Source organism: Bradyrhizobium sp. SZCCHNR1051 (assembly GCF_032489615.1).
Taxonomy (GTDB): domain Bacteria; phylum Pseudomonadota; class Alphaproteobacteria; order Rhizobiales; family Xanthobacteraceae; genus Bradyrhizobium.
This window is the reverse complement of record NZ_JAUEYJ010000027.1, coordinates 57,238-114,743: the sequence shown is the minus strand read 5'-3', so window position 1 is coordinate 114,743 and position 57,506 is coordinate 57,238. Positions and strand designations below refer to the sequence as shown.

50 protein-coding genes (1 of these 50 running past the window's edge) are annotated in these 57,506 nt (G+C 65.6%); 28 read left to right on the top strand and 22 right to left on the bottom strand.

Features of this window, described 5'->3' with window-relative positions:
* The 3 genes from QW868_RS29005 to ppx form a co-directional block, all read left to right on the top strand.
* On the top strand, positions 1–395 hold the 3' portion of the coding sequence (locus QW868_RS29005) for a DnaA ATPase domain-containing protein (RefSeq protein WP_316232123.1). It extends 283 nt beyond the left edge of the window; 395 of the gene's 678 nt are visible here — the last part of the coding sequence; its start codon lies off the left edge, out of view; it ends in the stop codon at positions 393–395.
* Between the two features lie 124 nt (positions 396–519).
* Complete coding sequence (locus tag QW868_RS29000; protein ID WP_316232122.1) at positions 520–2,715, top strand: RNA degradosome polyphosphate kinase; 2,196 nt, start codon at positions 520–522, stop codon at positions 2,713–2,715.
* A 42-nt stretch (positions 2,716–2,757) separates the two neighbouring features.
* A complete protein-coding gene (gene ppx / locus QW868_RS28995; RefSeq protein WP_315739460.1) occupies positions 2,758–4,257 on the top strand; it encodes an exopolyphosphatase in 1,500 nt (499 codons plus the stop codon).
* Positions 4,258–4,264: 7 nt separating this feature from the next.
* On the opposite strand, the gene QW868_RS28990 is transcribed toward ppx, so the two are convergent.
* Together QW868_RS28990 and QW868_RS28985 are read right to left on the bottom strand one after the other, a co-directional pair.
* The gene (locus QW868_RS28990) at positions 4,265–4,687 is read right to left on the bottom strand and encodes a globin family protein (RefSeq protein WP_316232121.1); all 423 of its coding nucleotides are present in this window, start codon (positions 4,685–4,687) and stop codon (positions 4,265–4,267) included.
* A 366-nt stretch (positions 4,688–5,053) separates the two neighbouring features.
* On the bottom strand, positions 5,054–6,541 hold the full coding sequence (locus tag QW868_RS28985) for an aldehyde dehydrogenase family protein (RefSeq protein ID WP_316232120.1): 1,488 nt from the start codon (positions 6,539–6,541) through the stop codon (positions 5,054–5,056).
* A gap of 118 nt (positions 6,542–6,659) precedes the next feature.
* Here QW868_RS28985 and QW868_RS28980 point away from each other — a divergent pair, with 118 nt between their 5' ends.
* Positions 6,660–7,745: a substrate-binding domain-containing protein gene (locus QW868_RS28980; protein ID WP_316232119.1), complete on the top strand. Its 1,086-nt coding sequence runs from the start codon at positions 6,660–6,662 to the stop codon at positions 7,743–7,745.
* A gap of 37 nt (positions 7,746–7,782) precedes the next feature.
* Here the strand turns inward: QW868_RS28980 and QW868_RS28975 are convergent, their stop codons facing one another.
* A complete protein-coding gene (locus QW868_RS28975; RefSeq protein ID WP_315780470.1) occupies positions 7,783–8,640 on the bottom strand; it encodes a TerC family protein in 858 nt (285 codons plus the stop codon).
* 82 nt (positions 8,641–8,722) lie between these two features.
* On the bottom strand, positions 8,723–9,145 hold the full coding sequence (gene ndk / locus QW868_RS28970) for a nucleoside-diphosphate kinase (protein ID WP_315739416.1): 423 nt from the start codon (positions 9,143–9,145) through the stop codon (positions 8,723–8,725).
* Positions 9,146–9,431: 286 nt separating this feature from the next.
* On the opposite strand from ndk, the gene QW868_RS28965 reads away from it, so the two are divergent.
* From QW868_RS28965 to QW868_RS28955, 3 genes are all read left to right on the top strand, one after another.
* Positions 9,432–9,707, top strand: coding sequence for a sulfur globule protein precursor (locus QW868_RS28965; protein WP_315739457.1), 276 nt, complete (start codon positions 9,432–9,434; stop codon positions 9,705–9,707).
* Positions 9,708–9,896: 189 nt separating this feature from the next.
* Complete coding sequence (locus QW868_RS28960; protein WP_315739415.1) at positions 9,897–10,088, top strand: hypothetical protein; 192 nt, start codon at positions 9,897–9,899, stop codon at positions 10,086–10,088.
* A gap of 51 nt (positions 10,089–10,139) precedes the next feature.
* Positions 10,140–12,008, top strand: coding sequence for an ABC-F family ATP-binding cassette domain-containing protein (locus QW868_RS28955; protein WP_315813234.1), 1,869 nt, complete (start codon positions 10,140–10,142; stop codon positions 12,006–12,008).
* A gap of 66 nt (positions 12,009–12,074) precedes the next feature.
* Here QW868_RS28955 and QW868_RS28950 read toward each other — a convergent pair whose 3' ends face one another.
* The 3 genes from QW868_RS28950 to QW868_RS28940 all read right to left on the bottom strand — a co-directional run bounded on the left by QW868_RS28950 (position 12,075) and on the right by QW868_RS28940 (position 14,771).
* Positions 12,075–12,569 (bottom strand): hypothetical protein, encoded by a 495-nt coding sequence (locus tag QW868_RS28950; RefSeq protein WP_316232133.1) that lies wholly within the window; start codon positions 12,567–12,569, stop codon positions 12,075–12,077.
* 204 nt (positions 12,570–12,773) lie between these two features.
* A complete protein-coding gene (locus QW868_RS28945; RefSeq protein WP_315739413.1) occupies positions 12,774–13,226 on the bottom strand; it encodes a DNA polymerase III subunit chi in 453 nt (150 codons plus the stop codon).
* 9 nt (positions 13,227–13,235) lie between these two features.
* The gene (locus QW868_RS28940; protein WP_316232118.1) at positions 13,236–14,771 is read right to left on the bottom strand and encodes a leucyl aminopeptidase; all 1,536 of its coding nucleotides are present in this window, start codon (positions 14,769–14,771) and stop codon (positions 13,236–13,238) included.
* 339 nt (positions 14,772–15,110) lie between these two features.
* On the opposite strand from QW868_RS28940, the gene lptF reads away from it, so the two are divergent.
* From lptF to QW868_RS28900, 8 genes are all read left to right on the top strand, one after another.
* A complete protein-coding gene (gene lptF, locus QW868_RS28935) occupies positions 15,111–16,280 on the top strand; it encodes an LPS export ABC transporter permease LptF (RefSeq protein WP_315739411.1) in 1,170 nt (389 codons plus the stop codon).
* Entirely contained in the window at positions 16,277–17,374 is a 1,098-nt protein-coding gene (gene lptG, locus QW868_RS28930; protein ID WP_315739410.1) for an LPS export ABC transporter permease LptG, read from the top strand. Before lptF ends, lptG begins: the two co-directional genes overlap by 4 nt.
* Positions 17,374–19,878, top strand: coding sequence for an LPS-assembly protein LptD (locus QW868_RS28925; protein ID WP_316232117.1), 2,505 nt, complete (start codon positions 17,374–17,376; stop codon positions 19,876–19,878). The genes lptG and QW868_RS28925 overlap by 1 nt, the downstream gene beginning before the upstream one ends.
* Positions 19,879–19,982: 104 nt before the next feature.
* Positions 19,983–20,921 (top strand): SurA N-terminal domain-containing protein, encoded by a 939-nt coding sequence (locus tag QW868_RS28920; protein WP_315739408.1) that lies wholly within the window; start codon positions 19,983–19,985, stop codon positions 20,919–20,921.
* Positions 20,921–21,922 (top strand): 4-hydroxythreonine-4-phosphate dehydrogenase PdxA, encoded by a 1,002-nt coding sequence (gene pdxA, locus QW868_RS28915; RefSeq protein ID WP_315777488.1) that lies wholly within the window; start codon positions 20,921–20,923, stop codon positions 21,920–21,922. The genes QW868_RS28920 and pdxA overlap by 1 nt, the downstream gene beginning before the upstream one ends.
* Positions 21,919–22,779 (top strand): 16S rRNA (adenine(1518)-N(6)/adenine(1519)-N(6))-dimethyltransferase RsmA, encoded by an 861-nt coding sequence (gene rsmA, locus QW868_RS28910; RefSeq protein ID WP_316182527.1) that lies wholly within the window; start codon positions 21,919–21,921, stop codon positions 22,777–22,779. The genes pdxA and rsmA overlap by 4 nt, the downstream gene beginning before the upstream one ends.
* Before the next feature lie 27 nt (positions 22,780–22,806).
* Entirely contained in the window at positions 22,807–23,865 is a 1,059-nt protein-coding gene (locus QW868_RS28905; RefSeq protein WP_316232116.1) for an alcohol dehydrogenase, read from the top strand.
* A 381-nt stretch (positions 23,866–24,246) separates the two neighbouring features.
* Positions 24,247–26,499, top strand: coding sequence for a hypothetical protein (locus tag QW868_RS28900; RefSeq protein ID WP_316232115.1), 2,253 nt, complete (start codon positions 24,247–24,249; stop codon positions 26,497–26,499).
* An 8-nt stretch (positions 26,500–26,507) separates the two neighbouring features.
* On the opposite strand, the gene gmk is transcribed toward QW868_RS28900, so the two are convergent.
* The 7 genes from gmk to fabD all read right to left on the bottom strand — a co-directional run bounded on the left by gmk (position 26,508) and on the right by fabD (position 33,646).
* Positions 26,508–27,167 (bottom strand): guanylate kinase, encoded by a 660-nt coding sequence (gene gmk / locus QW868_RS28895; RefSeq protein ID WP_315755742.1) that lies wholly within the window; start codon positions 27,165–27,167, stop codon positions 26,508–26,510.
* 3 nt (positions 27,168–27,170) lie between these two features.
* Complete coding sequence (locus QW868_RS28890) at positions 27,171–28,058, bottom strand: YicC/YloC family endoribonuclease (protein WP_316232132.1); 888 nt, start codon at positions 28,056–28,058, stop codon at positions 27,171–27,173.
* 124 nt (positions 28,059–28,182) lie between these two features.
* Positions 28,183–29,475, bottom strand: a complete 1,293-nt coding sequence (gene mltG, locus QW868_RS28885) for an endolytic transglycosylase MltG (RefSeq protein ID WP_316232114.1) — start codon at positions 29,473–29,475, stop codon at positions 28,183–28,185.
* A gap of 278 nt (positions 29,476–29,753) precedes the next feature.
* Positions 29,754–31,019, bottom strand: coding sequence for a beta-ketoacyl-ACP synthase II (gene fabF / locus QW868_RS28880; RefSeq protein ID WP_315739400.1), 1,266 nt, complete (start codon positions 31,017–31,019; stop codon positions 29,754–29,756).
* A gap of 220 nt (positions 31,020–31,239) precedes the next feature.
* A complete protein-coding gene (locus QW868_RS28875; RefSeq protein ID WP_006610957.1) occupies positions 31,240–31,479 on the bottom strand; it encodes an acyl carrier protein in 240 nt (79 codons plus the stop codon).
* 436 nt (positions 31,480–31,915) lie between these two features.
* Positions 31,916–32,653 carry a 3-oxoacyl-[acyl-carrier-protein] reductase gene (gene fabG / locus QW868_RS28870; RefSeq protein WP_315739398.1) on the bottom strand — a complete coding sequence of 246 codons (738 nt, stop codon included), beginning with the start codon at positions 32,651–32,653 and terminating at the stop codon, positions 31,916–31,918.
* A 33-nt stretch (positions 32,654–32,686) separates the two neighbouring features.
* A complete protein-coding gene (gene fabD, locus QW868_RS28865) occupies positions 32,687–33,646 on the bottom strand; it encodes an ACP S-malonyltransferase (protein WP_316232113.1) in 960 nt (319 codons plus the stop codon).
* 371 nt (positions 33,647–34,017) lie between these two features.
* Here fabD and rpsF point away from each other — a divergent pair, with 371 nt between their 5' ends.
* From rpsF to rplI, 4 genes are all read left to right on the top strand, one after another.
* Positions 34,018–34,482 carry a 30S ribosomal protein S6 gene (gene rpsF / locus QW868_RS28860; RefSeq protein WP_315739396.1) on the top strand — a complete coding sequence of 155 codons (465 nt, stop codon included), beginning with the start codon at positions 34,018–34,020 and terminating at the stop codon, positions 34,480–34,482.
* A 5-nt stretch (positions 34,483–34,487) separates the two neighbouring features.
* Positions 34,488–34,727: a 30S ribosomal protein S18 gene (rpsR, locus tag QW868_RS28855; protein ID WP_008963441.1), complete on the top strand. Its 240-nt coding sequence runs from the start codon at positions 34,488–34,490 to the stop codon at positions 34,725–34,727.
* Between the two features lie 133 nt (positions 34,728–34,860).
* Positions 34,861–35,811: a hypothetical protein gene (locus QW868_RS28850; protein WP_316232112.1), complete on the top strand. Its 951-nt coding sequence runs from the start codon at positions 34,861–34,863 to the stop codon at positions 35,809–35,811.
* 49 nt (positions 35,812–35,860) lie between these two features.
* Positions 35,861–36,454 carry a 50S ribosomal protein L9 gene (rplI, locus tag QW868_RS28845; protein ID WP_315739393.1) on the top strand — a complete coding sequence of 198 codons (594 nt, stop codon included), beginning with the start codon at positions 35,861–35,863 and terminating at the stop codon, positions 36,452–36,454.
* A gap of 61 nt (positions 36,455–36,515) precedes the next feature.
* Here rplI and QW868_RS28840 read toward each other — a convergent pair whose 3' ends face one another.
* The gene (locus QW868_RS28840; RefSeq protein WP_315739392.1) at positions 36,516–37,301 is read right to left on the bottom strand and encodes a hypothetical protein; all 786 of its coding nucleotides are present in this window, start codon (positions 37,299–37,301) and stop codon (positions 36,516–36,518) included.
* 422 nt (positions 37,302–37,723) lie between these two features.
* Here QW868_RS28840 and QW868_RS28835 point away from each other — a divergent pair, with 422 nt between their 5' ends.
* The 3 genes from QW868_RS28835 (at position 37,724) to alr (ending at position 42,293) form a co-directional block, all read left to right on the top strand.
* The gene (locus tag QW868_RS28835; protein ID WP_316232111.1) at positions 37,724–38,974 is read left to right on the top strand and encodes a cyclopropane-fatty-acyl-phospholipid synthase family protein; all 1,251 of its coding nucleotides are present in this window, start codon (positions 37,724–37,726) and stop codon (positions 38,972–38,974) included.
* Between the two features lie 571 nt (positions 38,975–39,545).
* A complete protein-coding gene (locus QW868_RS28830; RefSeq protein ID WP_315755750.1) occupies positions 39,546–41,054 on the top strand; it encodes a replicative DNA helicase in 1,509 nt (502 codons plus the stop codon).
* A gap of 45 nt (positions 41,055–41,099) precedes the next feature.
* Entirely contained in the window at positions 41,100–42,293 is a 1,194-nt protein-coding gene (gene alr, locus QW868_RS28825) for an alanine racemase (RefSeq protein ID WP_316232110.1), read from the top strand.
* Positions 42,294–42,803: 510 nt separating this feature from the next.
* On the opposite strand, the gene ltrA is transcribed toward alr, so the two are convergent.
* The 4 genes from ltrA to QW868_RS28805 all read right to left on the bottom strand — a co-directional run bounded on the left by ltrA (position 42,804) and on the right by QW868_RS28805 (position 47,936).
* Positions 42,804–44,081, bottom strand: coding sequence for a group II intron reverse transcriptase/maturase (ltrA, locus tag QW868_RS28820; protein ID WP_316229723.1), 1,278 nt, complete (start codon positions 44,079–44,081; stop codon positions 42,804–42,806).
* A 1,230-nt stretch (positions 44,082–45,311) separates the two neighbouring features.
* Positions 45,312–45,503, bottom strand: a complete 192-nt coding sequence (locus QW868_RS28815; protein WP_316232109.1) for a hypothetical protein — start codon at positions 45,501–45,503, stop codon at positions 45,312–45,314.
* Between the two features lie 363 nt (positions 45,504–45,866).
* Positions 45,867–47,123, bottom strand: coding sequence for a 3-phosphoshikimate 1-carboxyvinyltransferase (locus QW868_RS28810; RefSeq protein ID WP_316232108.1), 1,257 nt, complete (start codon positions 47,121–47,123; stop codon positions 45,867–45,869).
* A 234-nt stretch (positions 47,124–47,357) separates the two neighbouring features.
* Positions 47,358–47,936, bottom strand: a complete 579-nt coding sequence (locus QW868_RS28805) for a TetR/AcrR family transcriptional regulator (RefSeq protein ID WP_316232107.1) — start codon at positions 47,934–47,936, stop codon at positions 47,358–47,360.
* A 77-nt stretch (positions 47,937–48,013) separates the two neighbouring features.
* Here QW868_RS28805 and QW868_RS28800 point away from each other — a divergent pair, with 77 nt between their 5' ends.
* Entirely contained in the window at positions 48,014–48,976 is a 963-nt protein-coding gene (locus tag QW868_RS28800; protein WP_316202096.1) for an alpha/beta hydrolase, read from the top strand.
* A gap of 241 nt (positions 48,977–49,217) precedes the next feature.
* Here the strand turns inward: QW868_RS28800 and QW868_RS28795 are convergent, their stop codons facing one another.
* Together QW868_RS28795 and QW868_RS28790 are read right to left on the bottom strand one after the other, a co-directional pair.
* Positions 49,218–49,772 (bottom strand): GNAT family protein, encoded by a 555-nt coding sequence (locus QW868_RS28795; protein WP_316232106.1) that lies wholly within the window; start codon positions 49,770–49,772, stop codon positions 49,218–49,220.
* A gap of 224 nt (positions 49,773–49,996) precedes the next feature.
* Complete coding sequence (locus tag QW868_RS28790) at positions 49,997–50,887, bottom strand: SDR family oxidoreductase (protein ID WP_316232105.1); 891 nt, start codon at positions 50,885–50,887, stop codon at positions 49,997–49,999.
* 91 nt (positions 50,888–50,978) lie between these two features.
* Between QW868_RS28790 and QW868_RS28785 the strand changes: the two genes are divergently transcribed.
* Positions 50,979–51,806 (top strand): helix-turn-helix transcriptional regulator, encoded by an 828-nt coding sequence (locus QW868_RS28785; protein ID WP_316232104.1) that lies wholly within the window; start codon positions 50,979–50,981, stop codon positions 51,804–51,806.
* Positions 51,807–51,962: 156 nt separating this feature from the next.
* Positions 51,963–52,733 (top strand): exodeoxyribonuclease III, encoded by a 771-nt coding sequence (gene xth, locus QW868_RS28780; RefSeq protein ID WP_316232103.1) that lies wholly within the window; start codon positions 51,963–51,965, stop codon positions 52,731–52,733.
* Between the two features lie 246 nt (positions 52,734–52,979).
* On the opposite strand, the gene QW868_RS28775 is transcribed toward xth, so the two are convergent.
* The gene (locus tag QW868_RS28775) at positions 52,980–53,273 is read right to left on the bottom strand and encodes a GlsB/YeaQ/YmgE family stress response membrane protein (protein WP_316232102.1); all 294 of its coding nucleotides are present in this window, start codon (positions 53,271–53,273) and stop codon (positions 52,980–52,982) included.
* Positions 53,274–53,621: 348 nt separating this feature from the next.
* Between QW868_RS28775 and QW868_RS28770 the strand changes: the two genes are divergently transcribed.
* From QW868_RS28770 to QW868_RS28760, 3 genes are all read left to right on the top strand, one after another.
* Positions 53,622–55,406 (top strand): amidohydrolase, encoded by a 1,785-nt coding sequence (locus QW868_RS28770; protein ID WP_316232101.1) that lies wholly within the window; start codon positions 53,622–53,624, stop codon positions 55,404–55,406.
* Positions 55,407–55,485: 79 nt separating this feature from the next.
* Positions 55,486–56,982 carry an amidase gene (locus QW868_RS28765; RefSeq protein ID WP_316232100.1) on the top strand — a complete coding sequence of 499 codons (1,497 nt, stop codon included), beginning with the start codon at positions 55,486–55,488 and terminating at the stop codon, positions 56,980–56,982.
* 73 nt (positions 56,983–57,055) lie between these two features.
* Positions 57,056–57,409 carry a hypothetical protein gene (locus QW868_RS28760; protein WP_315739377.1) on the top strand — a complete coding sequence of 118 codons (354 nt, stop codon included), beginning with the start codon at positions 57,056–57,058 and terminating at the stop codon, positions 57,407–57,409.
* Positions 57,410–57,506: the final 97 nt, after the last annotated feature.

Below are 57,506 nucleotides of genomic sequence, written 5' to 3'. Positions count from 1 at the left end.
TGCTGGAGGATCTGACGGCAACCGATCTCGACGAGCGGGCGCTGTTTCACCTGCTGAACCTGGCCCGCCAGGACGAGGCTTTCGTGCTGATCACGGCGCGCGAGGCCCCGGCGGCCCTGCCCGTCGCCCTGGCCGATCTGAGGTCGCGGCTGCGCGCCGTCCCGGTCGTCACGCTGCTGCCGCCCGACGACCAGCTGTTCCGTGCCTTGATCGTCAAGCTGGCCGCCGACCGGCAACTGGCGATCGACGAGACCGTGGTCAGCTATCTCGCAAGCCACATCGAGCGCTCCTATGCGGCGGCACGCCAGACCATCGCGCTGCTGGACAACGAGTCCCTGCGGCTCGGACGGCCGGTCACCCGGGCGCTGGCGGCGGAGCTGCTCCGCCCGCTGTGACCGGCGGCCATCTTGACGGCGGTTGGCGACGGAACCTCAATGGTGCCGGCAACGTCATCCCCTGGTTACCCAGATTGGGCTACGGTCGACCATTCGCGACTGGATGGATATGGATCGAATTCCGATGGATACCGAGCAAGTTACTGAACTTTCAGAGAAAGAACCGGTCGCGGCGCCGTCCTTCGAGATTGCCTCGAGCCCCGAGCGATTCATCAACCGGGAACTGTCCTGGCTTCACTTCAACCGCCGCGTTCTGGAGGAATCGGTCAATCCGCGCCATCCCGCCCTGGAGCGGGTGCGCTTCCTGTCGATTTCCGCCAACAACCTTGATGAATTCTTCATGGTCCGCGTCGCCGGCATCCGCGCCCAGGTCCGCGAGGGCATCGCCGAGCGCAGCCCGGATGGGCTGACACCCACCGAGCAGTTGAAGCTGATCAACGAGACCGTCTCACAGCTCGCGATCGACCAGCAGGCGATCTGGCGCGACCTGCGCAAGTTTCTCGGCGAGCTCGGCATCGTGCTGGTCGACGGCCAGGACGTCACCAAGAGCGAGCGCGCCTGGATCGAGGACCACTTCCTCGCCAACATCTTCCCGCTGCTGACGCCACTGGCGATCGATCCGGCGCATCCGTTCCCGTTCATCCCGAGCCTCGGCTTCACGGTGGCGCTGCAGCTGATCCGCTCCGCCGACGGGCGTCCGATGAACGCCCTCATCCGAATGCCCGGCAAGATCGACCGCTTCATCCGCTTCCCCGGCTCCAAGGATGGCGTGATCCGCCTGATCACCCTCGAGCAGGCGACCGGCCTGTTCATCGGCCGGCTGTTTCCGGGCTACACCGTGAAGGGCCAGGGCGCCTTCCGGATCATCCGCGACAGCGAGATCGAGATCGAGGAAGAGGCCGAAGACCTGGTGCGGCTGTTCGAAACCGCGCTGAAGCGGCGCCGTCGCGGCTCGGTGATCCGGCTCGAGATCGAGGCCAACATGCCGGAGGAGCTACGCCGCTTCGTGCAGAATGCGCTCTCGACCACCGATGACGAGGTGTTCCTGGTCGACGGCGTGCTGGCGATGAACGAGCTGTCGCAACTGACGCGGGTCGACCGGCCCGACCTCGAATTCGTGCCCTATGTGCCGCGCCATCCTGAGCGTGTCCGCGACCATGGCGGCGACATCTTCGCCGCCATCCGGCAGAAGGACCTGATCGTCCATCACCCTTACGAGTCGTTCGACGTCGTCGTGCAGTTCCTGCAGCAGGCGGCGCGCGACCCGGACGTCGTCGCGATCAAGCAGACGCTGTACCGCACCTCCAACAACTCGCCGATCGTGCGCACTTTGGTGGAAGCTGCCGAAGCCGGCAAGTCGGTGACGGCGCTGGTCGAGCTCAAGGCGCGTTTCGACGAGGAGGCCAACATCCGCTGGGCCCGCGATCTGGAGCGCGCCGGCGTGCAGGTGGTCTACGGCTTCCTGGAGCTGAAGACGCATGCCAAGCTGTCGATGGTCGTACGCCGCGAGGGCGGCAGCCTCACGACCTATGTCCACACCGGCACCGGCAACTATCACCCGGTGACGGCGCGCATCTACACCGACCTGTCCTACTTCACCTCCGACCCGGTGATCGGCCGCGACGTGACGCGGGTGTTCAACTACATCACCGGCTATGCCGAGCCGATCGACATCGAGAAGATGGCGGTGTCGCCGCTCACGCTTCGCAAGCGCATGATCGAACACATCCACGGCGAGACCAGCTTCGCCCGCCAGGGCAAGCCGGCCGTGATCTGGATGAAGATGAACTCGCTGGTCGATCCCGACATCATCGACGCGCTGTATGAGGCCTCGCAGGCCGGCGTGTCGATCGAGCTGATCGTGCGCGGCATCTGCTGCCTGCGTCCCGGCCTCCCCGGACTGTCGGAGAACATTCGCGTCAAATCGGTGATCGGCCGCTTCCTCGAGCATGGCCGCATCTACTGCTTTGGTATGGGTCAGGGCCTGCCGAGCGCCAAGGCCGCCGTCTACATCTCCTCGGCCGACATGATGCCGCGCAATCTCGACCGCCGCGTCGAGGTGCTGTGCCCGCTTCAGAACCCTACCGTGCATCAGCAGGTTCTGGAACAGATCATGGTCGCGAACCTCAAGGACACCGAGCAGAGCTGGCAATTGTTGCCGGATGGGTCGTCAACGCGTATGAAGGCCGCGAAGGGCGAGGAGCCGTTCAACCTGCACAATTACTTCATGACGAATCCGAGTCTGTCCGGCCGTGGAAAGTCGCTCAAGGAATCATCGCCGCGCCGGCTCACGCGCCGGAATGAACGCCCTCCTTCATAGGGGCTGTCTGCACCGGGGCCTTCTGCGCCGGGACATGCCGTGGTGAAGCGGCCCGGCACGAGGGCCGCGAGCGTCGGTGTCATCGACATCGGCTCGAACTCGGTCCGCCTCGTCGTCTACCAGGCGATGGAACGCAGTCTCGTCACCGTGTTCAACGAGAAGGCGCTGTGCGGGCTCGGTCGCGAGGTCCAGACCACCGGCCTGCTCGCGGCCGATGCCGTCGACAAGGCGCTGACGGCGCTGAAGCGCTTCCGCGCGTTGTGCAAGGTGCAGCGGGTGGGGCAAGTTCATGCCATCGCGACCGCCGCCTGCCGCGATGCTTCGAACGGCGCTGATTTCATCGCCAAGGCCGAGAAGATCTGCGGCGCCCCGATCCAGATCCTCACCGGCCCCGAAGAGGCGCGCTATTCGGCGCTCGGCGTCATCTCCGGCATTCACAAGCCCGACGGCATCGTCGGCGATCTCGGCGGCGGCTCACTTGAGCTGATCGACGTGCGCGGGCACCAGGTCCGCAGCGGCGTCACCCTGCCGCTCGGCAGCCTGGCGCTGCAGGATCTCGCCGAGAAATCGCTGAAGAAGGCGGAGCGGATCGCGCGCGAGGCGCTGACCGACCTGCCGCAACTGCTGGCCGGCCAGAACCGCACCTTCTATGCGGTCGGCGGCACCTGGCGCGCGCTGGCGCGCATCCACATCATCCAGAGCGGCTATCCGCTCGGGGTGATGCACGGCTATGCGATTCCGGCGGCCGATGCGCTGGCCTTCGTGCGCCGGCTGCGCCGTCTCGTCGCCGCCGACATGCTGGCCGACATCGAAGCGATCGCCGAGGCGCGGCGCCCGCTGCTCGCCTATGCCGCGCTGGTGCTCGAGCACATCATCCGCGTCGCCAGGCCGACGACGGTCGTGTTCTCGACCTTCGGCGTGCGCGAGGGCCTGCTCTACTCCAAGCTTCCCGACGCCGAGCGCGCCAAGGACGGGCTGCTCTGCGCGGCCCAGGGCCTCAACGAGCTGTTGTCGCGCTCGGCCCAGCATGCCCGCGAGCTGATCGACTGGACCGACCGCCTGTTCCGCGTGATGCACATGCGCGAGACCGAGGACGAGCGCCGGCTGCGGCACGCCGCCTGCCTGCTGTCCGACATCGGCTGGCGCATGCATCCGGACCATCGCGGCGAGCAGACCTACGGCATCGTTCTGAACGGCAATTTCGGCTCGATCAACCACGAGGGCCGCATCTTCGTCGCGCTGTCGGTGTTCTTCCGCTACGAGGGCCTGCGCGACGAGGCGGCGGCGCCTGCCCTCACCGAGCAGCTGAGCCCGGCCCAGATCGATCGTGCGCGCCTGCTCGGCACCGCGTTTCGGGTCGCGCATCTGATCTCCGCGGCGCGACCCGGCGTGCTGCCCGCAACGCACTTCCGCACCCAGGATCGCAAGCTGATGCTGGTGTTCGAGCACCAGATGGTCGACCTCGTCGCCGACCGTGTCGGCGGACGCTTCAAGCAGCTCGCGCGTCTCGTCGGCCGCTCCGGCTCGATCGTGCGCAGCTAGATCCGGATCAGGGCCGCCGAGCGCCGACCGAAATTGCGATCATCCGCTGGGCGATGATGCCGTAGACCTTGCGCCAGGCATGCTCCACCTCATCGTTCCAATGCGGACCAAGCCCCTTGGCGAGGCTCCACAGCAGCGCCTCCCCGACCACCGGATAGTACTCCGGCTTGACGCCATAGCGCGCATGATTGCGGCCGAGGATGTCGGTGCTCGACAGAAGTCCGGTCATCTGATCGAGGCTGCCGACGAGCACCGCAAGCGTCGCGATGAAATCGCGCTTCAGCACGTCCATATCGGCTGGAAACATCGCGCGGCATTCCGGCAAGAGCTCGAACACGCGATCATAGAACGTCGTCGTCATCTGTGTAGCATTGGCAAATACCAAGTCGAACGACGACTTGACGTGCGCAATCTCATCTGCAGTCAACATGCGCAAGTCCAATTCGAAACAATTCCAATCAGGGCCCGATCAGTGGAGCTCGACGTAGTGGTGTCGCGGCGACGCGAACGGGTTCATTATAAGAAGCAGACGACCACGCCCTGCGGTACTTGTCAAAGGCGCGGCACCGTGCCGCAGCACTGTGGATTGGCTTGTGATCCTGCCGCGACGATTGCTGACCGACTCAGCGATCGGAGACGGCAACGGCAACAAACACGACGGCCATCGTGCTTCTCACAGGCCATCGGAGACGCCGACACGCCGGCCGCCGACCGGCGCCAAGGCCGACTGATCCGTTGGATCGCGCAGACGGCCGCCGATGCGAATGGCGGCCGTCCGCGTCAACCGACGCCTGGCTCACACCGCGAGGTTCATCCAGACGGACTTCGGCTCCGTGAAGTTGTCCAGCGCGGCCGTGCCGTGCTCGCGGCCCAGTCCGGAGTCACGATCGCCACCCCAAGACAGCCGCACATCGGTGTAGCCATAGGTGTTGATCCACACGGTGCCGGCGCGCAGGCGCTTAGCGAAGCGATGGACGCGCCCCATGTCGCGGCTCCAGACGCCTGCGGCCAGGCTGTAAGCCGTGCCGTTCGCCATCCGCAGCGCCTCGGCCTCGTCCCTGAACTTGATCACGCTGACCACGGGTCCGAAGATCTCCTCCTGCGAGATCCGCATGTCGTGCGTGACGCCAGCGAAGACGGCGGGGCTGACGAAATAGCCGCGGGCGGCCGCGCGCTGGCCGCCGGTGACGAGCGTGGCGCCTTCGTTGCGCCCGATGTCGACATAGTCGAGGATCGTCTTCATCTGCCGTTCGGAGATGACCGGTCCGAGCGAGGTGGCGCGATCGAGCGGATCGCCGATCCGCAACGCCTGCGCCCGCGCAGTCAGGCGATCGACCACCTCGTCATACACGCGCTCGTGCACGAGCACCCGCGATCCGGCCGAGCACACCTGCCCGGTGTTGAAGAAGATGCCGCTGGCCGCAGCCTTCGCGGCGGCCTCGATGTTCGCATCGTCGAAGATGATGTTGGCCGACTTGCCGCCGAGCTCGAGCGACACCCGTTTGAAGTTGCCGGCCGCCGCCTTCATGATGCCGCGGCCGACGCCGGGCGAGCCGGTGAACGTGACCTTGTCGACATCGGGGTGGTTGACCAGCGCCTCGCCGACAGTGCGCCCAGGGCCGGTCACGATGTTGAGAACGCCGGGCGGCAGTCCGGCTTCGAGCGCGAGCTCCCCGATCCGCAGCGCCGACAGCGACGTCAGCTCGGCGGGCTTCATCACGACGGTGCAGCCGCAGGCCAGCGCCGGCGCGAGCTTCCACATCCCGATCATCAGCGGGAAATTCCACGGCACGATCGCCGCGACCACGCCGACCGGCTCGCGCACCGTATAGGTCAGCGCATCATCGCGCGTGGAGACGACTTCACCGCTGATCTTGTCGGCCCATCCGGCGTAATAAGTGAGCGTATCGATGGCGGCGGGAAGATCCTGGCGCAGGATCGCCGACACCGGCTTGCCGGCATCGAGGCTTTCGAGCTCGATGATCTCGTCAGCATGGTCGCCCAACAGATGCGCCCATTTCAGAAGGATCGCGCCGCGCTCGGCTGCACGCATCGTCCGCCACGGCCCTTCGAAGGCCTTGCGGGCCGCGGCGACCGCGAGATCGACATCCTCGGCATTGCCCTCGGCGACCGTCGCAATCGCCTGCTCGGTTGCAGGATTGAGCGAGGTGAAGGTGCGTCCCGAAACCGAGGGAACATGCCGGCCGCCGATCAAGAGCTGGAACGGCTTCGTCAGATAAGACGTCGTCCTCAAGCCGCGCTCGTAATCATATGCAATCGACATCATATTTCCTCCGTTTGTTGTATACCAATGAAGGTAAGAACAAATATCTGTTCGTAAATATGATATCTGTTGCCTATGGCCGGCGGTCATATGAAGCCGACTTCACAAGTAGGCCCTGATGTTGCGGATCGCGATCGAACCTGTCTGGCGTTTCTACAAGGACGACGGCCCGCAGAGCATCGTCGTGATGCTCCGCGTGCTCAGCGAAATCAGGAGGACGGGTAAGATCACCAGCGCGGCCAGCGACGCGCATCTGTCCTATCGTCACGTCTGGAATCTGATCGAGCAGTGGTCTGAATTCTTCGGCGTGCCGCTGGTCGAGACCCAGCGCGGCAAGGGATCGAAGCTCACCACGTTCGGAGACAAGATGGTCTGGGCCGGCGAGCGCATGCACGCCCGCCTCGGCCCGCAGCTCGACAATCTGGCGCAGGAGCTGGTGACCGAGATCAAGCCGTTCCTGCAGCCGCATCCCGGCGTGATCCGCGTTCACGCCAGCCACGGCTTTGCCGTCGCCAAGCTGCGCGAGCTGTTGGATCGCGAGCCAGGCGTCGGGGTCGATGTCCGCTATGTCAGCAGCCAGCATTCGCTGGCGTCGCTGGCGCAAGGCGAATGCGACCTGTCGGGACTGCATCTGCCGCGCGGCGAGCTGCGTGCCCAGAACATCCAGGCCTGCAGGGATTGGCTTGATCCCAAGCAGGACTGCGTCATCAGCTTCGTGACCCGTGAAATGGGGCTGATGGTCAAGCGCGGCAATCCGCTGTCCATCCGTTTATTGGCCGATCTTGCCGACGGCAGGGCGCGCTTCGTCAATCGCGATCATGATTCCGGCACCCGCCTGGTGTTCGATCAGTTGCTCGCGTCACAAGGCATCGATGAAGCGCGCATCAATGGCGCGCAGCAGATCGAGTTCACCCACGCAGCCGTCGCCGCCTATGTCGCGAGCGGCATGGCCGACGTCTGCTTCGGCGTCGAGGCCGCCGCGCGGCAGTTCGGGCTCGACTTCATCCGTATCCTCACCGAGGACTATTTCTTCGCCTGCCATAAATCGTTTCTGGAAACCGACCCGATGCGGCGGGTGCTTGAGGTGATGAAGGGCGACGAATTCCATCGCGCCGTCGCTGCCCTGCCCGGCTACCAGCCAGCCGCCACGGGATCGGTCCACACCGTTCGCGAATTCCTCGATCGGCTGGATGCGGAGTCCTGACGCCGCCCGGTCGGACGCGACGCGTCCTGACGATCAGCTACGGCAGATCGACGCCGCGCGCCGGCACCAGCTCGCTCTCGGCCTGACGCTGCAGCGCGCGGCCGCGCCAGATCGAGCCGGCGATCAGCACCACACCGGCGCCGATCAGCGACATCAGCGTCTCCATGACATCGACGTGGCTCGCGAGATTGGTCTTGCCGGCGAACAGCGCCGAGGTCGCCTCGATGTTGATGACCACGGTGCCGTCGAGGAGATGGTGCAGCATCGGCTCGATCGCGGGATCGGTCGCGATCACCTCGCCGGCCACCCAGCCGAGCAACATCGCGCCGAGCCAGACCAGCAGCGGGACCCGATCGAGCACAAGCATGATCAGCGCGGCGCCCGCGATGATCAGCGGGATGCTCATGGCGAGGCCGATGATCAGCAGGGACGCCTGGCCGTTCGCGGCCGCAGCCACCGCGATCACGTTGTCGAGGCTCATCACGAGGTCGGCAAGCGCGACGATGCGGACCGCATGCCACAGCGTCGTGCCGGCTGCGATCTCGTCGTTCTCGTCCTCGGGCACCAGCAGCTTGGCGGCGATCACGATCAGCGCCAGCCCGCCGATCAGCTTCAGGTAGGGCAGCGCCATCAGGGTGGCGACGATGCCGGTAAAGGCGATGCGCAGTGCGACGGCAATGCCGGAGCCGGCCACCATGCCCCAGACGCGATGCTTGCCGTGCAGGCCGCGGCAGGCGAGCGCGATGACCAGCGCATTGTCGCCCGACAACAGCACGTTGATCCAGACGATCTTGCCGAGCGCGAGCCAGAAGCCCGGGCTCTGCAGGTCGGCCTCGAATTGAGCGAGCAAATGGCCGAAAGTGGCGGGATCAGCGAGTTGCGACAGCCAGTTCACGGCCAAGCCTTTCAGATCGGTTCAACGAAGATTGAGCACGTCGGCATGCGGCGGAGCGAGGCTCCGCCGCAGCGATCATGGCTCAGCCGACGATCTCGTTGCCGGCGAAGAACTGCGCGATCTCGACCGCAGCCGTCTCGGCGGCATCCGAGCCATGCACCGAGTTCTCGCCGATCGACTTCGCATGCGATTTGCGGATGGTGCCGTCGGCGGCCTTCGACGGATCGGTCGCGCCCATCACGTCGCGGTACTTCAGGATGGCTCCTTCGCCCTCGAGGACCTGGACGACGACCGGGCCGGAGATCATGAAATCGACCAGCTCGCCGAAGAACGGCCGCGCCTTGTGCACGGCATAGAAGGTCTCGGCCTGGTCGCGGGTCATGCGGATCCGCTTCTGAGCCACGATGCGCAGGCCGGCCTTCTCGATCAGCGCATTGATCGCGCCGGTGAGGTTACGCTCGGTCGCGTCGGGCTTGATAATCGAAAAGGTGCGCTCAATCGCCATGATGTCGTCCTTGGAGGTGCGGGATTTGGGTGGGTTGCGGGCTTATATCGACGCGATTGGTCGACGGCAAGCGACCGGGACCCAGCCCGGAGGCGCAACGCCTTACGACAATTTCACGTTTCTGAACATAGCCTGAAGGGTTCGTGCGACCATCATTCAGCTGTCATGTCTTAACGTGTTCGGTATCGGGCGAGGACGAGCCAGCAGCGTTCCGGTGGCCGCCCTCTCCCAGCCTCATCCGTCGGACAATTTCGGCGCCTCCAACGCTGTCATCCAGGAGACGATCATGTTGCGCAAACTCTCCCTCATCGCGGCGGCCGCCGTTGCCCTCGGCGCAGCCGCCCTCGCCCCGACCGCCGCCTCGGCTCACTGGCACGGTGGCTGGCATGGCGGTGGTTGGCACGGAGGCGGCTGGCATGGCGGTTGGCACCGTCCGTTCTACGGTCCCCGCTTCTTCGTCGGCGGCCCGGCCTACAGCTACGGCTATGGAGGCTGCTATGTGCGCCGCGTGGTTCCGACCCCGTGGGGACCGCGCTGGCGCCTGATCAACCGCTGCTATTGATACGAGCCTCGGCGCGGCACCCGCCCCCCGCCGCACCGAATTCGCATCGCCCCGGCGTCTCCCCCACGCCGGGGCTTTTTTTGTGCAGTTTCAACCTGATTTCGGGGTATTCCGGTCAGGAGCCGGAAACAAATCGAGCGGCCACGACTTGTTACGGCATCGTCCTGCAACTGCTCGTGGAATTCCGTCATGTCTGGCCGCACCGCCAATTTCAGCGAGGCTCTCGATCGCAAGACCAGCCGATCGATCTGCGAGGCCGTCGGCGAGCGCCTGCAACGCAGCCTGCCGCCGGACGGCTCTCACCTGCCAGCTTCCCTTGCGGACCTGATGAACGAGTTGCGCAAGCGCGACGAGGCCGGGACGAGCCTATCCGGCCGCTGAGACCGCGACAAAGCGGTTGCCTTTGGCCGCGCGCGCGGTGACAAGGCGCGCATGCTTTCCATCACCGACATTTCCATCCGCCTCGCCGGACGGCTTCTCATCGACCAGAGCTCGGTGCAGATTCCGCCGGGCGCGCGCGTCGGGCTGGTCGGCCGCAACGGCACCGGCAAGTCCACCCTGTTCAAAGCGATCCGCGGCGAACTGTCGCTGGAGACCGGCAGCATCAGCGTGCCGCCGCGGTGGCGCATCGGCAGCCTGGCCCAGGAAGCCCCGAGCGGGCCCGAAAGCCTGATCGAGGTGGTTCTCCGGGCCGACCTCGAGCGGCACGCGCTGCTGCACGAGGCCGAGACCGCCCATGACGCAGACCGTATCGCCGAGATCCAGACCCGCCTCGTCGACATCGACGCGCATTCCGCCCCGGCGCGCGCGGCCGCGATTCTCAGCGGCCTCGGATTTTCCGCCGCGGATCAGGCGCGAGCCTGCGCCGAATTCTCCGGCGGCTGGCGCATGCGGGTCGCCCTCGCGGCCACGCTGTTCGCCGCACCCGACCTGCTCCTGCTGGACGAGCCGACCAACTATCTCGACCTCGAGGGCACGCTGTGGCTCGAGGATCATCTGGCGCACTATCCGCGCACGGTGATCGTGATCAGCCATGACCGCGATCTGCTGGAAACCTCCGTCGACCAGATCCTGCATCTCGACCGTTGCAAGCTCACGCTGTACCGCGGCAGCTACTCCTCCTACGAGGAGCAGCGCGCCACCCGCGAGATGCTCGATGCCAAGGCGGTCAAGCGCCAGGAAGCGGAGCGCGCGCGGCTGCAGGCCTTCGTCGAGCGCTTCAAGGCCAAGGCCTCGAAGGCGCGCCAGGCGCAGTCCCGCGTCAAGATGCTGGAGCGGATGAAGCCGATCACCGCGCTCGTCACCCAGGACGTGCACGAGATCACGTTCCCCGCACCGGAGCGACTGTTGTCGCCGCCGATCATCGCGGTCGACAACGCTTCGGTCGGCTACGACCCCGCGCAACCGGTGCTCAACCGCGTCACCTTACGCATCGACAATGACGACCGCGTCGCATTGCTCGGCGCCAACGGCAATGGCAAGTCCACGCTGGTGAAGCTGCTGGCCGGACGGCTCGCGCCGTTCTCCGGCAAGGTCACGCGCGCCGACAAGCTGTCGATCGCCTATTTCGCCCAGCACCAGCTCGATGAGCTGGACGAGACCGGATCGCCGTATAGTCACGTGCGCAAGCTGATGGGTGACGCACCGGAGTCGAAAGTACGCGCGCGCGCCGGCGCGATCGGGTTTTCCGGCAAGGCCGCCGACACGCTGGTGAAGAGCCTGTCGGGCGGCGAGAAGGCGCGGCTGCTGCTCGGGCTCGCGACCTTCTTCGGCCCCAACATGATCATCCTGGACGAGCCGACCAACCATCTCGACATCGACAGCCGCGCCGCGCTCGCCGAAGCGATCAACGAATTTCCCGGCGCCGTGATCATGGTCTCGCACGACCGCTATCTGATCGAGGCCTGCGCCGACCGCCTCTGGGTCGTCGCCGACCGCACGGTGAAGACCTACGATGGCGATCTCGATGACTACCGGCGCATGGTCCTGTCGTCACGCAGCGGCGCCGGCACACGAGAGACCGAACGTCCGCAGGTGACCGAGAAAGCGGAGCGGCCGCGCGTCGACAACAGACGGAGCGGGCTGAAGCAGAAGATCACGGCGGTCGAAGCCGAGATCGCCCGCATCACCGGGATCATCGCCAAGATCGACGGCGCGCTGTCGCTGCCCGACATCTTCACACGCGACCCGAAACAGGCGGCGCAATTGTCGAAGGCACGGGCCAATGCCGCCGACGCGCTGGCGCGCGCCGAGGAGCAATGGCTGGAAGCGAGCACGTTGTATGACGAGGCAACCGGCTGATCGAGCAATCCGCGACGAACCAATGTTCGTCCGACGAACTACTCTCTCGGCAACTTCAGCGCACACTCAGGTCGCGCGCTTCTTCGCCTTCGGCTTGGCCGTCTTCGGCGTGGGTCCCGGATCGGGCGCTCGCTCGACCGAGGTCAGGCGGCCGGAGCTGAACGTGTAGACGCCGGAGCGCGCGCCGCGCAGCCAGGTCACCGTGGCCACGCGCTCACCGCCATTGCTCGAGATGTTGACGTTGTCGGGTGCACCGATGCCGCGCACCACGTCGCATTCGGTATGGCCGAGTGCGACGGTGCCGCCGACGGCTGGCGTTGCGGCGGCGGGATCATTCGCCAGCGCGTTCGCGCCCGCAGCACCGGCCGCAGGCGCCATGCCCGGGCACGCGCCTTCGGCGCTTACAAGGTCCTCAGCCGTGACCGGCTTATCCGGCGTCAGCGGCGGCGCGTCGATCGAGATGTTCCTGATGAACAGGCGCTGCGGCCGGTTGAACCACTCGGCGTCCTTGGACAGGAAATCGGGCGTGCTCGAGCATCCGGCGACGACCGGGGCAAGCACAAGGAACGCCAGAGCGCGCGTCAGCTGTTTGTTGTGGTCTCGCACGATGAACCTTGCTGAATTGCAACCTGTGGACACTCTAATGTGTTGTCCCAACATCACTTTGCGGCACGTTCGTGGCTTTGCCAACGCTCTGCCGGTAAATCAGCAGTTTATCATGAATCGCGCCGCGCTGCCATCATTGGCGCTTCACGGACTTCCGCATCATTGCCGGCGCTGCCAACGCCCCCGCTCATCCGCCTGCCAGTAGGTGACCTCGAATCCTCGCGATTTGCAATCGGTCCACGCCGATCTCGCAGCCGCGAGCGCGTCCGCATCATCGCCGTTGAATACGAGCACCATGCGCTCGTAGCTGTGCGAGTCCGATGGCAGCGGCGCGTTGTCCACGAGGAAACGGACGTTTGCGCCGTTGGGATTGCTCTCTTCCACCGCGAGCACGATCGGCTGGTCGGCCACATCGGCCACCCGCCAGGTGGCATGCGGCAGAAACGAATCGTCGCGATAGGTCCACAGATGCGCATCGAGCGCATCCGCGCGCTCCTCCGACGTCGACTGCACCACGACGCGCCAACCGCGCTCGAGCGACTTCTCGAGCAGCGGCGGCAGCACGCCTTCAATGGTCATGTTCTGCAGATGGTAGAACAGGACTTCTGTCATCGTCCCACGTCACGCCTTGGCGCCGGACTTGGCTTCAGCCTTGGCGTCGGATTTGGATTCGTACGAATCCCACACCAGCCGGTCGAGCAGCCGGACGCCATAGCCCGATCCCCAGCTCTGGTTGATCTCCGATTTCGGCGCGCCCATCGCGGTGCCGGCGATGTCGAGATGCGCCCACGGCGTGTCGTTGACGAAGCGCTGCAGGAATTGCGCAGCAGTGATCGAGCCGCCATGGCGTCCACCGGTATTCTTCATGTCCGCGAACTGCGAATCGATCAGTTTGTCGTATTCGTGGCCGAGCGGCATGCGCCAGACCTTCTCACCCGTCTCCTGCCCCGCCTTGAACAGCTTGTCGGCGAGATCATCATTGTTGGTGAAGAGGCCGGCATGATCGGTGCCGAGCGCGACCATGATCGCTCCGGTCAAGGTTGCCAGGTCGATCATGAACTTCGGCTTGAACTTGGTCGCGACGTACCAGAGCACGTCGGCGAGCACGAGCCGGCCCTCGGCATCGGTATTGATGATCTCGATGGTCTGGCCCGACATCGAGGTGACGATGTCGCCCGGACGCTGGGCGTTGCCGTCCGGCATGTTCTCGACCAGGCCGATGGCGCCGATCACGTTGGCCTTGGCCTTGCGTGCGGCGAGTGCATGCATCAGGCCGACCACGCAGGCCGCGCCGCCCATGTCGCCCTTCATGTCCTCCATCGAGCCGGCCGGCTTGATCGAGATGCCGCCGGTGTCGAAGCACACGCCCTTGCCGATGAAGGCGACCGGCTGCTCGCCGCGCTTGCCGCCATTGTAGTGCATCACGACGGTGCGGCTCGGCCGTGCCGAGCCCTGGCCGACGCCGAGCAGCGCGCCCATGCCGAGCTTCTTCATCGCAGGCACGTCGAGGATCTCGACGGTGACGCCGAGCTTGCGCAAGGCGGCGGCGCGCTTGGCGAACTCCTCCGGGTAGAGCACGTTCGGCGGCTCGTTGACGAGATCGCGCGCCAGTATCACCCCGTCAGTGACGTGGGACCGCGGCGCGAACGCCTTCTTGGCCGCCGCGGCATCCGCCACGGCGATCGAGACATTGGCGCTGACGGCGCCCTCCTCGTCCTTCTTCTTGGTTTTGTAGCGATCGAACCGATACGCCCGCAGCCGGATCCCGGCGGCCAGCGAGCTGACCTGATCCGGCAACAGCGGTCCCGAAGGCAACTCGGCCAGCACCGCGACCGCTTCAGTTCCGGAGTTCAGCTTTCCGGCTAAAGTGCCGCCGTATTTAAGAAAATCCTTGTCCTTGAGGTCTGAGCCCTTGCCGGTGCCAATGACGATCAAGCGCTGAATCTTGATTCCCTCAGGAGCCAGCAGGTCCAGCACCGCGCCATCCTTGCCCTTGAACCGGGCTGCCCCGGCCGCGCGCTTGATCAGGTCCGAGGCTCCCCCGAGCGCCTTCTCGGTCGCGACTCCAAGTCGCAGGGTATCATCGCAGAACGCCACCACGATGCCACGCGGGGCGGTCGATAGCGGGACGAAGCCGACCTTGACGGCGTCGGACATCAAGCAATCCTCCAAATTTCGACGTGATGGGCCGCCACGTCCGGCCGAAAACCTCAAGGACCAGACGCGGATGGCGGCAGTTCGGAACCCAACTTGGCAGCAGTATGACCTGCCCGGGCCGCGGCTGCCAAGCGCCGCGTGGCGGGCCAGTCACAATCATGAAATTTTGACCGTATTTTCGGGGCGCCACGCCACAGCCATTTTGTCGACGGATCAACGAGATGGTAATGATATTCACTGCTCTTGGAACGTCACGGCGACAGCGGCCTTGGGGGACCCGTTTCAAGGGGGGCTGCAGCGCTCGTTCCGGGACTGCTGATTGGGGATCGAGCGCAGACGATGGGGTCCATCGACAGGTACATCTTTCGCACGACGCTGGCGTCGTTCGCATTGGTCCTGATCAGCCTCACCGGCGTGATCTGGATTACGCAGGCGCTGCGCGGCATCGACCTGATGACCAGCCAGGGCCAGACGATCCTGACCTTCCTCGGCATCACCGGGCTCGTGATTCCTTCCCTGCTCGGCGTCATCGCGCCAATTGCGCTGATGATCGCGGTCTCGCATACGCTGAACAAGCTCGCGACCGATTCGGAGATCATCGTCATGAACGCGGCCGGCATGTCGCCGATCCGGCTGTTCGTGCCGTTCGCCTATGCCACCTGCGCGGTGGCCGTGCTGGTGACGGTGATCGCCGCCTTCTTCGCCCCCGACGGCCTGCGCCGGATCAAGCAGTGGGATGCCGAGATCACCGCCGACGTGCTCGCCAACATCCTGCAGCCCGGACGGTTCGCGCAGCTCGACCAGAACCTGACCATCCGGATCCGCGAGCGCCAACCCGGCGGTGAGCTGTCCGGCATCCTGATCGACGACCGCCGCGACCCCAAGGAGCGAATCACGATCATCGCCGAGAAGGGCACCGTCGTGAAGAATGCCGACGGCTCGTTCCTGGTGCTCGAGGACGGCAATCTGGAACGCTTCGAGCTCGGCAAGCGCGAGCCGGCGATGGTCGCGTTCGCCCGCTACGCCTTCGACATGTCGAAGTTTTCGAATCAGGGCCGCGACGTCACGCTCGGCATCCGCGAGCGCTATCTCTGGGAGCTGATGGCCCCCGCCGAGAACGATCCGATCTACAAGCAGATCCCGGGACAATTCCGGCAGGAATTGCACGACCGCTTCCTGGCGCCGATCTATCCGTTCGCCTTCGCAGCCCTCACCTTCGCATTCCTGGGCGCGCCGCGGACGACACGCCAGAGCCGCAACTTCTCGTTCGGCAGCGCGATCCTCGCCGTCTTCGGCGTGCGCATGGCGGGCTTCGCCTGCTCGGTCATGACGGTGAAGACGCCGATGGCGGCGCTGGTGCAGTACCTCATGCTGTTCGGCGTGCTCGGCCTCAGCATCTGGATCATCATCGGCGGCGTGGTGGTCGAGCCGCCGGCGCGGCTGATGGAAGCCATCAACCGCTCGAACGCGCGGATCGCACGCCTGTTCGGAAGGCCGGCCACCGCATGAGCATGGTCACCAACACACTCGGGCGCTATTTCGCCGGCCGCTTCCTGGTCTCGGCGGTCGGCGTGTTCGCGAGCATCTTCATCCTGCTCGTGCTCGTCGACTACATCGAGATGGTGCGCAAGACCTCCGGGCTCGCCTCCGCCTCGGCGCTGATGGTGGCGGAAACGTCGCTGTTCCGGGTGCCGCAATTGCTCGAGAAGATGATGCCGTTCTGCGTCCTGATCGGCGCCATGACCTGCTATCTCGCACTGTCGCGCCGGCTCGAACTCGTGGTGGCGCGCGCAGCCGGGGTCTCCGCCTGGCAGTTCATCGCGCCGGCGCTGGCAAGCGCCATCGTGCTCGGGCTGATGGCCACGACCCTCTACAACCCGATGTCGGCCAATCTGCGCGAACTCTCCAAGCGCATGGAGGCCGAGCTGTTCGGCGCGGCCCCCGGCGGCGGCGTGCAGGATGCGGCCGGCTTCTGGCTCAACCAGATCAACCCGGACGGCTCCGTGATCATCAATGCCGCCCGCAGCGAGCAGCAGGGCGTCCGCCTGACCGGACTGACCCTGTTCCGTTTTGATACGGACAAGCACTTCAAGGAGCGAATCGAAGCCCGCGAGGCGACCCTCGAAGAAGGCCGGTGGGTCTTCCGCTCGGTGCGCCGATTCTCCCTCGATGCGCCCCCTGTCGACGAACCGACGTTCATTCTTCCGACCAGCCTGACGCCGGCGCAGGTCCGAAACAGCTTCTCCACCCCCGAAACTGTGTCGTTTTGGCAACTGCCGACATACATCCGTTCGTCGGAGAGCTCAGGCTTCGCGACCGCGGGGTACCGACTGCAGTATCATAAGCTGATCGCGCAGCCGTTTTTGCTGGCTGCGATGGTCATGCTGGCTGCGTCCGTGTCGCTCAGGTTCTTCCGAATGGGTGGCGTACAGAAAATGGTTTTGAGTGGCGTGGGCGCCGGGTTTCTGCTCTACGTTCTGTCGAAAGTAACTGAAGATTTGAGCAAGGCTGAGTTGATGAATCCGATCGCTGCGGCGTGGTTGCCGGTGTTCGTCGGCGGCCTCACCGGTTTCATGGCTTTGCTCTACCAGGAGGACGGCTAGTGTCGTTCGTTGCCGTCCGTCAGACAGCGCTCGCCGCGCTTCGGCAGCATGCCGTTGCGCGCCGCGGTTGCGTGCGCGTGCGTCGCGCCGGGTCTGGCGTGCTTGGATTCGTTTTGGCCTGCGGGCTCGGCCTGATGGTTGCGGCTGCGACCGGGTTCGTGGCGCCGAGTCCTGCCGCCGCGCAGGGCTTCACCTACAATCCGCGCCCGCCCAAGGCGCCACCGCCGCGCGTCGCCAACGACAACCAGATGCTGGTGCAGGCGACCGAGGTCGATTACGACTACAACAACTCGCGCGTGTCGGCGGTCGGCAACGTGCAGCTGTTCTACAACGGCACCTCGGTCGAGGCCGACCGGGTGATCTACGACCAGAAGACCAAGCGTCTGCATGCGGAAGGCAACATCCGCATGACCGACGCCGACGGCAAGATCACCTACGCCAACAGCCTCGACCTGTCCGACGATTATCGTGACGGCTTCGTCGATTCGCTGCGCGTCGAGACCGAGGATCAGACGCGGATGGCGGCGACCCGCGCCGACCGCTCCAAGGGGAATTACACCGTCTTCGAGAACGGCGTGTACACCGCCTGCGCGCCTTGCAAGGACGACCCGAAGAAGCCGCCGCTGTGGCAGGTCAAGGGTGCGCGCATCATCCACGACCAGACCGAGAAGATGCTGTATTTCGAGAACGCCCAGCTCGAGTTCTTCGGCGTTCCCCTGGCCTACATCCCCTACTTCTCGACGCCCGATCCGACCGTGAAGCGCAAGAGCGGCTTCCTGATGCCCGGCATCACCCAGACCGGCGGCTACGGCTTCGGCGTCGACATCCCCTATTACTGGGCGATCGCGCCGGATTACGACGCGACCTTCACGCCGCGCATCACCTCCAAGCAGGGCGTGCTGCTGCAGACCGAGTTCCGCCAGCGCCTCAGCAATGGCGGCTATCAGGTGCGCCTGTACGGCATCGATCAGCTCGACCGCAAGGCCTTCGCCGGCCAGCCGGGCGATCGCCAGTTCCGCGGCGGCGTCGACACCAAGGGCCAGTTCGCGCTCAACGACAAGTGGGTCTGGGGCTGGGACGGCATCCTGCTGTCCGACTACATGTTCCTGTCGGATTACCGGCTGGCGCAGTACCGCGACCCGTTCAACTCGTTCATGAGCCTCCCGACCGAGGCGATCTCGCAGCTGTATTTGACCGGCGTCGGCAGCCGCAGCTTCTTCGACGTCCGGGCGATCCACTATCTGAGCTTCTCAGGCAACCAGCAGACCGTGCCGGTGGTCTATCCGGTGCTGGATTACTCGAACGTGCTGAACTACCCCGTGTTCGGCGGCGAGTTCAGCTACAAGACCAATTTCGTCAATCTGAGCCGCCAGACGGCGGTGTTCGACCCGATCACGACCACGGCCAACACCAATGGCCTGTGCGCCATCAATTCCGCCGATCCGGCGACGCGCGCGCGATGCCTGCTGCGCGCCACGCCCGGCACCTACACCCGCCTGACTGCGCAGGCGGAGTGGCGGCGCTCGTTCACCGATCCCTACGGCCAGATCTGGACGCCGTTCGCGATCCTGCGCGCGGATGCGATCAACGCCAACGTCTCGAACCAGCCGGGCGTGGGCAACTTCCTGCAGACCGGCGACACCCAGGCGCTGCGGCTGATGCCGACGGTCGGCCTCGAATATCGCTACCCGTTCATCAACGTTCAGCCGTGGGGCACGACGACGATCGAGCCGATCGCGCAAGTGATCATCCGTCCCAACGAGACCTATGCCGGCCGGCTGCCGAACGAGGACGCCCAGAGCATGGTGTTCGACGCCAGCAACCTGTTCAGCGTCGACAAGTTCTCCGGCTACGACCGCGTCGAGGGCGGCGGCCGCGCCAATGTCGGCGTCCAGGCGACGACGCAGTTCGACCGCGGCGGCACCATCAACGTGCTGTTCGGCCAGTCCTACCATTTGTTCGGGATGAACTCGTTCGCGGTGCAGGATGCCAACAACACCGCCATCGGCTCCGGCCTGGACAAGAACGTCTCGGACTACGTGGCGCGTGTCGATTACTCGCCGAACCGCACCTACACGTTCAGCATGCGCAGCCGGTTCGACCAGCAGACCCTGAACATCCAGCGCTTCGAGGCGGAAGCCAAGGCGAACTTCGACCGCTGGTCGGTGGCGCTGACCTACGGCAACTATGCCGCCGATCCGGCGCTCGGCTATCTCGACCGGCGTGAGGGCATCCTCGGCAGCGGCTCGGTCAAGGTGGCGCCGAACTGGGTCGTCACGGGTGCAGCGCGCTGGGATCTGGCAGCCAACAAGATCAACCAGTATGTGATCGGCGCCGGCTATGTGGATGATTGTTTCGTGCTGGCCGCCAACTATGTAACGTCGTATAATTATACGGCAGGCACCACTCCCCCCGTTCTGAGCCATGCCTATATGCTCCAGATCGGACTCCGGACGCTGGCCAATTCCTCGTCCACGGGAACCGGGGCTGGGGGCCTTCAGTAGCGCGCGCCAGTCTCCGACGGGCCGCTCCGTGGGGTTCGAAAGTCCCTCGTCGGGAGCCGTGGCGCGGTTTCCAGTTGGATCAATAGCGACAGCGAAGCTTGGTCATGACGATCGCGTTCTCTCCTCGCCTTCGGGCCCTGGCCATCTGCACTCTTGCCGCACTCGTCTGCGGCATCGGAACGATGTCGGCTCGCGCTCAGAGCATCGTCGTCATGGTCAATGGCGATCCCATCACCGACTATGACATCGAGCAGCGCACCAAGCTGAACTTCCTGAGCACTCGCAAGCATCAGTCCCGCCAGGAGATCATCGACGAGCTGATCGACGACAAGGTGAAGATCAAGGAGGGCAAGAAGTACGGCGTCGAGCCGACTGCCTCCGACGTCGACCAGTCGTTTGCCGGCATGGGCTCTCGCATGCGGCTCAACCCGGAACAGTTGACCAAATCGCTGGAGAGCCAGGGCGTGCGGCCGGAGACGCTGAAGGCCCGCATCAAGGCCGAGATCGTCTGGAGCAGCCTGGTGCGCGGCCGCTACAAGGAGCGGCTGCTCGTCTCCGACAAGGACGTCGCCGCGGCTGTCGCCGCCGCCGGCGGCGACGGCGATCAGCAGGGCCAAGCGTTCGAGTACAAGATGCAGCCGATCGTGCTGATCGTGTCGAACTCCTCGAACCAGGGCTTGATGGAAGCACGTCACAAGGAGGCGGAGGCGCTGCGCTCACGGGTGCAGACCTGCGCCGAAGCCAACAACATCTTCAAGACGACGGCGAATGCGGTCATCAAGGAGATCGTCGTCAAGACGTCCGCCGACATTCCGCCGAATCTGCGCAAGCTGCTCGATGACACGCCGATCGGCCACCTGACTCCGCCGGAAGCGACACGGCAGGGCATTCAGATGGTGGCGCTCTGCTCGCGGACTCCGACCACGATCGACACGCCGAAGAAGCGCGAGATCAAGGAGCAGATGTATACCAAGAAATACGAGGCCACCTCCAAGGCCTATCTGCAGGAAGTCCGCAAGGCGGCGATGATCGAATATCGCTGATGACGAAGCCGCTCGCGCTGACCCTGGGGGAACCGGCAGGCATCGGCCCCGACATCACCCTGCAAGCGTGGCTGCGCCGCACCGAGCTCGGACTCCCCGCCTTCTACGTGCGCGGTGATCCGGCCTTCCTGGCTCAGCGCGCCAAGCTGCTCGACCTCCCCGTCACTGTGGACGAGGTTCGTCCCGAACAAGCGGCGCAGGCGTTTGCGACCGCGCTGCCCGTGGTCTCCACCGGGCACGCCGTGACGGCCCTGCCGGGCCGCCCGGACATGACGAGTGCCGAGGCGGCCATCGGCTCGATCCGGGAGGCCGTGGCCGACGTGAGGGCCGGACGCGCCAGCGCCGTCGTGACCAACCCGATCGCCAAGGCCGTCCTCTACCGCGCCGGCTTCTCGCATCCCGGCCATACCGAATTTCTCGCCGAGCTCGCCGCCGATGGTGGAGCCACGCCACAGCCGGTCATGATGCTGTGGTCGCCTGTTCTCGCCGTGGTGCCGGTGACGATCCACGTCGCGTTGCGCGATGCGATCGAACAGCTGACGAGCCCGCTGATCACGTCGACGACGCGAATCGTCGCGGCGAGCCTGCGTCGCTATTTCGGCGTGGCGCGGCCCCGCATCGCCATGTCGGGACTCAATCCGCATGCGGGCGAGGACGGCACGCTCGGCGGCGAGGAGGACACGATCATCGCGCCGGCGATCGCGACGTTGCGCAACGCCGGGCTCGACGTGAAGGGACCGCTGCCGGCAGACACGATGTTTCATGAAGCTGCGCGCAAGACCTATGACTGCGCCATCTGCATGTACCACGATCAGGCACTGATCCCGATCAAGACTCTGGCGTTCGACGAGGGCGTCAACGTGACGCTCGGCCTGCCCTTCATCCGCACCTCGCCCGACCACGGCACGGCCTTCGACATTGCCGGCAAGGGCACCGCCAATCCGGCGAGCCTGATCGCGGCGCTCGAGCTCGCGGCGCGCATGGCCAGCCAGTCGTCATGAGCGCGATCGACGACCTCCCGCCGCTGCGCGAGGTCATTCGCGAACATCAGCTGTCGGCGCGCAAGGCGCTCGGTCAGAACTTCCTGCTCGATCTCAATCTCACCGCCCGGATCGCGCGCGCCGCGGGTCCGCTTGAGGACGCCACGGTGGTGGAGATCGGCCCCGGCCCGGGAGGCCTGACGCGGGCGCTGCTCGCGCTCGGCGCGCGCCACGTGATCGCGGTCGAGCACGACGAGCGCGCGATCCCGGCGCTGCAGGCGATCGCTGCGCGCTATCCGGGGCGGCTCGAAATCGTCTGCACCGACGCCCGCACCTTCGACGTCCGGCCCTATCTCGGCAGCACCAAGGCGAAGATCGTCGCCAACCTGCCCTACAACATCGCCACGCATCTCTTGATCGGCTGGCTTTCCGTAGAGCCGTGGCCGCCCTGGTACGACATGATGGTGCTGATGTTTCAGCGCGAGGTCGCCGAGCGGATCGTCGCGCGCGAGAACGAGGACGCCTATGGCCGGCTCGGCGTGCTCGCCAACTGGCGCTGCGAGACCAAGATCCTGTTCGACATCTCGCCGTCGGCCTTCGTGCCGCCGCCGAAGGTCACCTCGTCGGTGGTGCGGCTGGTGCCGCGCCCTTCGCCCGAACCATGCGACCGCCGCGCGCTCGAGCAGGTCGCGGCCGCCGCCTTCGGCCAGCGCCGCAAGATGCTGCGGCAGAGCCTGAAGTCGCTGCCGGCGGATCCCGTGCGGCTCGCGGCCGCCGCCGGCGTCGATCCCACCCGCCGCGCCGAGACCATTCCGGTTTCCGGCTTTGTTGCCATGGCCCGCGAATTGACCAATAGTCGCAACGAGAACAAGTCTTAATCAACAAGCATTTCAGGGAGTTTCATCATGGCGTTGATGCGCCGTCAGTCGCTCGTCAAGTTCGATGCACCGCTGTGCGAGACGATCGTCGAGACGCCGAAGCCGCAAGGCCGGGAAGTTCTGGTTCGCATCGAGCGCTGCGGCCTGTGCCACTCCGACCTGCATATCCAGGACGGCTATGCCGATCTCGGCAATGGCAAGCGACTCGACACCACACGCGGCATGACCCTGCCCTTCACGCTCGGACACGAGATTGCCGGCGTCGTCGACGAGGTCGGACCCGATGTGCCGAAGGAGCTGATCGGCGCGCGCCGCGCAGTGTTTCCGTGGATCGGCTGCGGCCAATGCCGCGATTGCGCCAATGGCGACGAGAATTTGTGCGCCAAGCAGCGCTTCCTCGGCGTCTCCATCGACGGCGGCTTCGCCACCCACGTGCTGGTGCCCGACGCGAAATATCTGCTGGAGTATGATCCGCTGCCGGTCAACCAGGCCGCGACCCTGATGTGCTCCGGCGTAACGGCCTATGGCGCGCTCAAGCGCCTCGTGGATCGGCCGCGCCAGCGCAATTTGCTGCTGATCGGACTCGGCGGCGTCGGCATGATGGGCCTGTCGTTCGCGCAGGCGATGTTCAAGCAACCGATCTCGGTGGCCGACCTCTCGGCGGCCGCGCGCGAGACCGCGCTGAAGAATGGCGCCGCGACGGCCTACGATCCGGCCGAGCCGGATGTGATCAAGCGCATCCTCAAGGAGACCGAGGGCGGCTTCGACGAGGTCGTCGATTTCGCCGGCAACGAGAAGTCGATGGCCTTTGCGGTGTCCGTCGTCGCACGCGGCGGCAAGATCGTCGTCTCCGGACTGATGGGCGGCCAGTTCACCCTGCCGATGGTTCAATGGGTGTACAAGCGCATGACCATCGAGGGCTTCATGGTCGGCACGCTGACTGAGGCGCACGAGTTGATGGCGCTCGCGCGCGCCGGCAAGATCAAGCCGCCGCCGATGCGCGAGGAGCCGATGGCTGACGTACAGAAGTGGATCGATGCACTGCGCGCCGGCCATGTGGTCGGACGTGTGGTGCTGACGAACTGATCCGTCGCCTGTTGCGACATCGGACGCGGCGGCGGTGCTGCACCGCCGCCGCTGCTGCCAATCATTTGTCCACAAACGCAGAGGTTGTCGGTGTGACGCCCTTGATCCCTGAGGGTGAAAAACCAGGTCCATCTTCACCGATGTGACCGATTTGGCGCGATAGCGCGGCCAAAATCGCGGCGCGATGCAAACCCTCTTGTGGGAAAAAAGCCGCACTCGGACACGAAAGGATCGAGACAGAATTAATCCGGAATTGCGGCTCATTGCCACCCAACTTGTCTCCGAGAACGCGCCGTTGCGTAAGCGTATCCGGAGTCTTCAATGGCAAGCCGAACGGCAGGAGTTGCATTTGCCATTGCTGCCGGAATCGCTGGCACCGTCGTGCTCGTGCTGCCGCGCGTCGTCTTGGCGGCGGAGGAATGTCTGACCGAGCCGACGGGAGAGAAGTCCGACGCGCAACGCTGGTACTATCGTTTCGATCGTGGCACCAATCGGCGTTGCTGGTATCTGAAAGACGCCAACGGCAACCCCCGTGACGCCGCGGCACCGATACGGACGACGCAGCAGCCGGCTCCCTGGGACTTCGCCCAGCCCACTCCACCCAAACTGACGCCAAGACGCACTGATGGCCCGGTCGTTCGCACCAGCGATGCCCTCGCAGAAGCGCCGCAGCCGCGGCTGCGTACCGATCTCGCCGTGCGAGGCACGCCGAAGCCGCAGACCCTCGCCACACGGACGACGCTGACGGCGTCGGACGCCAGCCTGCCGCGCAGCCTCGATAGCTCGCCCTGGCCCTCTGCCCCGCCGCAACAGGCTGACCCGATTGCAGCCGATGCGCCGCCGCCGGCGATGGCCGACGACGGCAATGTGGAGCCGGACGCGAATGCGGCGCCGGCTGCCGACGGGCCGATCATCGCACCCAAGCCGAGCAAGCCCGAAGCGCCCATCCACGTGCTCATGCTCGTGGTCATCGGCGCACTCGCGATTTCAGGACTGCTGGCGAGCGCGCTCTATCGGCTCAGCCGGATGGGACGGCGGCAACGGCGCAACGGCAGCTGGCACGCGGACGCAGTACGGATGCGCCGTGGTCGCATGAAGCCACGGTCCAAGGCGCCGCAGGGCGGGATGCGTGCGAACCGCGGCAGCATGCCGGCGGCACCATCCCATCCAGGCGGCAGCCGCGGCTCTCAGCCGGCTTCGGCGCTCGACCTCGCCAGCGCGCGGCTGTCCGCTTCAACGGACCAGATCGACCCCCGTGCACAGCGACCGGCGCCGTCTCCCCAGCATCAGGATCACCCGGCCGTGGCCGCACGCCGACGCGACCGGGACGCGGCTGCGGAGATGCAACGGTCGCAGTCCACCGACGCAGTGTGGCAGGCGGTCGATGAGCTGGTGGATCGCGCAGCGGTGCGCCGGGCTGAGCCTTCCGGGGCACAGGCCGCTGCGGCCAACGTGCAGCCATCGCCGGTTGCCGCAATTACCCCATCGCCTGCTGCTCCGGCGCAAGCACAACTGACGGCTGCCCAGATGGCCGCGGCGCAGGCCACTGCCACCAAGATTGCAGCAGCCCAGGCGAGTGCCGCAGCCGCCTCGCAACGCTCGCCGACCTATGCGGCGCCGACCGCACCCGCCGAGCCCTGGCCGGCTGCGCAGCGAGTTGAACCTGCGAATCCCACCCGCGTCCAGGCGGCCGCACCGATGCCGCCACCCGCCCCGCCACCGACGCAGGCTGCCACGAGCGCCGCCCCACCCGCCCCTGTCGACGTCAGCGAAATCGTGTCGGCGCTGCGCAAGGCCCGCAGCAGCGAAGCCGCGTCCCCCTCTGCCGGCGCCCCGGTCGACGCCGCCAAGGTGATTGCCGCGCTGCTGGTATCGCGCGCGGCCAAGCGGCGTACCACGCAACCCGGCGAGGCTGGCGATGCTCCGGCTGCAGCGGTCCTCGCTGAGACGGCTCCGCCAGCGCATGAGGACGCGGCACCCCAGACCACGCCGGCGTCGCAACACCTGACGAACCGTCTGCGTGGCGGCCAGCCGGCCGCTCAGCCCGTTCCCGCGATGCCCGATCAACCCACGCGCGCGCCGTCGACGGCACCAGCCGATCCAGCGGCCGCACTGATCGAGACGCTTCGCGCGCATGCAGCACGACAACCGGCCCCTCAGCCTGACGATGACATCGCCATGGCCGGACCCGCGATGATGTCGGAGGCCCCTGCCGCCGAAGACGATGAGCTCGACGATCCCGCGGCGGCGCTGATCAACCTTCTGCAGTCGCGCTTTTCATTGCCCGAAGACGAGCTGGAGGCAGAGCCGCAGCAGGAGGAGCACGAGGAGTTCTCCGTCGAGGCTCAGCAGAACGTCGCGCACATGCATGATGATCCCGCGGCCCGACTGATGAGTCTCCTGGAATCGCGGTCGTCGATCCCCGCCGCGCTCCCCATCGACAGACCGCAGGCGCAGCGGCCGCAGCAGCAGCGCCCCCTGTTCGTGCCGACGCCGTTCGAGGACCCGGCGACCCCGCCGCTCGACTTCATTCCGCGGCCGCCGGCGCTGCGGCCGCGGCCGCGCAACATTCAGCAGGATGAGTCGCTCGACGGCATCCAGGACATCCTGGCGCGTCTCGGCCGACGGGCGTGACAGGCGCCTCAGCTTTCGAGCTGGCGCTGCAACTCGCGGACGAAGGTCGTCAATCCGGTCCGGCGCTCGCGCTTCAGGCGCTCTGCCTTGAGGATCGACTGCACCTCGGCAAACGCATCGTCGACGTTGCGGTTGATGACGATGTAGTCGTACTCCGCCCAATGGCTCATCTCGTGACTGGCGCGGCTCATGCGCCCGCGTATGACCTCATCGGAGTCCTGCGCACGCGTATGCAGCCGCTTCTCGAGATCGGCGGCGGACGGCGGCAGGATGAACACGCTGACGACGTCCTGCCGCGCCTTCTCGCGCAGTTGCTGCGTGCCCTGCCAGTCGATGTCGAACAGCACATCCTGGCCGCCGGAGAGCGCCGCTTCGACCGGCGCGCGTGGCGTGCCATAGCGGTTGTCGAACACGGTGGCCCATTCGAGCAGCTCGTTGCGCTTGGCCATGTCCTCGAAGCGCGCCCGGTCGACGAAGTGATAGTCGCGGCCGTCGATCTCACCGGGGCGCATCGGACGCGTCGTCGCCGATACCGACATCCGCAAGCCCGGCATGCGCTCGATCAGCAGGCGCGACAGCGTCGTCTTGCCCGCCCCCGAAGGCGATGACAGCACGAACATCAGGCCGCGCCGCTCGACCCCATCGAAGCTTCCGTCGTGAGCCACCATGGATCACTCCAGATTCTGAACCTGTTCGCGGAACTGCTCGACCACGGTCTTCATCTCGAGGCCGATGTTCGTCAGCTCGATATCGTTCGACTTCGAGCAGGTGGTGTTGACCTCGCGATGGAATTCCTGGGCGAGGAAGTCGAGCCGGCGGCCAACAGGCCCGCCCTTGCCGAGCATCTCGCGCGCCTGCGCGATGTGCGAGGTAATGCGATCGAGCTCCTCGCGCACGTCGGCCTTGGCCGCGATCAGCAGCGCCTCCTGCGCCAGGCGATCGGGATCGAAACGATCGGAGGTCTCGAGTAAGGCTGCCACCTGCTCGGCCAGCCGCGCCTTGATCGCCTCGGGCTTGCGGCCCGGCGATGCCTCCGCCTTTTTCGCCAGCGCCTCGATCTCGTCGACGCGCTGATTGAGGATTTGTCCGAGTGTGTCGCCCTCGCGCCGGCGCATCTCGACGAGATGCTTCAGCGCGGTCTCGAACGCCGCGATCGCCGCCTCCTTGGCGGCCTTGTCCTCGGCCTCGTCACTCTCCGGCTCCGCTACCTCGATCACGCCCTTGATCGACAACAGCCCATCGATGCTCGGTGCGACCGCGTCGATCCGGCCCGCAAGCGAGCTCGCCATCTTCACCACCGCAGCCAGCACGTCCTCGTTGATTCGCACCGTCGACCCGGTCTCGGTGCGCTTGACGGTGAGATTCGCATAGACCGTGCCGCGCGACAGGATTTCCGTTGCGCGCTTCTTGGCGAAGGCCTCGACCTCGTCCCAGCCCTGCGGCAACCGCACCCGGATGTCCAATCCCTTGGCGTTGACCGACTTCAACTCCCACTCGAACGAGTAGGGACCGCTTGCTCCGTGGCTACGGGCAAAGCCGGTCATGCTCGACAGCGCCATTTCGTCCATGTCTCCGGCACATTGGGAACGAGGACAGACTCAGCCCCCGCCAAAAGTGCGCGAACCTTACGGCCTTTTGGGCAAATGTTAAGCCCGGTTCTGCGCGGCCGATATGCGTGGGAAATTATTGCTGAACGACCGGCGGGCTCGGCTGCGCCGCCCCCTGACGAGCACCATTGCCAGGTGCGGCCCCCGGTGCAACTCCGCCGGTGGCGCGGTTGGCCGGCGGCTTCTTTGCCGCTGCGGGAGCCCGTGGGGCCGCCGCTCCGGCCGCCGGATCGGCCGCGCCGCCCACGACGGCAGGCGGCGCCTCGTCGGGCTCGACGGTGTCGTTCTGGGTCTGCCGCTCCATCGCCCTGAGCTTGGCGACGTTCTTCTGGTGCAGGTCGTAGGTTTCAGTGAACGCATGGCCGCCGGTGCCGTCGGCGACGAAATAGAGATCGCGCGTGCGCGCCGGATTGGCCGTCGCTTCCAGCGAGGCGCGGCCGGGGTTGGAGATCGGTCCCGGCGGCAGGCCCTCGATCACATAAGTGTTGTAGGGCGACGGCTGGGTGATCTCGCTGCGCTTGATCGGACGGCCCAGCGTGCCCTTGCCGCCAACCAGACCATAGATGATGGTCGGATCGGACTGCAGCTTGATCCTCTGCTTCAGCCGGTTGACGAATACGGCGGCCACCCGGCTGCGCTCGTCGGGCTTGCCGGTCTCCTTTTCGACGATCGAAGCCAGCGTCACCAGCTGCTCCGGCGTCTTGACCGGCAGATCCGGACTACGCCGTTCCCAGATCTCGGCCAACACCCGCTTCTGCGCCTGCTGCATGCGTTGCACGACCTGATCGCGGCTGGTGCCGCGCGGGAACTTGTAGGTCTCCGGCAACAACGTGCCTTCGCGCGGAATCTCGCGGACGCTGCCGGTGAAGATCTCGTTTTCGGACAGGCGGGCCACGATCTGCTCTGACGTCAGGCCCTCGGGCACGGTCACCGAATGCTGCACGACCTTGCCTTCGACGATGACGCCGATCACGTCGCGCAACGACGCATTCTTCTGGAACGCATACTCGCCCGGCTTGAGGTCGGAACTGGCCTTCAGGGCATAGACCCCACCAATGAAGATCCACGGATTGACGTCGATCACGCCTTCACGCGCGAGTACGTCGGCAATATCGCGTTTACCCGCGCGCTGCGGGATATTGACGATCTTGTCCTCCTGCAGCGGTCCTGCCGCTTCGAGGATCTGCCGTCCATAATAGTAGGCCGCGCCCACGCCGAGCATGGCCAGGATGAGCAAGGTGATGATCGCATTGCCGACCACCACGAACGGATTGCGGGCGCGGTCGGAGCGGCGCGGCGGCGGCGGCACGCGTTCCGGCTCCAGCGCTGCGCGCGGGCTGCGGGGTGAGATGGGCGGCCGTTCACTCATCGATGCAACCTTCAGTCTTGTCGCTCTCGTCGTGGCCGTGCGCTCCCCAACGCAAGCGACCTGAAGTCCACGCCCAATTTAACGATTCGTCATGTCGTCATCGAATACGGCGAAAAGGTGTTTTCGCCGGGCCTCACCGCCATGCGCATCCACTTACCGCATCGGCGCCGAAGGCCGACCTGCGAAGGACACGCGAAGTCTTGGGTTCTAGTGTGGCTGCAGTCGGATATCCACGTGACCAAGCGACAATCGGCCCGAGCGGCATCCGTCCTTCCGCACTAGTTCGCCACGCGCCGCAAAACCACCGACGCGTTGGTGCCGCCGAAACCAAACGAGTTCGACAGCGCCACGTTGATCTCGCGTTTGCGAGGCGCATGCGGCACGAGGTCGATCGCGGTCTCCACCGACGGGTTCTCCAGGTTGATCGTCGGCGGAGCGATGTTATCCCGAATCGCGAGAATGCTGAAGATCGCTTCGACGGCGCCCGCAGCTCCCAGGAGATGACCGATCGACGATTTGGTCGAGGACATCGAGATCTTCGACGCGGAATTGCCGAGCAGACGCTCGACGGCGCCGAGCTCGATCTCGTCGCCGACCTGCGTCGAGGTGCCGTGGGCGTTGATGTAGTCGAGATCGGCTGCCGTGATGCCGGCACGCTTCAAGGCGGCACTCATGCTGCGAAAGCCGCCGTCGCCGTCCGGAGATGGCGAGGTGATGTGATAGGCATCTCCGGACAGTCCGTAGCCGGAGACTTCGGCGTAGATCCGCGCGCCGCGTGCCTTGGCGTGCTCATACTCCTCGAGCACGACCACACCGGCGCCCTCGCCCATCACGAAGCCGTCGCGGTCCTTGTCGTAAGGGCGCGATGCCCGCTCGGGCGTCTCGTTGAATCCGGTCGACAGCGTGCGCGCCGCGCAGAACCCGGCCATGCCGATTCGGCAAATCGGCGATTCGGTGCCGCCGGCGACCATGACATCGGCATCGCCGAGCGCGATCAGTCGGCTGGCGTCGCCGATCGCATGCGCGCCGGTCGAGCAGGCGGTGACTACCGAATGATTGGGGCCCTTGAGCCCGTGCTCGATCGAGACATAGCCCGAGGCGAGGTTGATCAGACGTCCGGGAATGAAGAAGGGCGACACTTTGCGCGGACCACGCTCCTTCAGGAGGATCGCAGTGTCGGCAATGCCCGAGAGGCCACCGATGCCGGACCCGATCAACGTGCCGGTGGCGCAGCGGTCCTCTTCCGTTGCCGGATGCCAGTTGGCGTCATCGAGCGCCTGACGCGCCGCAGCCATCGCGAAAATGATGAAATCGTCGACCTTGCGCTGGTCCTTCGGCTCCATCCACTGGTCGGCATTGAAGGTGCCGTCGGAGCCATCGCCGCGCGGCACCTGACAGGCCACCTTGGCGGGAAGATCGGAGACATCGAACGACTCGATCAAGCGCGCACCGCTCTTGCCCTGAAGGATGCGCTGCCAGGTCGTTTCCACACCACAGCCAAGCGGCGAAACCATGCCAAGGCCAGTGACGACAACCCGCCTCATGTTCGTTTCTCCAGACCCGACCTTGAGCGCTTGTGGATCGGCTGACTGCCGTCGCCGCACCTCGGGTCAATTGTTCGAGTAACACGTTCTGGCCAGGCAGCGCGTCCGAATCGTCCGTCGCCGGCCGCCAGATGACGGCTCATCGCGACGCCGCCAACAGCAAGAAACCGGTCGACCGCACAAGACGGATCGGCCGGTTTCGCGCAACTTCGCTAGAGCGTCAGCTCTTGGCGTTCTTCTCGAGGAACTTGGTGGCGTCGCCGACAGTCAGGATCGTCTCCGCGGCGTCGTCCGGAATCTCGCAACCGAACTCTTCCTCGAAGGCCATGACGAGCTCGACCGTGTCGAGGCTGTCAGCACCGAGGTCGTCAATGAAGCTCGCGTTGTCGACCACTTTCTCGGGCTCGACACCAAGGTGTTCGACCACGATCTTCTTAACCCGCTCGCCAATCTCACTCATCGTTCAACCTCGTGCTTGTTCCTTTAAGACCCGACCCCCGGATGATCCGCATCACCCCGGCCGCTAAACTTCCTTCGCGATCGCGCAAAACCAGATTTGCCCCGCAGCGCCCCTTTACCGAAATTTGGCGGACGACTTGCGGTCCGAAAACTTCGGAAACGGGGCCACTCACAAACTCCAATCCACACTCTCCATGAGGCCGGTACGCCTCCGATCCAGAGCGCTCAAACAGAAACCCGGATCAGCAGCACCAGCCGACGGAGGCCCGGCGAACGATGGCAGCTCGCCCCGCCAATATACAGGGTTTGGAAATCCTGCAATGGCGTTCTTCGTGCCCCCATCAGCCGCCCGGTTACCATACACGCGAATCATTGACCACACGGCCCGGTATGGTGGTCGCGACGTCTTTTCGCCGCATTCCGAGCCGCGGCAGAGCCTAGATCATGGCCATGCCGCCATTGACGTGGATGGTCTGGCCCGTGACATAGGCCGCCTCGTTTGAGGCGAGGTACACCGCAGCTGCAGCAATGTCCTCGGGCGTGCCCAACCGCGCCGCCGGCACCTTGGCGAGGATCGACTCGCGCTGCTTCTCGTTCAACGCGTCGGTCATCGGTGTCTTGATGAAGCCCGGGGCGATGCAGTTGGCGGTCACGCCGCGCTTGGCATATTCGGCGCCGAGCGTCTTGATCATGCCGATGATGCCGGCCTTGGACGCCGTGTAATTGCCCTGCCCCGGATTGCCGGTGACGCCGACGATCGAGGTGATCGCGATGATGCGGCCGAAGCGCTTGCGCATCATCAGCTTGGTGGCGGCACGCGAGAGGCGGAATGTCGCGGTCAGGTTGACCTTGATCACTTCGTCCCAATCCTCGTCGCGCAGCTGCACGAACAGGTTGTCGCGGGTGATGCCGGCGTTGGCGACGAGAATGTCGACCTGCCCCATGGCCTGTTCGGCGGCCGGCACCAGCGCCTCGACCTCGGCCGTATCCGACAGATTGCAAGGCAGCACGTGCACGCGGCTGCCCAGCTCGCCCGCGAGGGTCTCGAGCACCTCGCGCCGGGTGCCGGAAACGGCCACGGTCGCTCCCTGGGCATGCAATGCCTTGGCGATCGCATTGCCGATGCCGCCGGTCGCGCCGGTGACCAGCGCGGTCCTGCCACTCAGATCGAACATCAAACTCTCCTCAATGCCGCTGCACGCGGCCCTTTACGACGTTTTGGCCGCGGCCAAGGCATCCTTGGCGGCCGCGATGTCCGCCGGCCCGCCGACGGCGACGCCGACCGCACCATCCGCGATCCGCTTGACCAGGCCGCTCAGCACCTTGCCGGCGCCGATTTCGAAAAACCGCGTCACGCCCTGGCTCGCCATGTAGGCGATCGATTCGCGCCAGCGCACCGTACCCGTGACCTGCTCGACCAGGCGACGGCGAATCTCGTCGGGATCGCTGATCGGCGCCGCGAGCACGTTCGAGACCAGCGGCGCGGCCGGCGCCTTGATGGTGACCCTGGACAGCGCCTCCGCCATGACGTCCGCCGCCGGCTGCATGAGCTTGCAATGGAACGGCGCGGAGACCGGCAGCAGCATGGCGCGCTTGGCGCCCTTGCCGCGCGCGATCTCGACCGCGCGGTCGATGGCGGCCTTGTTGCCGGACACCACCACCTGCCCTCCGCCATTGTCGTTGGCGGCCTGGCAGACCTCGCCCTGGGCCGCCTCTTCGGCGACCGCCACGGCGGCCTCGTAATCCATCCCGAGCAGCGCGGCCATGGCGCCGACGCCCACCGGAACGGCCTTCTGCATGGCGAGACCGCGCGTCCGCAGCAGGCGGGCGGTGTCGGCGATGGTCAGGCTGCCGGCAGCCGCGAGTGCCGAATATTCGCCGAGGGAGTGGCCGGCGACGAAGGCCGCATCACGCCCGACCGAGAACCCCGCCTCGGCCTCCAGCACCCGCAAGGTTGCCATCGAAACCGCCATCAGGGCGGGCTGGGCGTTCTCGGTCAATTGCAGGGTTTCGGCCGGGCCCTCCCAGATGAGGGCGGTCAGCTTCTCGCCGAGGGCGGCGTCGACCTCCTCGAACACGGAGCGGGCGACCGGGAAGGCGTCCGCGAGCGCCTTGCCCATGCCGACGGCCTGGGACCCCTGCCCCGGAAAAGTGAATGCTGCCGTCATGGCCGCCCCCTGAACGTTCCAAAATCCCTGGAATTGAGTAGCTTTGGCCGGAAAGACACTGGCAAAGGCCGGGATGTCAAGCGCGTGACGGGCGCAATTCGACCACTTTCCCTTGCCTTGGCGCCGAAAATCGGTATAAGCCCGCCATCCGTGGATCCCGAGCCGGGAGCTGAACGGACGGTCCCAGCAAATTAACCTTGCTCGATCCTGGGGATGTATCTCCTCCAGGATGTCCAGGCGACTTTGATGGGGCAGGGCCAGTCGGCCCGTCGTCCCGTGTTCCCGCCTTCTGAGCTGACGTCTGCGAGTCCTTTCCACAAGGGCTCGAAGGGCTTGACGCCGGGATCTGCGCCAACATGGAAAGGACAACCATGCCTCTTTATGAGCATGTTTTTCTCGCGCGTCAGGACGCGAGCACCCAGCAGGTGGAAGAACTGACGGCCCAGATGACCGGCATCGTCGAAGGTCTCGGCGGCAAGATCACCAAGACCGAGAATTGGGGCGTTCGCTCCCTCACCTACCGCATGAACAAGAACCGCAAGGCGCACTTCGTGCTGCTCAACATCGACGCGCCTTCGGCGGCGATCGCCGAGATCGAGCGTCAGGAGCGGATCAGCGAGGACGTGATCCGTTACCTGAGCGTCCGCGTCGACGAGCTCGAGGAAGGTCCGTCGGCGATGATGCGCAAGGCCGATCGCGACCGTGAGCGCGACGACCGTGGCGGCGGCTTCCGCGGTGAGCGCGATGGCGGCGGTTTCCGCGGTGATCGTGGCGACCGTGGTGATCGCGGTCCCCCGCGCCGTCCCCGTGACGAAGAAACTGCGGACGAGGAGTAAGATCAATGGCTGAAGCCCCCGCACGTCGCCCGTTCTTCCGCCGCCGCAAGACCTGCCCGTTCTCCGGGCCGAACGCGCCGAAGATCGACTACAAGGACTCCAAGCTGCTGATGCGCTACGTGTCCGAGCGCGGCAAGATCGTGCCGAGCCGCATTACGGCCGTCTCGGCAAAGAAGCAGCGCGAGCTCGCGCGCGCCATCAAGCGCGCCCGCTTCCTCGGCCTGCTGCCCTACGTCATCCGCTGATTGCGGACCTCGGACCGGCGGCCCCGCGCCGCCGGCTCCTCTCGTTGAATTCTCATAAGGCTTCCGGGTCGTCCGGTCGCCGATGGTTGGGGCCACCACGCCTCTAACCGCTCGAAGGGGAGCGGGACAGCTGATGATCGGAACGCTTCTCATCGCGCTCGCGGCAGGCGCTGCCTCCGCGGTCATGTTCGCCTCGACCGGGTCGGGCGTGATGACGGCGCTCGTGCTTGCGCTGCTCGCGCCCGTGCCGCTGCTGGTCGCCGCGATCGCCTGGGGCCGGCTTTGCGCTGTCATCGGCGGTCTCGTGGCAACCGCTTGCGTGCTGGCCATCTTCGGCTTCGATCGCGCTCTCGCCTTTGCCGTCTCGGTGACGCTGCCGGCCTGGTGGCTCGGCCACCTCGTCCTGCTCGGCCGTCCGACGATCAGCCCGTCCGGCCAGGATGGCATCGAATGGTATCCGCCCGGCCATATCCTGCTGTGGATCGCGGTGATCGCGGCGCTGATCGCCGCGTTCTCCTTCGGCACCGACATGACGGCCACCAATCAGGGTCTCAGGCGGCTGCTGTCGCGCGTGCTCGGCAATACCGTCGCGTCGACCGACGCGGTCGACATTCCCCGGCTGATCGAGCTCTTGGTCTTCATGGCGCCACCCATGGCCGCGGTGATCATGACCACGATCCTGTCGCTCAACGTTCTGGCAGCCGCAAAGATCACGGCGATCTCCGGCCGGCTGATGCGCCCATGGCCTCGCCTGCGTGACACCAAGCTGCCGCTGATGACGCTTCCGGCGCTGTTTGCAATCATCGCCTTCTGCTTCCCCGGCGGACTGATCGGCATGTTGGCGCGGATCGCCGCCGCAGCGCTGCTGACCGCCTATGCGCTGACCGGCTTCGCGGTCCTGCATACGCTGACCTTGCCACTGCGCACCCGGCCGCTCTGGCTCGGCCTCGCCTACGCGCTGATGCTGACCTTCATCTGGCCGATCCCCATGCTGGCGATGATCGTCCTCGGCCTCGCCGACGCCGCCTTCGACCTCCGCCACCGTTTCGGCCCGCGGCAGCCGCCGCCTTTGCCGGTGCCGTAAAGGTTCAACTTCACACCAACCGCTTCCGAACATTACAAGGAGAACATCGATGGAAGTCATTCTGCTGGAACGTGTCGCCAAGCTCGGCCAGATGGGCGAGATCGTGAAGGTCAAGGACGGGTTCGCCCGCAACTTCCTGCTGAAGCGCAAGAAGGCGCTGCGGGCGACGGCCGAGAACAAGGCCAAGTACGAGGGCATGAAGGCCGATCTCGAGGCCAACAACATCAAGGCCAAGGGCGAGGCGGCCAAGGTCGCCGAGAAGATCGACGGCCGCGACATCGTCATCATCCGCCAAGCCTCCGAATCCGGCCAGCTGTTCGGCTCGGTCTCGGTGCGTGACATCGTCGCCGCGCTGGCCGCCGACGGCATCACCGTCAGCCGGCCGCAGGTCTGGCTCGACGCCCCGATCAAGACGATCGGCAAGCAAACGATCACCATCGCGATCCACCCGGAGGTCGAGACCTCGGTGACCGTGACGGTCGCCCGCAGCGCCGACGAGGCCGAGCGCATCAAGCGCGGCGAGGACATCTCGACCCGCCAGGAGGACCGCGACGCCGCCGCCGAAGCGATTGCCGCCGCCGGCGAGTTCTTCGATCCGGAGGCCCAGGACGAGGGCGCTGCCGGCGAGCCCGCGCAGCAGTAAGCGCGCTCAGCCCATTTGCGGAAAAGCCCGGCTCAACGAGCCGGGCTTTTTCATTGTCGTCTCACCGCGAGGGCGAGGACGGAACCGAGGGATCCGACGGCACCGACTGGGTCGTGGCCGGCGCCGGCGTCACCGGTGGGACCGGATCGGCCCGCAGCGCCGGGGCGGCGTCGCTCGATCTCGCCGGCTCGACCCGCGGCGGCTCGGAGCCGGCGGCGCTGTCCTCGCGCGACGGCGACGGCCGGGTCGCACCGGTCGGCTCGCCGCGCGTCTCCTCCGCAGCCGAGCCCTCCTGGGCCGGCTTCTTGCGCTTGCCGAGCCTGCCCTTCTTCGCGGGCGCGCTGCCCTCGCCATCGGCCGGCGCAGCGGTTGGATCCGCTGCCGCGTCGGGCTTCGCCTCGGCCGGCGCGGAGCGCTTGGAGTGATGACCCGAACGGCGGCGCGGCTCGCCTGGGCTGGCAGCAGCATCTGCGGCGGCTGGCTTCGCCTCCGACGGCTCGGTGGCGGCCGACCGGGCGCGGCGCTCGGACCGCGTCTCCTTGCCGTCCTTGGCCGAATGGCCCGTGTAGCGCGCATCCGCAGCGCCGTTCGCAATCAGGTAGTTGGCGAGCACGCCGGCCATCTCGGGGCTCGTCGTATAATGCTGGCGCAGAAACCCGGGCAGCGAGCCGGCCGAGGTGTTCTTGACCAGGCCGCGCGGCGACTTGTGGCAGACCACGCAGGTCCCGTTGTAGATCTGCGCAGGACTCTTGCCCGCATCGAGATTTTCCTGCGCAACGGCGGCCCCCGCAAAGCCCATGCAGAACACCGCCACCACCGTCGCCAAATTGAGCGCTCGGCCCACCATTCTCATTCTCCAGCTATGGTTTCGCCCACACGGCGCCGCCCCCGCGCGACATCCGCTGCCGTGTTTCCTCTCGCGATCAGCCGAACGTGACAGCGGACGTTGCGGTCGCTCCACGCCCTCGATGGCGATTCCTTCAGACCTCGTCCGGCGGTCAGATGCCGGACACCGGCCAAAAGGCCGGCGGCCGCGGCCTTTTTAACGGATTGCGGAGCGAATGAAAGCGCACAGATGTTCCTGCGCTGAGATGTCCATCGATCAATGACATGACGGAATATCGGCTTTGTGTTCATGGCAGTGGCGTCGGCTTGTGCCCGCTGGGTAACATAACAAGGTGATGATAGGGAACCAATCGGTTCTCAACGCGTCGAGTGCGACGGCCGGGAAAGTCAACAACTCACGGGATGGCTCGTTGGGTGGTGTGGATGGACCGTTTGCTGCGAAGTCTGTTGAGTAGCTTCATTTGCCGTGGGTCGATCAGCTTTACGACCGCCAGCGGCATGACGTTCAGCTGCGGGGATGGAACCGGTGTTCCCGTGGCAGCACGATTCCTGACCCATGAAGCCGAGCGCCGGCTTCTGGCCAATCCCGAGCTCGCGCTCGGCGAGATCTATATGGACGGCTCGTTCGTGGTCGAACGGGGATCGATCGCGGATCTGCTGTCGATCGTGATGAGCCAGCCGGCCGTGGTGCCCGACTGGGCAAAACCGCAATGGTGGCTGCGCTACCTGGCCCGCCATCTGCGCCAGCTCAACGTCAGGGGACGCGCGCGCCGCAACGTCGCCCATCATTACGATCTCGACGGCCGGCTGTATTCGCTGTTCCTCGATGCCGACCGGCAATATTCCTGCGCCTATTTCGAGACGCCGGACGCGACGCTGGACGACGCCCAGCTCGCCAAGAAACGTCATCTCGCAGCCAAGCTGCTGATCGGCCGCCGCCATCGCATCCTCGACATCGGCTGCGGCTGGGGCGGGCTTGGACTCTACCTGGCCGAGATGTGTGATGCCGATGTGACCGGCGTGACGTTGTCGGCCGAGCAGTTGCAGGTCGCCGAAGCCCGCGCGGCCGAACGTAGCCTCTCCGCCTCCGCCCGCTTCCTGCTGCAGGATTATCGCGACGTGCCCGGCACCTTCGACCGCATCGTCTCGGTCGGCATGTTCGAGCATGTCGGGGTCGCCTTCTACGACACCTTCTTTCGCCGCTGCGCCGAGCTGCTCGCGGACGATGGCGTCATGCTGCTGCATTCGATCGGACGCTCCGGGGGGCCGGATGCGACCAATCCATGGATCGCCAAATACATCTTCCCCGGCGGTTACATCCCAGCCCTCTCGGAGGTGCTGCCGGCGATCGAGCGCGCCGGGCTGCTCGTCTGCGACATCGAGGTCCTGCGGCTGCACTACGCGGAGACCCTGAAGGCGTGGCGCGAACGCTTCATGGCCCGGCGCGACGAGGCCGTGCAGCTCTATGACGAGCGCTTCGCGCGGATGTGGGAGTTCTACCTGGCGATATCGGAGATGGCGTTCCGCAAGCAGAACCTGATGAATGTCCAGATCCAGCTGACGAAGCGCCAGGGCGTCGTGCCGATGACGCGCGACTACATTCCCCGTGAGGAGACGCGGCTGCGGGCGCGCGAGCGCGGCAGCCGTCCGGCGCTGCGGATGGCGGGGGAGTAGCGCGCGGGGCAGCGCCGCGCTGGACTCGGGTTCAATTTTGAGATGTGCGATGGACAGTTTGCGCTTTGAGCGCAAGATCATACCCATCCGACTCAAATTTTCAAACAAATCGTGCGGTCTGTGAACTGGCTCACAGACCTCGGGAAAGCCCGGCCATAGTGTCCCGGCATGTCCCAGAGCCCGCCAGAGCCATGTTGGAACCCCAGACCGACTTCAGCACCGACTACGCGCTGATCGCCGCGGGCGTGGGAGCATCCCTCATCGCCCTCCTCTATCTGCTGCTGGTCTGACGCGCCGCGCGGATCCACGCGCGGCCGTGGCACGCCCGGGCGTGCCGGCTCTCGTTCCCGCCTCGCTGAAGTGTCGAACGATCGCGCCGGTTGATTGCAGCGGCATGTCGCTCGCGCTCGCGCGGCGTTGAGTCCTGCCGGTTCCGTCAAGCGCGGCATCTGGCGAGTCCGGATTCATCCACCAGATTTACCAGACGGTGAATTGCGCTCAGCTTTCGCTTCCGCTTCGCCCGCGACTGGCGCTTTATCCCCTCCCCTTCAAAGCTGCTAAACACGCGGTCATGGCACTCACCGATTCGAACGTTCACAAGCTGGCGCCGGCTGACGCAGCAACGCCGGCCTATCGCAGCGCTCCTCACAACATCGAGGCGGAACAGGGTCTGCTCGGCGCGATCCTGGTCAACAACGACGCGTTCTATCGCGTGTCCGACTTCCTCGAGCCGAAGCATTTCTTCGAGCCGCTGCACCAAACCGTGTTCGAGACCGCGTCCAGCCTGATCCGGATGGGCAAGGTCGCGACGCCCGTGACCTTGAAGACGTTCCTGCCCGCCGACGTCGACATCGGCGGCATGACCGTCGGGCAATATCTGGCACGGCTCGCGGCCGAAGCGACCACGATCATCAACGCCCAGGACTATGGCCGCACCATCTACGACCTGTCGTTGCGCCGCGACCTGATCGGCATCGGCGAGGACATGGTCAACGTCGCCTACGACGCGCCGGTCGACTTCGCGCCGCGCAACCAGATCGAGGACGCCGAGCGCCGGCTGTACGAGCTCGCGGAGTCCGGACGCTACGACGGCGGGTTCCAGAAATTCTCCCAGGCGCTGACGACCGCGCTCGACATGGCCGCCAAGGCGTTCCAGCGCGACGGCAAGCTGTCCGGCATCTCGACGGGCCTGCGCGATCTCGACGCCAAGATGGGCGGCCTGCAGCACTCCGACTTGATCATCCTCGCCGGCCGTCCGGGCATGGGCAAGACCTCGCTCGCCACCAACATCGCCTACAACGTCGCCCAGGCCTATGTTCCCGAATTGCAGCCCGACGGCACCTATCGGGCCGCCCAGGGCGGCGTGGTCGGGTTCTTCTCGTGCGAAATGAGCGGCGAGCAGCTCGCCACCCGTATCATCGCCGAGCGCAGCGGCATTCCGTCGAGCCACATCCGCCGCGGCGGCATCACCGAGGCCGATTTCGAGAAGCTGCGCGAATGTTCGATCGAGCTGCAGTCGCTGCCGTTCTATGTCGACGAAACCGGCGGCATCTCGATCGCGCAGGTGATGGCGCGCGCCCGCCGCCTGAAGCGCCAGAAGGGCCTCGACCTCCTGGTGATCGACTACATCCAGCTGCTGTCGGGCTCGGGCAAGCGCGGCAACGACAACCGCGTGCAGGAAATCACCGAGATCACCACCAGCCTGAAGGCGCTGGCCAAGGAGCTCAGCGTTCCCATCATCGCGCTGTCGCAGCTGTCGCGTCAGGTCGAGAATCGCGAGGACAAGCGGCCGCAGCTGTCGGACCTGCGTGAATCCGGCTCGATCGAGCAGGACGCCGACGTGGTGCTGTTCGTGTATCGCGGCGAGTACTACCTCGCCGCCAAGGAGCCGCGCCCCGGCACCGAGGAGCACCAGAAGTGGCAGATGGAAATGGATCTGGCGCTCGGCAAGGCCGAAGTCATCATCGGCAAGCAGCGCCACGGTCCGACCGGCACGGTCGAGCTGCACTTCGACGCCTCGGTCACGCGCTTCGGCGACCTCGCCCATGACGGCCTGCCGCCGCAGCATCACGACTATTGACCGTGTGCTGTTGAACCGGGACGCTGCACCGCGTAAAAGCGCGACATGAGCGTTCCCGATCTGAAACCCGCCGCTGATCAGCCCGCCCCCGGTCCTGAGGAGGTCCAGGTGCCCGCCAGCGCCACCGGCGTGCTGACGATCGATCTCGACGCGCTCGCCGCCAATTGGCGCAAGCTGGAAAAGACCGCGGTGCCGGCCGAATGCGCCGGCGTGATCAAGGCCGACGCCTATGGCTGCGGCATCCCGCAGGTGGCGCGCACGCTCGCGGCCGCCGGCTGCAAGACCTTCTTCGTCGCGACGCTCGCCGAGGCCAAGGTCGCCCGCGCGGCCCTGCCCGACACGGCCGCGCTCTACGTGCTCGACGGCTTCTTCCAGAACACCGGCGACGACTACGCCGCGATCAACTGCCGCCCGGTCATCGGCGAGCTCAACGAGCTCGCCGAATGGGACATGTTCTGCCGCCGCACCGGCTGGAAGGGCGGCGCCGCCGTTCATGTCGACACCGGCATGAACCGGCTCGGCCTCACCCCGATCGATGCGCAGGGCATGATCCCGCGCATCCAGAGCGGCGACCACGGCATCACGCTGGTGATGAGCCATCTGGCCTCGGCCGAGCAGATCAACAGCCCGTCGAATGCGCGCCAGCTCACGACGTTCCGCGAGGTCGCCAGCGTCTTCACCGGCGTGCCCGCCGCGCTTGCCGCCTCCTCCGGCATCTTCCTCGGCGCCTCGTTCCAGTTCGACATGGTGCGGCCCGGTGCAGCGCTCTACGGCGTCAACCCGACGCCGGAGGCCGACAATCCGATGCAGCCGGTGGCCGAGATAAGAGCGCGCATCGTGCAGTTGCGCGACCTCGCGCGCGGCGACACGGTCGGCTATGGCGGCACCTGGACGGCGCGCCGCCCGACGAAGATCGCGATCCTCTCCGCCGGCTATGCCGACGGCTATTTCCGCGCGGCGAGCTCCAACGACGGCACCCGCGGCGCCGACGTCATCATCGCCGGCCAACGCTGCCCGATCGCCGGGCGCATCTCGATGGACCTGATCGCGGTGGATGTCACCGACCTGCCGCCGAAGGCCGCCCGCCGCGGCCACTTCGCCACGCTGCTCGGCGAGGGCATCACGGTCGACGAGCTCGCGCATCATTTCGGCACCATCGGCTATGAGGTCCTGACCAATCTCGGCCGGCGCTATCATCGCATCTACAAGGGCGGCGCGGCGACAATCGCCGAGGGCTGATCGCGCCGCGCTCCCCGATTGTGGTGCGCACGACCGCTGCCACACCGTGGATAGATATCGCCACGCGGTTACGACAAATCGCGCTGCCGTAGCCCGGATGAGCGCAGCGACATCCGAGGTTCCATGCGCCGTATCGGCGAACACGGATATCGCTGCGCTCATCCGGGCTACGGGATCGGCGCGACGCTCGCGATGACGATGCTTTGACATGCGCTGTCGTTCTCGCGGCATGTAACGCCCGAGGCTTGCATCTCTTTTTCACCCTCTTCGAAAGACGAGGGCGCAGGGAATGCCGGGTGCTGGCCGCAACCCATGGCCCGCCTGCGACAAAAATGCAGGCGGCAGGAACCACAGGTCCAGCCGGTCAACCGGCATTCCCTGCGCGATGGCTTTACGTGTAGAGTCGAGGAAGGGCGCGGTGGCTTGGGCCATTCGGCAACGCCCCGTTTCCCTTCCCCGCTCATCGAACCGGACGTGCGCGTTTCGCGCATCCGGCTCCCGGGCAAGCTCTCATGCCTTCGCCCACGGCAGGTTACGCGTCGACTTCGGCAGCCGTACCAGCCCCAACGTCTCGTAGAGGTACCGGTCGGGGAAGCGATTGTACCCCTGGCCTTGAACCCGATGCTTTTCGCATAACCACTGGCGCAGCCGATGGATGGCATGGGCATCGACCGCCCTGTAGGCCGGTGAGACCGGCCCGAGACGGAAGTAGTTCGCCCATCCGGTGAGCTTGGCATTGAGCCGCTTCACCACCTTCTCGGTTGATAACAACGTCCTGTGCCGGCCCGTCTCGTTCCTGATCGCATCGCAGATTCGCTTGATGCTCTTCTTCGATGGCTTCGAGTTGAGGTGGGCCTTCCCGGTCTTGTGGGAGTAGCACCGTCCGAACGTGTAGCCCAGGAAGTCGAACCGCTCTTCCGGCAGGTGGCAGATTCGTGTCTTGTCCTCGTTGACCGCCAGTTGCAGTTTCTTGATGACCTCTCGCATCGTCTGCATGGCGATGTCGGCCGTACCCTTGCAGCAGATCACCAAGTCGTCGGCATAGTTGACCATGACGGCCTTCAGCCGCCGCCGCGCGCCCGATTGTCTCCACCACAACACCAGCCGTCGCATGTACAGGTTCGCCAGCAGCGGGGAGATCGGAGAGCCCTGCGGGATGCCGCGGTGCTCGTCCCGATTCCACGTGGTCCGACGCTTGCGCCCGCGATCGTCCGTCTCCTCGACCGGCGCCTCGATCCACATCTTGATCAGATGCAGCATGTGCCGGTCGGAGATCCGGCGCGCCACTGATTTCATCAGCGGTCCGTGCGGTATCTCGTCGAAGTAGCCACGCAGGTCCGCGTCGACGACGGCCGTGTACCCCAGATTGAGCAGGCGGTTCACGGTCTCCACCGCGTCCAGCGCAGTCTTGCCGGCGCGGTACGCATATTGCTCGGGCTCCAGATCGGCTTCGAAGATGGGCTCGAGCACCAGCATCGCCGCCGTCTGAACCACCCGGTCGCGTATCGTCGCGATCCCCAGAGGTCGCATTTTCTTGCTGTTCGGCTTCGGAATGTAGACCCGTCTGACCGCTTGCGGCCGATACGTCTTGTTCCTGAGCTCTTCCGCCAGTTCTCCGAGCCACGGATTCCAGCCATTGTCGACATCCGGGTTCTTGTGATCCGCGGACGACGCACCTTGGCCTCCATACGCCTCGATGGCCTCGAACGTCTGACCGTCCACACCAGCCGCGCCGCCATTGGCTTTGCATCTGGCATAGGCGAAGCTCAGAACATCCGCCCGAGACACCTTGTCGTACAGAAGATAGAACCTGAACCCGGGTTCTGCCTTCGCTTTCGCATGTAACGCAGTCTGCAGCTTCCGGACACTTGGTGGAGTTTCGAGGTGACCCAATCTCCCCTCCCGCGCCACTTTCTACATTGGCCTGAACGAGGGCTCCTTCCCTCCACCGGCATTACCCGGCTTCCCCGGTACTACGAGCCCATCCGACTCCCCGCCGCGCCCGGCCTGACCTTCACAGGCCTCCGGTTGGTCTCTCGCTCGACCGCGCGATGGGGTCTCCCGTGTTGCTTCGGTTCTCGTTGTGGACGTGCCGTCGTCACTACCCCGGTGGAGCCGCTGGGTGCGCGTGTCGCTCTCTTCCCCAGCGATGTCAGCTTTCCCTGTAATAAGGCCAGGTCAGCCTCCACATCGAGCTTTTCGAGGCCTGCTCAACGTTCACTCGTGTTACAGCCCGCCCACTCGCCAAGTCACCTCGTGACCCTCTCCACCGGAGGCTTCAGCCGGGTCGTTACCTCGCCGACTGCTCCGATTGCTACCGGCTGGAACGACATTTGCCGGAAGGGACTTTCACCCTCTCAAGAACCGCGCCTTTCCACGGCGCACCTTATGCGTACTCTCCCCGGGGACCGGGCTGTCTTGCCCCCGTGACCGGCGGATCATCATCACCACCGGCGTAGCATCAGCGTCGGGATGCCAGGACCATACGTTTTCGACGTGCGCCTTAAGCCGTTCGTCCGCACAGCATCAGCCATGCTGCGACCCAAAGCGCCCACCGCATCCCACCCCGCGTGCCGTGACGATCGCGATACGCCCCTCGTGCCGAGGCGGGACGGAGGGAGTGAAGCATGCTTTTCTGATAAACGGAAGTCGAATATTTTTCGTGCGCGGACTGGACAGGGTGAGTCGCATTGAGATCGTTGATGAATTCCGCGTTTCGGCGCGCCCGTTAGGGCCAAGCTACGCTGGCTAGGGCGCCTGGTCATGACGGATGTCGTTGGCGCGCTTCATCTCTCGCGCCAGATCGTCGACAACCTGCGCCAGGGAGCGGCCATCACTCGCAGTGAGCGACTTCCGCAGCTGCCGCGAACTCCAGAGAATTGCGGCAACGAATATGATGAAGGGAAGCCAGGAGACAATCAGGCTTACATACCATGGAACATCATTAGTCATACCCAGCTTCTTCCCTGCCAATATCTACGAGACCGCCCGGCTCGTTCAGATGAGTCACGCGACCGGCTACAATCTTCTGTCATTCGCCCGCTTCATCTCATCCGCCAGATCACCGATGATCTGCGCCAGCGAGCGACCATCGCCGGCCGTCAGAGACGTCTGAATCCGACGGGTGCTCCATGCAACGGCCAAGACGAACATGATCAGTGGCAACCAGGCTATGATCAGACTTACGTACCAAGGCACATCGTCATTCACACCCAACCTCCACGCATAGTCTCCGCTCGGCGGACCAGGGGCGAGGCTATGATCTAATCATTAAAAAGTCGGCTGGATGACAACGAGAATCTGCACAATGAGCACATGTAGCTAGGGGCCATACTTTGGTGAGAGGAAGCGCCTCCGCCTCAGGCGCCCGCGCGCGCGCCACATCGTCATTACGAGCGCAGCGGCGAAGCGACGCAATCCAGAATCCCACATGCCACCCTGGATTTCTTCGGGATTACGGTGACAGTGCACAAAACTCGCTCGCCACTCGGCCATGCATTTGCATCGCCTAAATGCGGCGCTCCTCGCCATGACGGTTTTGAACCGACCGCACGCTGCTGAGTACGGTGTCGCTCACACCGCCCGCGTCTGCACGCCGAGCGCGCGCAGCGCATCCCAATAGCCGGGATAGGTCTTGCCGACGCAAGCGGGGTCGAGGATGACGATGCCGCCGATCCGGAGGGCGGCGAGCGCGAAGCTCATGGCAATGCGGTGATCCTCGTAGGTCGCGATGCGTGCCGGCAGCGTCTGTCCGGCAAGCGCCGGATCGGAGGCGACGACGAGATCGTCGCCGTCCTCGCGGCCGAGGCCGAAGCGGATGCGCGACAGCTCCGTGGCAAGCGCATGGACGCGGTCGCATTCCTTGACGCGGAGGTTGGCGATGCCGGTGAAACGGACCGGGGTGGCGTTGAAGGCGGCGAGCACCGCCAGCGTGGGCACGGCGTCCTGCATCTGCGAACCGTTGATCACGGGAGGCAGATGCGGGAACATCCTGATCAGCCGCGCGGCCTGCGCGTCGGGCTGGGTGAAGGCCGCGATCGGAAGGCCGAGGTCGATGCGGCCGCCGGTCAGTACCTCGGCCGCCCACAGATAGGTCGAGGCCGAGGCATCGGGCTCGATGACGAAGTCGGTCGCTGCGTAGCCGGTCGGCTCCACGCGCCAGGTCGTGCGATCGACCGCGGTCACCCTGGCCCCGAATGCCGTCATCGCGGCGACCGTGAGGTCGACATAACCGCGCGCATCGAGGTCCTGCCCGGCGAGCGCGACATCGATCGGACCTTCGCCGCAGGCCGCGGCCATCAGCAGCGCCGAGACGTACTGGCTCGACAGCGAGCCGTCGATCTCGACCCGGCCCGCGCCGAAATGCCCGCGTCCCTCCACCGTCACCGGCGGACAGCCGGTGGGCGCGTCCGCCCCGATGCCGAGCGACCGCATCGCCGCCAGCAGCGGACCGATCGGGCGCTTACGCATGGCGTCGTCGCCATCGAGGACGACGGTTCCCCGGCACAGCGCCACCGCCGCAGTGAGAAAGCGCATCGCCGTCCCGGCATTGCCGAGGACCAGCGGCGAGTCCGGCGTGCTCAGGCGGCCCGGGCTGGTGACGACGAAGCTGGTGTCGTCGGGCTCGTCGACCGCGACGCCCATCTGCCGCAGCGCCGCCGCCATCAACGTCGTATCCCTGGACTTCAGCGCGCCGGTGAGACGGCTCCGGCCGCGCGCCAGTGCGGCCAGCAGCAAGGCGCGGTTGGTGATCGACTTGCTGCCGGGCGGCGTAACCCTGCCGACGAGCGCATGCGTGGGCGGAATGATGGCGAGCGGGGGCGAGGACATGTGCATGCCAGTGCCACGGGGATGCGATCGGTGCAAGTCGCAGCCAGGGGTCCCCGCATGTCGCTACGCTCATGCGGGCATTACGCTAACAGTGCAAAAAACTCTCGGCCCGCCCATCCGATTCCGGGGCGGTCTCCAACGCGGAACCGCCTGCGAGTTAAGTGCCCTGTCATCGGAATAAATCGCCGCCGAGACATCGCCGAACGAGAAGGCGACCGCTTTGACGAGGCGCGGCTATGGTTGTGAAGGCGGATAAAGGAAACTTTCGAGCATACGGCGGAAGCGATCGACTGCAGTCGAATTCCGTTCGACCTTCATCCTGAGCAGCGTGCCGTGCCAAGCTGCCAGCAGAAAGGCGCCGAGATCGGCTGCCCCCTCTTCGTCGCTTTGCCGGAGCAGACGAGCGACCGTCTCAAACCGCGCAGATTGCTCCGCGAGCACGGTGCACAGCCGCGCGCGGAGGGCGTCACCATGGGCCGCGATTTCCGCAGCAAGATCGGGAACGATGCACCCGCGCCGCCACTCCGCCCCGGCGGCAGCCGCGGAAATGCGATCGAAATACGACCTTAGCCGCTCCGCCGGTGCGAGCCGCTCATCGTCAAGCGTCTCGCGCATGATCGCATCCAGCCTCTCGGCATAGCGGTCGAGCACGAGGATTTCGAACACTTCCTTGGAACGGAAGTGGTTCGTAAACGAGCCATGCGGCACGCCCGCCGCCGTCGCAATGTCTCGAACCGCAGTCGCCCCGAAGCCGCGTGCATGCACGATCCCGACCGCAGCTTCGAGCAGCGCCTCACGTTGATCCGTCGTCATCTGCTGTTCTCAAATACATCTGTATTGACGTCGCAATACAGATGTATTAGCACCGATGCGACATTGAGGAAAGCTGGATGCGCCACCGACACATCGAAGCCGCCGGGATCAGGCTGCACGTCGCGGAAATAGGGAATGGTCCCGCAGTGCTGTTCTGTCACGGCTTTCCGGCCATCTGGTCGAGCTGGCGATCCCAGATGGAGGCTGTCGCCAGGGCCGGCTGGCGCGCCATCGCGCTGGACATGCGGGGCTACGGCGAGAGTGGTGCGCCTGACGATGCCGAGGCCTATACGTCCTTCGAGTGCGTGGGCGACCTGGTCGGAATCCTCGATCAACTGGAGATCCCGAGCGCCGTCATCGTCGGGCATGACTTCGGCGCGAGTGTCGCGTGGAACGCCGCCATGATGCGACCCGACTGTTTCACGGCCGTGTTCGGGATCAGTGTGCCCTTTCGTCGGCCCGGCGGCCCCAGCTTCCTCGATCAGCTGCGCACCGCAGGGACCGATGACTTCTACATGTTTGCACAGATGCGTCCCGAGGCGGACCAGGCCTGGGCGGACGCGGCGACGACGATTCCCGGCTGTTACTATTGGACGTCGGGCCAAGCGCCTGATGACATGCGCTGGGACCCTTTCGATCCGTCGCGCGGGCTGTTGCGCGCAGCGCCCGAACCGCTTCGCGTGATCGACCAGGCCTATCTGGACGAGGCCGTCGCAAGCTTCGCTCGGACCGGCTTTCACGGCCCTCTCAACTATTACCGTGCCATCGACCGGTTCTTCCGCATTGCCTCACGTGCCTACGCCGGCGCCGTCATTCCACAGCCAACCTTCTTCATGACCGGAGCGCGCGACGGGCTGAACAGCGTTCGCCGACCGAGCGAGACCACGATGCGCACTGCCCTGCCGGGGTTGGCAGGGTTCGAGACGATCGAGGAGGCAGGACATTGGCCGCAGCTTGAGACGCCTGACAGGGTGAACGTTGCACTGCTGGCTTTCCTGTCGGAGATCGCAGGGCCCGCTCAACACCGCCGCGCCTCATGAGGCCTCCCGCAGTAGTCCGTCGTCAGCCAGATCGGAATGCAAGCATCATCGGGGACGACAGCTCGCGACGGTCGTTATTCTCATGCTGTCGGACCTGTCCTGGGTATGACGGTGACAGCGCACAAAGCGCGGCTGCACCCTTCAGCGCACTGTCACCCACATCGTTCAACGCTTCGCTGGCGGGCCGCTGTTGTTTCCGGGTAGACGTTGCGAGCCACGCTCGCAGCCTGCGCTGCCCCCCTCAGCCGCGCGCATCCGTCGCCAGAAGCGCGTAGAGCATGTCGTCGCGCCATTCGTCGCCGACGCGCAGGTGGTCGCGCAGCTGGCCCTCGCAGCGGAAGCCGAGCTTCTCGGCCAGCCGGCGCGAGGCGGTGTTGTCCGGATGGATCAACGCCTGCGCGCGGTGCAGGCCGAGCTCGCCGAAGCAGAAATCGAGCATCGCACCGACCGCCTCGGTGGCGATGCCATCGCGCTGCCGGGCAGGATCGACGATGTAGCCGATCGTGACGCGCTTCGCACGCATGTGACCGTCGTGATAGTTCACCATGCCGATGCAGCGGTCGGTCTCGGCTTCTGCCACCGCCCAGAACCGGTAGTAGGACGGCGTACAATCGATGAACCGGCGGACGGCACGTTCGCTCTCGATCCGTTTGGTGTGAACCGGATGATTCCAGAAGCGCATCGCATCCGGATCGCTGAAGCACCGGTGCATCGCTTCGGTGTCAGCGGGATCGAACTGTCGTAGGCGCAGGCGGGCGGTCGAGAGGATCGGGTGCGGGATGGGCTGTCTTGCCATGGCGGGCTCATGCAGGGATGAACCAGACTAGCAGCGATGACGGCAGGAGCGCTACGTTCAGTCGCCTCTCGCCCGAAGGCCCCAATCTCCGCGTCGCCGTCATTGCGGGGCGCGCGGACGACACGGTGCCGGCGTCGTGCCGATCGCATGAGGCCGGTGGCAGTGCACAAGACTCGCGCGACCCTGCGCTTGGCTCGTGCACTTCCCACGTTCGCGGCCGACGCTCATGCCTTGAAGTAATCCGGCTGGCCGATGTCGGCGATCAAACCGATCCCGTCCGGTCTCCAGCCCAGGCGCTGCTGTGTCAGGGCGCTGGAGGCCGGCATGTCCAGGCCCGCGAACATCGCCAGTGGTCCATAGTAGTCGCCCGCCTCCTCCTTACCTATCGAAACCACCGGCACGTTCAGCGCGCGACCGATCACCTCGATGACCTCGCGCATGGGGACGCCCTCCTCGCCGACGGCGTGGTAGATCGCGTCTGCAATGCCCTTCTCCAGGGCGAGCCGGTAGATGCGGGCGACATCCGATCGGTGCGCCGCGGCCCAACGCTCGGTGCCTTCGCCGACATAGGCGGCGCGGCCCTTCTGACGTGCGAGCTCGACGAGATAAGAGATCAGCCCGGCCTTTCCAGGGGCGCCGTGCACCTGCGGCAGGCGGATCGCCATCGCGCGCACGCCACGCGATGCATGGGCCAGGCCGGCCTGCTCGGACACGCGCGGGACATGCGCTGACGACTCGCGCCGCATGTCTTCGGTGACCACCACGTTGGCCGCAACGAGCCCCGTTCCGGAGGTGACGATGAACGGCTTGTTGGTACCGGCCAGCACGTCGCCCATGGCTTCGATCGCCGCCTTGTCGATCGCGCCGTTCTCCGCGAATTTCGCGAAGTCATGGATGAAGGCGAGATGGATCACGCCGTCGGCATCCCTCGCGCCGCGCTTCAGGCTGTCGAGGTCCTGCAGCGAGCCGCGATGAACCTGCGCGCCCAGTTGCTCGAGCGTGCGGACGTTCTCGGCGGAGCGCGCGAGGCCGATGACCTGATGCCCGGCGGCGATCAGCTCCCTGGTGGTTTCGGAGCCGATGAATCCGGCGGCGCCGGTGACGAATACGCGCATGAGACACACTCCCTGTTCAGACCGCCGGGATATTGCTAGGCTGCTCATGCGGGTAAAGTCGTGACTTTATACGGGTATAATCGCTAACAGGATGACGGACGCTAACCCTCTCGGGACCTATCTCAGGGATCGCCGCGCCAAGCTCGATCCGACCGCCTTCGGCCTGCCGCTGCAGCGGCGGCGAACGCCGGGGCTTCGGCGCGAAGAGGTGGCGCAACGCGCCAATGTGAGCGCCACCTGGTACACCTGGCTCGAGCAAGGGCGCGGCGGCGCGCCCTCCGCCGACGTGCTGGACCGCATCGCTCGCGCCATGATGCTGACCGACGCCGAGCGCGAGCATCTGTTCCTGCTCGGTCTCGGCCGGCCACCCGAAGCCCGCTATCACGCGATCGACGGCATCTCACCCCGTCTCCAACGCGTGCTCGACACGCTGGAATACAGTCCCGCCTTCGTTCGCACGGCGACATGGGACATCCTCGCCTGGAACAGGGCGGCTGCGGCTGTCCTCACCGACTACAGCACCCTGCCGGAGGGCCAGCGCAATGTTCTGCGCATGATGTTCCACGACAGCCGTGTCCGCGCAGCACAGCCCAACTGGCAGGCCGTGGCGCGCTATGTGGTCGCGTCCTTCCGCGCCGACGTGGCGCGCGCCGGTGCGGCCCGCAATGTCCAGTCGCTGGTCGATGAGCTCTGCGCGACGAGCCCGGAATTTGCGGCGATGTGGCGCGACAACGACGTGCAGGGACGGCATGGCGATGGCACGAAGGTCCTGCAGCATCCCATCGCCGGATCGCTCTCGCTGGAATTTTCGGGCTTCGCCGTCGATGGCCGGCCCGACCTCACCATGGTGATCTACAATCCTGCGACGCCGGCGGATGCGGACAAGATCCGTGCGCTGGTGACGTCGCGACCGAAGTAGGTGCGTGCGCCTCTCGACTCGCGCCGCCGAGAAGCACGTGGGTTGCCTGATAGGCCGGGCTTTCGTAGGCAGCCTTGGCTGCATCGACGCGGAAGCGTGAACAAAAAGCCGATTGCGAGCTTGGTCATCCGGACAATCCCCACGGCAACGGGCATCATGAAGATCGCGACCTTCAACATCAACAATGTCCGGCGGCGGCTCCCCAACCTGCTGCGCTGGCTGGGCGCGGCCAGGCCCGACGTCGTCTGCCTGCAGGAGCTGAAATGCACCCAGGCCGATTTCCCCGTCGATGAGATCGCCAAGACCGGCTACGGCGCGGTGTGGCAGGGGCAGAAGACCTGGAACGGAGTCGCGATTCTCGCGCGCAAGGCAGAGCCGGTGCTGACGCGCACCGCCCTGCCCGGCGATCCGAAGGACAAGGAGGCGCGCTACATCGAGGCCGCGGTGCGCGGCATCGTCATCGGCTGCCTGTATCTGCCGAACGGCAATCCGCAGCCGGGGCCGAAATTCGACCACAAGCTCGCCTGGTTCAAGCGGCTGCACAAGCACGCGGCTGATTTCATCAAGGACGACCTGCCGGTCGTGCTCGCCGGCGACTACAATGTCGCGCCTGATACGCTCGACATCTACCCGACGAAGTCCTGGGACAAGGACGCGCTGGTCCAGCCGAAGAGCCGCGCCGCCTTCAAGGCGCTGGTCGATCAAGGCTGGTGCGATGCGATCCGCGCGCTGCATCCGGACGCGCCGATGTTCACCTTCTGGGACTACAAGCGCAACCGCTGGCCGCGCGATGCCGGCCTGCGGCTCGATCACCTGCTGCTCAGCCCGCAACTCGCGCCGCGCCTTAGCAAGGCCGGCGTCGACCGCGCCATCCGCGGCGAGGACGGCGCCAGCGATCACGCGCCGGCCTGGATCGTGCTGAAATAGTCCGAAGGTCGAGAAGGATGCCCCGCGAGCTGCGTTCATCGGAGATCACTCTGGCCGATCGCGCCTCCCGGTGAATGTGACGTCGAATGGGAGCGTTACGCCGCGCACCGTCAGTCCCGTCCCGCATCCATGATCGCGTGCGCGAGCCGCGCCGGATCGGAGAAGCACAGCTCATGGGCTTCGGCGTCCGCCCGCGCGACTGGCGGGCGGAGACCGCGCGTCACTCCGGCTGTCGACCGCCTGCGGTCAGCGCGGACTCCGTTCGCGGGTCGCGCCCCACAACCAGATTGCCGCCAGCAGGACAAGCGAGCCGACGAACGCCGCGACGACGTCGCGCAGCGAAATGACGATGCTGCCCATGCCTGGAAACAGCCCAAACAGGTTGAACAGGACACCACCAATGAGGGCGCCGACGCATCCCAATCCGATGTTGGTCAGAAGCCCGAAACCTGCTCGGCGGCGCTTCACCAGGATTCCGGCAAGGCCGCCGCCAATCAAGCCGACGACGAGCCAAGTCCCTGCATGTACCAGTGTGAACATTCTTCACTCCGTCGGTCTGCCGTCACCCCTCGGTTGGAGCATTACGGCCAGAATCGTGCACTTGCAGGTTACATCGATTTCGCTGCCATCAACTGAACTCTGCAGCTCGGATGAGTTCGTGACCCAATCGCAAACTGGTCGATGCTCAGGCCGGCGTCCACCGAAATGACAGTCATTCGAATCTAATCGTCTCGAACACGCGCAGCTCATGCGAACGCTTCGCACGCAAAGGGCTACGTAGTTCCCCCGAGTTCATACAATCCTCGGAATCGGGAAGAATGCGGTTCCCGCAGAGCGTGCAAAGGTGAATGCATGTGCATCGCATGCAACTGGGCAAGATTCCATGGTTTGCTCAAGCTTGATTTTGACTCCGTCAACGAGGCCGAGCCGTCACGACGCCAGCTCCTGCAGACAGACGCGGCGTTCGCTGCGGCCGGCGTCGCCTCGGTGTCCGCTCCGGCGAACGCCGAGGCGCGAACCGGCGGCGGCAAGGCCGACATCGTGTTTCGCAACGGCCCGGTCTACACCGTGAACGGCGGCCGGGAATGGGCCCGCGCGGTCGCCGTCAAGCAAAAACACATCGTCTATGTCGGCGATGACGCGGGCGTCCGGTCCTTCATTGGCCCAAAGACCCGCGTCGTCGATCTCGCCGGCAGGATGCTGCTGCCCGGTTTCGTGGAAGGACACATCCATCCGATAGCGGGCGCAGTCGTGACTCGGGGTGTCGATCTTCAATACGACACAAGGGAGGAGATGCTCGACGCCCTGAAGGCCTATCGCGCCAAGCTGGGCCAGGCCGGCATCGTCCGCGGCTTCGGCTGGCGCTATAACGCCTTTCCGCCGACCGGCCCGCGCAAGGAGGATCTCGATCAGATCTGGCCGGACACGCCCGTCTTTCTCGTCGGGATCGATGGCCATTCCGCCTGGGTCAATTCCAAGACGCTGGCGATTGCCGAGGTGACCAAGGCGACCAAGGATCCGTTGCCCGGCTACAGCTACTTCGAGCGGGACCCGGCCTCGGGAGAGCCGACCGGCTATCTGGTCGAGCCACCGGCGATGTTTCCGGTCCTCAACGCGGTCTCGCCGTTCACGACCGGCCATGTTGCGGACTCGCTCGCACAGTGGCTGCCGAAGGCGTCGGCGGCCGGCATCACCAGCGTGTTCGATGCCGGACTGCTCGTTCTGCCCGAGGAGACAGGCTACGAACTCTATCAGGATCTGGAGCGCAAAGGAAAACTGCCGTTCCGTGTGGTCGGATCGACCTACCACAACAATCCGGCGATCGACCCCGTGCCGATCGCGAAGGCCCTGCGTCGACGCTTCAATTCCGAACTGGTGCAGGCGCCCGTTCTCAAGCTCAACATCGACGGCGGCGAAGCCCAACGGACCGCCGCATTGCTGGCCCCCTATAGCGACGATCCGAGCACGAGCGGCGAGACGCTGGTCCCGCCGGACCAGTTCAAGGACATCATCCGCCGCGCCGACAGGGCGGGCCTCAATATTCACATCCATTCCTACGGTGATCGCGCCAACCGCCTGTCGCTGGACGCGTTCGAAGCCGCGATCAAGGTCAATCCGCCGCGCGATCGCCGGCACACGCTGGCGCATCTCATATTTGTTTCACCTGACGATCTGCCGCGCTTCGCCAAGCTTGGCGTCACCGCGCAATTCTCCGCCCAATGGTCGGTGGCGGACGCCTATTGGCAGGGCGTGATGCGGCCGCGCGTCGGCGCCCGCGCCGAGCAGGCGTTTCGCACCGGCTCGATCCTGCGTCATGGCGCCAACATCTCGCTCGGCACCGATTGGCCGGCCGCCGGCTATTACAGCACCTACAAGCCGCTGGATGCGATCGAGATCGCGACCACGCGGCGGGAGTTGAACAAGCCGGGTCAGCCGGCCTTGGTGCCGCTCGACGAGCGGATCAGCCTCGAAGAGGCGATCCGCGCCGCCACCATGGGCCCGGCCTATCAGCTCGGGCTTGACCAGAAGGTCGGTTCGATCGAGGTCGGCAAGCTCGCCGATCTGATCGTGCTTGAAAGAAACCTGTTCGAAGTCGCCCCGCACGACATCCACAACACAAAGGTGCTGATGACCGTCATGAACGGTCAGGTCAGGCACGAACAGCGAAGCTGAATCCAGCGACGTCTCGGACCGTCACCTTCAGGGCCACATCGACAAACTCAGACCGATTCCAGGAAATACGGAGGCGTATATGATTGACAGAAGAACGCTCATCAAAGGCGCGGGAGCGGCGTTGGTCGCGTCCGGACTCGATTTGCCGGCCGCGCGCGCCGAGTCCGCCGATCCGCTCTGCTATGCGTCGGTCGCCGACCTCATCGCCATGTTCCGGGCCCGCAAGGCGTCGCCCGTCGATCTCTTGAAGGCGCAGATCAAGCGGATCGAAGCCTACAACCCGAAGGTCAATTGTATCACCTACGCGCACTTCGACCAGGCGATGAAGGAGGCCAAGCTGTCCGAGGACCGCTATCGGCGTGGCACCGCAAGGCCGCTCGAAGGGATCACGGTAGCCATCAAGGACGAATTCTCCAGGCCGGGCTGGCGGACGACGCAGGGCTCGCTCCTCTTCAAGGACTCGCCGCCCGCAACGGAAAACTCGGCCATCACCGACTCGCTCGAGGCCGCCGGCGCCGTCATGCCGTTCCAGACGACCGTGCCGGAATTCTACCTCTTCCTCGGCGCGTCCACCCGCGCCTGGGGCACGACACGCAATCCGTGGAATCTCGAATACTCTCCGGGCGGGTCGTCGGCGGGATCGGGCGCGGCGTTGGCCGCAGGCTTCACGACGCTCGCCATGGGCTCGGACATGGGCGGCTCGATCCGAATTCCCGCCTCACAATGTGGTCTCTATGGCTTCAGGCCGCCGTTCGGACGCGTGGCTGGTGGGGAAATCCCGTTCTCGACCTCGGGCCCGATGGCGCGGCGCTTCGACGACCTCGTCCGCCTCCAGAACGCGATCGTCGGTCCGTCCGAGCGGGTGATGGCTGCGATGCGCCCTCGTCTCGACTATCCCACCCGTTATCCGCGCCTTTCCGGGTGGCGCATCGCCGTGGATTGGGGCGCCGGCATTGCGGACGTCATACCGTCCGTGAAGGCTGCGATGCTGAGAGGAATCGAGGCGCTGCGCGCCGCGGGGTGCACTGTGGACGAGGTCGACTGCGGCTTCACGAAGGCCCACAAGATGGTCTTCATCCGTGGGCTGATGTCGACGTCCATCGGCACTGCGATCGAGATCTCGAATGCGCATCGCGATCAGCTCTCGCCCTACATGACCGAAATGCTCGACCAGGTCGGCGCGGTCGGACCGCGCCAGGCCGAAGAAGCCGAAGAGCTGCTGCAGCGGCTGCACCGCCAGGTGCAGCAGCGCGTGTTCGGCAAGGGCTACCGCATCCTGCTCATGCCGACCATGGCAACGCCTCTGGTCGGGGCCGACATGTTCAAGAGCAAGGAAAACAAGGTCGACCCGTGGGTGGGCACCGGTCTGGGCTTGGCGCTGACGTGGCACTGGAATCTGCTCAACCGCTATCCGGTCGTCGATGTCCCGCTCGGCGTGGTCGAGGACCGCATGCCCTCGGGCATGCAGGTGATCGGCCAGACCTACACCGATCTCGACACGTTCCAGTTCGCGTCGAACTGGTCTCGCCTGCGGCCGTCACTGTTCGCCGGCGGGCAATTTCCGACCTTCGCCTGACTCCATAGCGGCCGGAACGGTGCAGATGCGAGACAACGGATGCGAGAGCAGCGCTTCGACAGTGAGGTCGGCCATGACTCCGAGAATTTTTCGACGAGCGGTTCTCCTGTTCCTGATCTCAGCGCTGTACCCAGGCGCCGGCGCCTCGGCACAGCAGAGGACGCCATCGCTCGAAGATCTCGCCAAGGCGGCGCAAAACCCGATCGCGGATACGATCAGCGTCGGGCTGGAGAATATCGCCATGCCGAACACGGGTGCGTACCGGCAGACGGCTGACGTTCCGGTCGGCGCGGGAATAGGCAAGCTCTTCATGGTCGACAAGCAGCCGGTCAACGCCGAGATCGGTGTCTACTACAATGTGCTGAGGCCGGACCTGGCATCGCGGTGGCAGTTTCGCGCCAGCCTGGCTTTCCTGTTCCCGAAGTGACGGTGCTCGGGACCAGGCATCGGTGGGATCGATGACCTCCACGGTATGAATGACACCCTCGCGCTCGGGCGACGCATAGACGATGAGTCGTTGCGGC

Bases quoted from the DNA above. Each gene is read 5' to 3' on its own strand.
- QW868_RS29000 (WP_316232122.1), top strand. From the start codon at position 520: ATGGATACCGAGCAAGTTACTGAACTTTCAGAGAAAGAACCGGTCGCG.
- QW868_RS28990 (WP_316232121.1), bottom strand. From the start codon at position 4,687: ATGTTGACTGCAGATGAGATTGCGCACGTCAAGTCGTCGTTCGACTTG.
- QW868_RS28985 (WP_316232120.1), bottom strand. From the start codon at position 6,541: ATGTCGATTGCATATGATTACGAGCGCGGCTTGAGGACGACGTCTTAT.
- QW868_RS28980 (WP_316232119.1), top strand. From the start codon at position 6,660: ATGTTGCGGATCGCGATCGAACCTGTCTGGCGTTTCTACAAGGACGAC.
- ndk (WP_315739416.1), bottom strand. From the start codon at position 9,145: ATGGCGATTGAGCGCACCTTTTCGATTATCAAGCCCGACGCGACCGAG.
- QW868_RS28965 (WP_315739457.1), top strand. From the start codon at position 9,432: ATGTTGCGCAAACTCTCCCTCATCGCGGCGGCCGCCGTTGCCCTCGGC.
- QW868_RS28960 (WP_315739415.1), top strand. From the start codon at position 9,897: ATGTCTGGCCGCACCGCCAATTTCAGCGAGGCTCTCGATCGCAAGACC.
- QW868_RS28955 (WP_315813234.1), top strand. From the start codon at position 10,140: ATGCTTTCCATCACCGACATTTCCATCCGCCTCGCCGGACGGCTTCTC.
- QW868_RS28945 (WP_315739413.1), bottom strand. From the start codon at position 13,226: ATGACAGAAGTCCTGTTCTACCATCTGCAGAACATGACCATTGAAGGC.
- QW868_RS28940 (WP_316232118.1), bottom strand. From the start codon at position 14,771: ATGTCCGACGCCGTCAAGGTCGGCTTCGTCCCGCTATCGACCGCCCCG.
- lptF (WP_315739411.1), top strand. From the start codon at position 15,111: ATGGGGTCCATCGACAGGTACATCTTTCGCACGACGCTGGCGTCGTTC.
- lptG (WP_315739410.1), top strand. From the start codon at position 16,277: ATGAGCATGGTCACCAACACACTCGGGCGCTATTTCGCCGGCCGCTTC.
- QW868_RS28920 (WP_315739408.1), top strand. From the start codon at position 19,983: ATGACGATCGCGTTCTCTCCTCGCCTTCGGGCCCTGGCCATCTGCACT.
- pdxA (WP_315777488.1), top strand. From the start codon at position 20,921: ATGACGAAGCCGCTCGCGCTGACCCTGGGGGAACCGGCAGGCATCGGC.
- rsmA (WP_316182527.1), top strand. From the start codon at position 21,919: ATGAGCGCGATCGACGACCTCCCGCCGCTGCGCGAGGTCATTCGCGAA.
- QW868_RS28905 (WP_316232116.1), top strand. From the start codon at position 22,807: ATGGCGTTGATGCGCCGTCAGTCGCTCGTCAAGTTCGATGCACCGCTG.
- gmk (WP_315755742.1), bottom strand. From the start codon at position 27,167: ATGGTGGCTCACGACGGAAGCTTCGATGGGGTCGAGCGGCGCGGCCTG.
- QW868_RS28890 (WP_316232132.1), bottom strand. From the start codon at position 28,058: ATGGCGCTGTCGAGCATGACCGGCTTTGCCCGTAGCCACGGAGCAAGC.
- mltG (WP_316232114.1), bottom strand. From the start codon at position 29,475: ATGAGTGAACGGCCGCCCATCTCACCCCGCAGCCCGCGCGCAGCGCTG.
- fabF (WP_315739400.1), bottom strand. From the start codon at position 31,019: ATGAGGCGGGTTGTCGTCACTGGCCTTGGCATGGTTTCGCCGCTTGGC.
- QW868_RS28875 (WP_006610957.1), bottom strand. From the start codon at position 31,479: ATGAGTGAGATTGGCGAGCGGGTTAAGAAGATCGTGGTCGAACACCTT.
- fabG (WP_315739398.1), bottom strand. From the start codon at position 32,653: ATGTTCGATCTGAGTGGCAGGACCGCGCTGGTCACCGGCGCGACCGGC.
- fabD (WP_316232113.1), bottom strand. From the start codon at position 33,646: ATGACGGCAGCATTCACTTTTCCGGGGCAGGGGTCCCAGGCCGTCGGC.
- rpsF (WP_315739396.1), top strand. From the start codon at position 34,018: ATGCCTCTTTATGAGCATGTTTTTCTCGCGCGTCAGGACGCGAGCACC.
- rpsR (WP_008963441.1), top strand. From the start codon at position 34,488: ATGGCTGAAGCCCCCGCACGTCGCCCGTTCTTCCGCCGCCGCAAGACC.
- QW868_RS28850 (WP_316232112.1), top strand. From the start codon at position 34,861: ATGATCGGAACGCTTCTCATCGCGCTCGCGGCAGGCGCTGCCTCCGCG.
- rplI (WP_315739393.1), top strand. From the start codon at position 35,861: ATGGAAGTCATTCTGCTGGAACGTGTCGCCAAGCTCGGCCAGATGGGC.
- QW868_RS28840 (WP_315739392.1), bottom strand. From the start codon at position 37,301: ATGGTGGGCCGAGCGCTCAATTTGGCGACGGTGGTGGCGGTGTTCTGC.
- QW868_RS28835 (WP_316232111.1), top strand. From the start codon at position 37,724: ATGGACCGTTTGCTGCGAAGTCTGTTGAGTAGCTTCATTTGCCGTGGG.
- QW868_RS28830 (WP_315755750.1), top strand. From the start codon at position 39,546: ATGGCACTCACCGATTCGAACGTTCACAAGCTGGCGCCGGCTGACGCA.
- alr (WP_316232110.1), top strand. From the start codon at position 41,100: ATGAGCGTTCCCGATCTGAAACCCGCCGCTGATCAGCCCGCCCCCGGT.
- QW868_RS28810 (WP_316232108.1), bottom strand. From the start codon at position 47,123: ATGTCCTCGCCCCCGCTCGCCATCATTCCGCCCACGCATGCGCTCGTC.
- QW868_RS28805 (WP_316232107.1), bottom strand. From the start codon at position 47,936: ATGACGACGGATCAACGTGAGGCGCTGCTCGAAGCTGCGGTCGGGATC.
- QW868_RS28800 (WP_316202096.1), top strand. From the start codon at position 48,014: ATGCGCCACCGACACATCGAAGCCGCCGGGATCAGGCTGCACGTCGCG.
- QW868_RS28795 (WP_316232106.1), bottom strand. From the start codon at position 49,772: ATGGCAAGACAGCCCATCCCGCACCCGATCCTCTCGACCGCCCGCCTG.
- QW868_RS28790 (WP_316232105.1), bottom strand. From the start codon at position 50,887: ATGCGCGTATTCGTCACCGGCGCCGCCGGATTCATCGGCTCCGAAACC.
- QW868_RS28785 (WP_316232104.1), top strand. From the start codon at position 50,979: ATGACGGACGCTAACCCTCTCGGGACCTATCTCAGGGATCGCCGCGCC.
- xth (WP_316232103.1), top strand. From the start codon at position 51,963: ATGAAGATCGCGACCTTCAACATCAACAATGTCCGGCGGCGGCTCCCC.
- QW868_RS28775 (WP_316232102.1), bottom strand. From the start codon at position 53,273: ATGTTCACACTGGTACATGCAGGGACTTGGCTCGTCGTCGGCTTGATT.
- QW868_RS28765 (WP_316232100.1), top strand. From the start codon at position 55,486: ATGATTGACAGAAGAACGCTCATCAAAGGCGCGGGAGCGGCGTTGGTC.
- QW868_RS28760 (WP_315739377.1), top strand. From the start codon at position 57,056: ATGACTCCGAGAATTTTTCGACGAGCGGTTCTCCTGTTCCTGATCTCA.